The organism is Duganella sp. CF517, assembly GCF_900110275.1.
In the GTDB taxonomy this organism is placed as follows: domain Bacteria; phylum Pseudomonadota; class Gammaproteobacteria; order Burkholderiales; family Burkholderiaceae_D; genus Rugamonas.
The window spans coordinates 1-57,084 of sequence record NZ_FODC01000002.1 but is presented as its reverse complement, the minus strand read 5'-3'; the positions used below and the strand labels follow the sequence as shown (position 1 = coordinate 57,084).

49 protein-coding genes and 1 rRNA gene (1 of these 50 only partly in view) are annotated in these 57,084 nt (G+C 63.6%); 30 read left to right on the top strand and 20 right to left on the bottom strand.

Annotated elements, in window-relative coordinates:
* The 8 genes in view from BMX85_RS07390 to BMX85_RS07355 are tightly spaced (at most 13 nt apart) and all read left to right on the top strand, a layout consistent with a single transcriptional unit that may run on beyond the window.
* On the top strand, positions 1–742 hold the 3' portion of the coding sequence (locus tag BMX85_RS07390) for a hypothetical protein (protein WP_090315394.1). The gene continues 101 nt to the left of window position 1, outside the view; the window shows 742 of its 843 coding nt (coding positions 102–843); the start codon falls outside the window, past its left edge; its stop codon occupies positions 740–742.
* Positions 739–1,290: a hypothetical protein gene (locus tag BMX85_RS07385; RefSeq protein WP_229210336.1), complete on the top strand. Its 552-nt coding sequence runs from the start codon at positions 739–741 to the stop codon at positions 1,288–1,290. Before BMX85_RS07390 ends, BMX85_RS07385 begins: the two co-directional genes overlap by 4 nt.
* Positions 1,275–1,847: a hypothetical protein gene (locus BMX85_RS07380; RefSeq protein WP_090315392.1), complete on the top strand. Its 573-nt coding sequence runs from the start codon at positions 1,275–1,277 to the stop codon at positions 1,845–1,847. The genes BMX85_RS07385 and BMX85_RS07380 overlap by 16 nt, the downstream gene beginning before the upstream one ends.
* Positions 1,844–2,401: a hypothetical protein gene (locus BMX85_RS07375; RefSeq protein ID WP_090315390.1), complete on the top strand. Its 558-nt coding sequence runs from the start codon at positions 1,844–1,846 to the stop codon at positions 2,399–2,401. Before BMX85_RS07380 ends, BMX85_RS07375 begins: the two co-directional genes overlap by 4 nt.
* A complete protein-coding gene (locus BMX85_RS07370; RefSeq protein ID WP_090315389.1) occupies positions 2,401–4,443 on the top strand; it encodes a secretin N-terminal domain-containing protein in 2,043 nt (680 codons plus the stop codon). The genes BMX85_RS07375 and BMX85_RS07370 overlap by 1 nt, the downstream gene beginning before the upstream one ends.
* Positions 4,444–4,456: 13 nt before the next feature.
* Entirely contained in the window at positions 4,457–4,930 is a 474-nt protein-coding gene (locus tag BMX85_RS07365; RefSeq protein ID WP_373923342.1) for a type II secretion system protein, read from the top strand.
* On the top strand, positions 4,924–5,304 hold the full coding sequence (locus tag BMX85_RS07360) for a type II secretion system protein (RefSeq protein ID WP_090315387.1): 381 nt from the start codon (positions 4,924–4,926) through the stop codon (positions 5,302–5,304). The genes BMX85_RS07365 and BMX85_RS07360 overlap by 7 nt, the downstream gene beginning before the upstream one ends.
* Entirely contained in the window at positions 5,304–6,020 is a 717-nt protein-coding gene (locus tag BMX85_RS07355; protein WP_090315385.1) for a type II secretion system protein, read from the top strand. The genes BMX85_RS07360 and BMX85_RS07355 overlap by 1 nt, the downstream gene beginning before the upstream one ends.
* 6 nt (positions 6,021–6,026) lie before the next feature.
* On the opposite strand, the gene murJ is transcribed toward BMX85_RS07355, so the two are convergent.
* Positions 6,027–7,571: a murein biosynthesis integral membrane protein MurJ gene (gene murJ, locus BMX85_RS07350; RefSeq protein ID WP_090315383.1), complete on the bottom strand. Its 1,545-nt coding sequence runs from the start codon at positions 7,569–7,571 to the stop codon at positions 6,027–6,029.
* Between the two features lie 191 nt (positions 7,572–7,762).
* Between murJ and rpsT the strand changes: the two genes are divergently transcribed.
* On the top strand, positions 7,763–8,029 hold the full coding sequence (rpsT, locus tag BMX85_RS07345; RefSeq protein WP_090315381.1) for a 30S ribosomal protein S20: 267 nt from the start codon (positions 7,763–7,765) through the stop codon (positions 8,027–8,029).
* 97 nt (positions 8,030–8,126) lie between these two features.
* On the opposite strand, the gene BMX85_RS07340 is transcribed toward rpsT, so the two are convergent.
* Positions 8,127–8,687 carry a pseudouridine synthase gene (locus tag BMX85_RS07340; protein ID WP_090315379.1) on the bottom strand — a complete coding sequence of 187 codons (561 nt, stop codon included), beginning with the start codon at positions 8,685–8,687 and terminating at the stop codon, positions 8,127–8,129.
* Between the two features lie 209 nt (positions 8,688–8,896).
* On the opposite strand from BMX85_RS07340, the gene icd reads away from it, so the two are divergent.
* On the top strand, positions 8,897–10,156 hold the full coding sequence (gene icd, locus BMX85_RS07335) for an NADP-dependent isocitrate dehydrogenase (protein WP_090315377.1): 1,260 nt from the start codon (positions 8,897–8,899) through the stop codon (positions 10,154–10,156).
* A 262-nt stretch (positions 10,157–10,418) separates the two neighbouring features.
* Here the strand turns inward: icd and BMX85_RS07330 are convergent, their stop codons facing one another.
* Positions 10,419–10,622 (bottom strand): transcription antiterminator/RNA stability regulator CspE, encoded by a 204-nt coding sequence (locus tag BMX85_RS07330; RefSeq protein ID WP_010395943.1) that lies wholly within the window; start codon positions 10,620–10,622, stop codon positions 10,419–10,421.
* Positions 10,623–10,947: 325 nt separating this feature from the next.
* Between BMX85_RS07330 and clpS the strand changes: the two genes are divergently transcribed.
* The 5 genes from clpS (at position 10,948) to BMX85_RS07305 (ending at position 23,006) form a co-directional block, all read left to right on the top strand.
* Positions 10,948–11,250: an ATP-dependent Clp protease adapter ClpS gene (gene clpS, locus BMX85_RS07325; RefSeq protein ID WP_090315375.1), complete on the top strand. Its 303-nt coding sequence runs from the start codon at positions 10,948–10,950 to the stop codon at positions 11,248–11,250.
* Entirely contained in the window at positions 11,247–13,553 is a 2,307-nt protein-coding gene (gene clpA, locus BMX85_RS07320; protein WP_090315373.1) for an ATP-dependent Clp protease ATP-binding subunit ClpA, read from the top strand. Before clpS ends, clpA begins: the two co-directional genes overlap by 4 nt.
* A gap of 174 nt (positions 13,554–13,727) precedes the next feature.
* Complete coding sequence (locus BMX85_RS07315) at positions 13,728–17,099, top strand: S41 family peptidase (RefSeq protein ID WP_090317515.1); 3,372 nt, start codon at positions 13,728–13,730, stop codon at positions 17,097–17,099.
* Positions 17,100–17,115: 16 nt separating this feature from the next.
* The gene (locus tag BMX85_RS07310; RefSeq protein ID WP_090317512.1) at positions 17,116–20,430 is read left to right on the top strand and encodes a S41 family peptidase; all 3,315 of its coding nucleotides are present in this window, start codon (positions 17,116–17,118) and stop codon (positions 20,428–20,430) included.
* A 131-nt stretch (positions 20,431–20,561) separates the two neighbouring features.
* On the top strand, positions 20,562–23,006 hold the full coding sequence (locus tag BMX85_RS07305; RefSeq protein ID WP_090315371.1) for an FtsX-like permease family protein: 2,445 nt from the start codon (positions 20,562–20,564) through the stop codon (positions 23,004–23,006).
* Positions 23,007–23,023: 17 nt separating this feature from the next.
* On the opposite strand, the gene BMX85_RS31300 is transcribed toward BMX85_RS07305, so the two are convergent.
* The 4 genes from BMX85_RS31300 to prpR all read right to left on the bottom strand — a co-directional run bounded on the left by BMX85_RS31300 (position 23,024) and on the right by prpR (position 25,989).
* The gene (locus BMX85_RS31300) at positions 23,024–23,158 is read right to left on the bottom strand and encodes a hypothetical protein (RefSeq protein ID WP_255372376.1); all 135 of its coding nucleotides are present in this window, start codon (positions 23,156–23,158) and stop codon (positions 23,024–23,026) included.
* Between the two features lie 116 nt (positions 23,159–23,274).
* Complete coding sequence (locus BMX85_RS07300) at positions 23,275–23,916, bottom strand: LytR/AlgR family response regulator transcription factor (RefSeq protein WP_229210335.1); 642 nt, start codon at positions 23,914–23,916, stop codon at positions 23,275–23,277.
* Positions 23,917–23,975: 59 nt separating this feature from the next.
* Positions 23,976–24,164: a hypothetical protein gene (locus tag BMX85_RS30420; protein ID WP_177196680.1), complete on the bottom strand. Its 189-nt coding sequence runs from the start codon at positions 24,162–24,164 to the stop codon at positions 23,976–23,978.
* Positions 24,165–24,351: 187 nt separating this feature from the next.
* Positions 24,352–25,989, bottom strand: a complete 1,638-nt coding sequence (gene prpR / locus BMX85_RS07295) for a propionate catabolism operon regulatory protein PrpR (RefSeq protein WP_090315369.1) — start codon at positions 25,987–25,989, stop codon at positions 24,352–24,354.
* Positions 25,990–26,152: 163 nt separating this feature from the next.
* On the opposite strand from prpR, the gene prpB reads away from it, so the two are divergent.
* The 5 genes from prpB (at position 26,153) to BMX85_RS07270 (ending at position 35,473) form a co-directional block, all read left to right on the top strand.
* Positions 26,153–27,064 carry a methylisocitrate lyase gene (prpB, locus tag BMX85_RS07290; protein WP_090315367.1) on the top strand — a complete coding sequence of 304 codons (912 nt, stop codon included), beginning with the start codon at positions 26,153–26,155 and terminating at the stop codon, positions 27,062–27,064.
* A 14-nt stretch (positions 27,065–27,078) separates the two neighbouring features.
* Complete coding sequence (gene prpC / locus BMX85_RS07285; RefSeq protein WP_090315365.1) at positions 27,079–28,224, top strand: bifunctional 2-methylcitrate synthase/citrate synthase; 1,146 nt, start codon at positions 27,079–27,081, stop codon at positions 28,222–28,224.
* Complete coding sequence (gene acnD / locus BMX85_RS07280) at positions 28,225–30,822, top strand: Fe/S-dependent 2-methylisocitrate dehydratase AcnD (RefSeq protein WP_090315364.1); 2,598 nt, start codon at positions 28,225–28,227, stop codon at positions 30,820–30,822.
* A 2-nt stretch (positions 30,823–30,824) separates the two neighbouring features.
* A complete protein-coding gene (gene prpF, locus BMX85_RS07275) occupies positions 30,825–32,021 on the top strand; it encodes a 2-methylaconitate cis-trans isomerase PrpF (protein ID WP_090315363.1) in 1,197 nt (398 codons plus the stop codon).
* Between the two features lie 179 nt (positions 32,022–32,200).
* Positions 32,201–35,473 (top strand): bifunctional diguanylate cyclase/phosphodiesterase, encoded by a 3,273-nt coding sequence (locus BMX85_RS07270; protein WP_090317506.1) that lies wholly within the window; start codon positions 32,201–32,203, stop codon positions 35,471–35,473.
* A gap of 38 nt (positions 35,474–35,511) precedes the next feature.
* Here BMX85_RS07270 and xth read toward each other — a convergent pair whose 3' ends face one another.
* Positions 35,512–36,276 carry an exodeoxyribonuclease III gene (gene xth / locus BMX85_RS07265; protein WP_090315361.1) on the bottom strand — a complete coding sequence of 255 codons (765 nt, stop codon included), beginning with the start codon at positions 36,274–36,276 and terminating at the stop codon, positions 35,512–35,514.
* Positions 36,277–36,693: 417 nt separating this feature from the next.
* Between xth and BMX85_RS07260 the strand changes: the two genes are divergently transcribed.
* The 3 genes from BMX85_RS07260 to BMX85_RS07250 are packed head-to-tail and all read left to right on the top strand — an operon-like array spanning position 36,694 to position 37,842.
* A complete protein-coding gene (locus BMX85_RS07260; RefSeq protein ID WP_090315359.1) occupies positions 36,694–37,128 on the top strand; it encodes a phiTE_015 family protein in 435 nt (144 codons plus the stop codon).
* A 4-nt stretch (positions 37,129–37,132) separates the two neighbouring features.
* Positions 37,133–37,324, top strand: coding sequence for a DUF1653 domain-containing protein (locus tag BMX85_RS07255; protein WP_090315357.1), 192 nt, complete (start codon positions 37,133–37,135; stop codon positions 37,322–37,324).
* Between the two features lie 59 nt (positions 37,325–37,383).
* Positions 37,384–37,842: a hypothetical protein gene (locus BMX85_RS07250; RefSeq protein ID WP_229210334.1), complete on the top strand. Its 459-nt coding sequence runs from the start codon at positions 37,384–37,386 to the stop codon at positions 37,840–37,842.
* 80 nt (positions 37,843–37,922) lie between these two features.
* On the opposite strand, the gene BMX85_RS07245 is transcribed toward BMX85_RS07250, so the two are convergent.
* A complete protein-coding gene (locus BMX85_RS07245; protein ID WP_090315355.1) occupies positions 37,923–39,422 on the bottom strand; it encodes a leucyl aminopeptidase in 1,500 nt (499 codons plus the stop codon).
* A 140-nt stretch (positions 39,423–39,562) separates the two neighbouring features.
* Between BMX85_RS07245 and lptF the strand changes: the two genes are divergently transcribed.
* Genes lptF through BMX85_RS07230 form a run of 3 tightly spaced genes read left to right on the top strand, consistent with a single transcriptional unit; the run spans position 39,563 to position 42,258 of the window.
* Positions 39,563–40,678 (top strand): LPS export ABC transporter permease LptF, encoded by a 1,116-nt coding sequence (lptF, locus tag BMX85_RS07240; RefSeq protein ID WP_229210333.1) that lies wholly within the window; start codon positions 39,563–39,565, stop codon positions 40,676–40,678.
* Positions 40,675–41,844 (top strand): LPS export ABC transporter permease LptG, encoded by a 1,170-nt coding sequence (gene lptG / locus BMX85_RS07235; RefSeq protein ID WP_090315348.1) that lies wholly within the window; start codon positions 40,675–40,677, stop codon positions 41,842–41,844. Before lptF ends, lptG begins: the two co-directional genes overlap by 4 nt.
* Positions 41,845–41,868: 24 nt before the next feature.
* Entirely contained in the window at positions 41,869–42,258 is a 390-nt protein-coding gene (locus tag BMX85_RS07230) for a sirohydrochlorin chelatase (RefSeq protein WP_090317500.1), read from the top strand.
* On the opposite strand, the gene BMX85_RS07225 is transcribed toward BMX85_RS07230, so the two are convergent.
* Genes BMX85_RS07225 through BMX85_RS07190 form a run of 8 tightly spaced genes read right to left on the bottom strand, consistent with a single transcriptional unit; the run spans position 42,236 to position 49,903 of the window.
* Positions 42,236–43,012, bottom strand: coding sequence for a glutaminyl-peptide cyclotransferase (locus tag BMX85_RS07225; RefSeq protein WP_090315347.1), 777 nt, complete (start codon positions 43,010–43,012; stop codon positions 42,236–42,238). The genes BMX85_RS07230 and BMX85_RS07225 overlap by 23 nt on opposite strands.
* A gap of 14 nt (positions 43,013–43,026) precedes the next feature.
* Entirely contained in the window at positions 43,027–43,755 is a 729-nt protein-coding gene (locus BMX85_RS07220; protein WP_090315345.1) for a hypothetical protein, read from the bottom strand.
* Positions 43,756–43,804: 49 nt separating this feature from the next.
* Positions 43,805–44,566: a uroporphyrinogen-III C-methyltransferase gene (gene cobA / locus BMX85_RS07215; RefSeq protein WP_090315343.1), complete on the bottom strand. Its 762-nt coding sequence runs from the start codon at positions 44,564–44,566 to the stop codon at positions 43,805–43,807.
* Between the two features lie 22 nt (positions 44,567–44,588).
* Positions 44,589–45,905, bottom strand: coding sequence for a sulfate adenylyltransferase subunit 1 (locus BMX85_RS07210; RefSeq protein ID WP_090315341.1), 1,317 nt, complete (start codon positions 45,903–45,905; stop codon positions 44,589–44,591).
* Positions 45,905–46,834 carry a sulfate adenylyltransferase subunit CysD gene (gene cysD, locus BMX85_RS07205; protein ID WP_090315339.1) on the bottom strand — a complete coding sequence of 310 codons (930 nt, stop codon included), beginning with the start codon at positions 46,832–46,834 and terminating at the stop codon, positions 45,905–45,907. Before cysD ends, BMX85_RS07210 begins: the two co-directional genes overlap by 1 nt.
* Positions 46,835–46,838: 4 nt before the next feature.
* Positions 46,839–47,594 carry a phosphoadenylyl-sulfate reductase gene (locus tag BMX85_RS07200; protein WP_090315337.1) on the bottom strand — a complete coding sequence of 252 codons (756 nt, stop codon included), beginning with the start codon at positions 47,592–47,594 and terminating at the stop codon, positions 46,839–46,841.
* Between the two features lie 19 nt (positions 47,595–47,613).
* The gene (locus BMX85_RS07195; protein ID WP_090315335.1) at positions 47,614–48,210 is read right to left on the bottom strand and encodes a DUF934 domain-containing protein; all 597 of its coding nucleotides are present in this window, start codon (positions 48,208–48,210) and stop codon (positions 47,614–47,616) included.
* Positions 48,203–49,903 (bottom strand): nitrite/sulfite reductase, encoded by a 1,701-nt coding sequence (locus tag BMX85_RS07190; RefSeq protein ID WP_090315333.1) that lies wholly within the window; start codon positions 49,901–49,903, stop codon positions 48,203–48,205. The genes BMX85_RS07195 and BMX85_RS07190 overlap by 8 nt, the downstream gene beginning before the upstream one ends.
* 152 nt (positions 49,904–50,055) lie before the next feature.
* Here BMX85_RS07190 and BMX85_RS07185 point away from each other — a divergent pair, with 152 nt between their 5' ends.
* From BMX85_RS07185 to BMX85_RS07175, 3 genes are all read left to right on the top strand, one after another.
* Positions 50,056–50,997, top strand: coding sequence for a CysB family HTH-type transcriptional regulator (locus BMX85_RS07185; RefSeq protein ID WP_090315331.1), 942 nt, complete (start codon positions 50,056–50,058; stop codon positions 50,995–50,997).
* A 15-nt stretch (positions 50,998–51,012) separates the two neighbouring features.
* Positions 51,013–51,666 (top strand): class I SAM-dependent methyltransferase, encoded by a 654-nt coding sequence (locus tag BMX85_RS07180; RefSeq protein ID WP_090315329.1) that lies wholly within the window; start codon positions 51,013–51,015, stop codon positions 51,664–51,666.
* A 184-nt stretch (positions 51,667–51,850) separates the two neighbouring features.
* Entirely contained in the window at positions 51,851–52,915 is a 1,065-nt protein-coding gene (locus BMX85_RS07175; protein WP_090315327.1) for a porin, read from the top strand.
* Here BMX85_RS07175 and BMX85_RS07170 read toward each other — a convergent pair.
* The 3 genes from BMX85_RS07170 to BMX85_RS07160 all read right to left on the bottom strand — a co-directional run bounded on the left by BMX85_RS07170 (position 52,912) and on the right by BMX85_RS07160 (position 56,432).
* Positions 52,912–54,102: a sensor histidine kinase gene (locus BMX85_RS07170; RefSeq protein ID WP_307172926.1), complete on the bottom strand. Its 1,191-nt coding sequence runs from the start codon at positions 54,100–54,102 to the stop codon at positions 52,912–52,914. The two genes, BMX85_RS07175 and BMX85_RS07170, sit on opposite strands and share 4 nt — an antisense overlap.
* Before the next feature lie 118 nt (positions 54,103–54,220).
* Positions 54,221–54,982, bottom strand: a complete 762-nt coding sequence (locus tag BMX85_RS07165; protein ID WP_090315325.1) for a LytR/AlgR family response regulator transcription factor — start codon at positions 54,980–54,982, stop codon at positions 54,221–54,223.
* Between the two features lie 76 nt (positions 54,983–55,058).
* The gene (locus tag BMX85_RS07160; protein WP_090315322.1) at positions 55,059–56,432 is read right to left on the bottom strand and encodes a sensor histidine kinase; all 1,374 of its coding nucleotides are present in this window, start codon (positions 56,430–56,432) and stop codon (positions 55,059–55,061) included.
* A 587-nt stretch (positions 56,433–57,019) separates the two neighbouring features.
* On the opposite strand from BMX85_RS07160, the gene BMX85_RS07155 reads away from it, so the two are divergent.
* Positions 57,020–57,084 (top strand): 16S ribosomal RNA (locus BMX85_RS07155); the annotation flags it as partial.

Sequence of the window (57,084 nt, the reverse complement as noted above, 5' to 3'; positions counted from 1 at the left end):
GGCGGAGCATGCGTTCGCGCCGTCGGCCGCGCATCCGGTCGACGCCATCGCCAACGCCTTGCGCGCGCTGCTGGGCGAGCAGGACGTGGGCGGCTGGCCGGTCGCCATCGTGCTGGCCGACGAACTGACGCGCATGTGGCGGGTGACGCCGCCACCCGGCGCCGCGCGCCTGGACGACATGGCGGCGGCGGCCGGCCTGCGCTTCCAGTCGCTGTACGGCGAGGCGCCGTCGGCCTGGAACATATCGGCCGACTGGAACGCGGCGCAGCCGTTCTTCGCCGCCGCCATGCCGCGCGCGCTGCTGGCGGTGCTGGAGCTGGTGGCGCGCGAATTCAAGCTCTCCATCGTCGGCGTCGAACCGCATTTCGTCAGCGCCTGGAACCGCTGGCGGCGCGGCATGAAGCAGGGGGCGTGGTTTGGCCTGCTGCACGACAACCTGCTGACCCTGGCGGCGATCGACGCCGGCACGCAGGCGATGTGCGCGATCCGCGCGCTGCCGGTGCCGCCCGGCGCCGATGCGGCGTGGCTGGCGCTGACCTTGAAGCGCGAGGCGCTGCTGCTCGATATGCCGCCGCCGCAACTGCTGCAGCTGTGCGGCACGGCGTCGGCCGCCGTGGCGTGGACGCGCGCCGCCGGCAACCCCTCGCAGATTCCGTGCGAGGCGCTCGACCAGGCGCAGCACGGCAGCGCCGCCGGACTGTCGATGGCGGCGCTGCTGGCGCGCGGCGGGAGCCTGGCATGAGCAAAAACGCGATGCACATCGACTTCGCGCCGCGCAGCCTGCGCCGCACGCTGTTCCACACCCACCCCGCGCTGCTGGCGCTGGGCGCCGCCGGACTGCTGCTGTGCGTCGGCGCGGCCTTCGGCGGCTGGAAGCTGGTCGCGCAACAGCGCGAGCGCGAACAGCAATTGCGCCACATCCAGCAGCGCGCGGCGGCCATGTCGGCGCGGCCGGTGGAGGTGGCGCGGGTGGTGATCCCGGAAGGGCAGGCGGCCTTCGTCAACGGCGCCATCCTGCAACTGAACCTGCCCTGGCGCGAGCTGCAGGACGCCGTGGCCGCCGCCACGCCGCGCAACGTGGCGCTGGTGGCGATGGAGCCGGACCCGCGCAAGCAGGTGCTCAAAATCACCGCCGAAACCAAAAACAGCGACGACATGGTGGCTTACGTGGCTGAACTGAAGCAGCAGGAAACCTTCAGCGGCGTGCTGCTGACGCGCCACGAGATCAACGACCAGGACCCGTTGCGGCCTTTGCGCTTCCAGCTGGAGGCCACATGGATAACCCGCTGAACACGGCCAACTCCGTCAACATCCGGGCGCTGGCGCTGCGCGCGCGGCTGGTGCTGCGGCGCCTCGGCGCGCCGGCATGCGTGGCCATCGCCTTGTGCGTGGCCGGCGTGGCGGCGTGGGCGTGGCTGCTGCCGCAGCGCGCGGCGCAGGCGCGGGTGATGGCGAGGCCGCTGCCGGCGCCGTCATCGCTGGTGACCGCGCCGCCACCGCCGTCGGCCAACCAGAACCTGGCCGACTTCTATCAGGTGCTGGGCGAGAAGCGCTATGCGGAGCAGCAGGTCAAGGTGTTGTTCGACCTGGCCGCCAAATCCAATCTGGTACTGAGCCAGGGTGAATACAAGGCGGCCTACGACAAGGCCAGCCGCGTGGCCACCTACCAGATCATCCTGCCGGTCAAGGGGCCGTATCAGGCGATCTGGCAGTTCGCCATGCAGGGGTTGCGCGAGATGCCGTTCGCCTCGCTCGATGAAATCGGCTTCCGCCGCGACAGCATCGCCGACGCGACGGTGGAGGCGCGCCTGCGCTTCACGCTGTACCTGAAGGACGGCGAACCATGAAGCCTTATCACATCGCGATGGGGGTGGCGCTGGCCGGCGCCGCCGCGCTGGCGGTCTTCGGCGACAACACGCCGTCGTCCGACATCGCTGAGCCGGTCGCGCGGCCGCCCAAGGCGGCGGGCGCGGTGGCCGCCGTATCGGCCGCGCGCTCCGGCAAGGACGGCAAAGCCACCGCGGACGCGATGATCCTGCGGCTGGTGCCGCGCGCGGCGCTGGTCGGCGACTCGGCGGACGCCAGCTTCGGCGCGGGCGAGGGCGTGTTCCTGGGCCAGAACTGGAATCCGCCGCCGCCACCGCCGCCGCCGCGGTCGCAATCGAACGCGCCGCCGCCGCCGCCGATGGCGCCGCCGGTTCCCTTCAATTACTTCGGCAAAGCCGTCGCCGACGGCCAGTGGGAAGTTTATCTGGCGCGCGGCGACAAGACCTATGTGGTGCGCAACAAGACCGTGATCGAAGGCGCCTACCGCGTCGACCGCATCGCGCCGCCGCTGATGACCGTGACCTATCTGCCGTTGAATCAGGTACAACAGATTAATATTGGAGCATTCGACTGATGGCTAGTCATCTGAACACATGGCGCCGCCGCGCCGCGCTGCCGGCGATGCTGGCGATCGCCGTCGGCGTGAGCGGCTGCGCCGGGCAAATGGCCTTCCGCGAAGCCAACCAGCTGGTCGCCAAGGACCAGGTGGAGGCGGGCCTGCTCAAGTACCAGGAGGCCGTCAGGGCCGAGCCGGGCAACGCCGAGTACCGGACCGCCTATCTGGTGGTGCGCGACCGCGCCGCGCAGCGCCTGCTGGAACAGGCCGAGCGCCAGCTGTCGGAAGGCCGTCCCGATCTGGCCGAGCAGGGCTTCCGCCGCGTGCTGGGCCTGGACCAGATGAACGAGCGCGCGCGCAGCGGCCTGCGCGCGATAGAGCGCGACAGCCGCCAGGACAAACTGCTGGCCGCCGCCATCGAGCATGTAAACAAGAAGGAGTACGATCTGGCCAAGCTGCGCCTCAACGCGCTGTTGACCGAGACGCCGTCGAACGAGAAGGCGCGCCAGCTGCTGCGCGAGGTGACCGAGAAAAGCGCGCAGCCGGTGGTGGAGTCGGGCCTGTCGAAGTCTTACAAGCAGCCGATCACGATCGAATTCCGCGACGCCCCGCTCAAGCAGGTGTTCGAGGTGATCGCGCGCCGCTCCGGACTGAACTTCGTGTTCGACAAGGACGTCAAGACCGACCAGCGCACCACCGTCATGCTGAAGAACAGCACCGTCGAATCGGCGATCTACTTCCTGCTGCTGACCAATCAGCTGGAGCAGCAGGTCATGGACGCCAATACGATCCTGATCTACCCGAACGTGGCGGCCAAGTTGAAGGAGTACCAGGAGATGACGGTCAAGACCTTCTTCCTGGCGAACGCCGAGGCGAAGCTGGTGGCCAATACGTTGAAGACCATCCTCAAGTCGCGCGACGTGGTGGTCGATGAAAAACTCAATCTGTTGATCGTGCGCGACAACCCGGAGGCGATCCGCCTGGCCGAACGCCTGATCGCGGTGCAGGACGCGCCCGAGGCGGAGGTGATGCTGGAGGTGGAGATCCTGGAGGTCAAGCGCGGCACGCTGATGAACCTGGGCGTGGAGTGGCCGACCAGCGTGGGACTGACGCCGCTGTCGTTCGCCGGCGGCACCGGCGTGACGGTCCGCGACCTGCGTTCCTTGAATTCGGACACCATCGGCGTCACCGGCATTTCGGCCGCCATCAACGCCAACAAGACCGACACCGACTCCAACCTGCTGGCCAATCCGCGCATCCGCGTGCGCAACAAGGAAAAAGCCAAGATCGTCATCGGCGACAAGCTGCCGGTGATCACGGCGACGGTTTCGTCGGGCATCGGCGGCTTCGCCAGCGACAACGTCACCTATGTCGATGTGGGCCTGACGCTCAACGTCGAACCGACCATTTACCTGAACAACGAGGTGGCGATCCGCGTGCAGCTGGAAGTGAGCAACCTGACCAACACCATCACCACCCGCAACGGCGGCACCGCGTACCAGATCGGCACGCGCCAGGCCAGCACCATGCTGCAACTGAAGGATGGCGAGAACCAGGTGTTGGCGGGCCTGATCAACAACGAGGAGCGCGGTACGGCCAGCAAGCTGCCGGGCGCCGGCGATTTGCCGATCGTCGGTCGTCTGTTCGGCAGCAAGCGTGACGACAACCAGAAGACCGAGATCGTGCTGTCGATCACGCCGCGCCTGATCCGCAACGTGCAGCGTCCCGAGGCCAGCGCCGCCGAATTCTCGGCCGGCACCGAGGCGAGCTTCCGCCGCCGTCCGGACCTGACGGTGCGCACGCCGGTGCAGTTGCCGGCGCCGCCGGGCGCCTTGGCGGCACCGGCGGCGCCGGCGCCGCCGGCGTCGAACAATCCTGCCAGCGCGCCGGTGCCGGCGCCGGCCGAAGCGCAAGGCGCGAGCACGCAGGCCATCCTGCCGCCGCCGGTGCAGGCCATGCCGCTATCGACCGGCCAGCCGGCGGCGCTGCCGCCGACGCAAGGGGTGCAGCCGCAACCGGTGCAGCCGGCGGTCGAGATCTCGCCGTCGCCGCAGCAGTGACGCCGGGGTGGGCATGATGCGCGCGCGCGGTTTTACGCTGATCGAGTTGCTGGTGACCTTGTCCATCCTTGGCCTGCTCAGCGTGCTGGTGATCCCAACCGCGCAGGTGGTGGTGCAGCGCCGCCAGGAGCAGGACCTGCGCGAGGCGCTGCATCAGATCCGCCAGGGCATCGACGCCTACAAGCTGGCCTACGACCAGGGACGCATCACCAAGTCGCTGGCCTCGACCGGCTATCCGAAGACGCTGGAGTTGCTGGTCGAGGGCGTGCCGGACCTGCAGAATCCCAAGCAGGCGAAGATTTTCTTTCTGCGCCGCGTGCCGCGCGACCCCTTCAATCCCGATACTTCGCTGAGCGAGTCGCAATCCTGGGGCAAGCGCAGTTACGCCAGCGAAGCGGACCAGCCGAGGGAGGGCGAGGATGTCTACGATGTCTTCAGCACGAGCGAGAAGAGCGGCCTGAATGGCGTTCCGTATAAAAAATGGTGACCATGAAGACCAAAGGTTTTACGCTGATCGAGTTGCTGGTGGTGCTGGGCATCGTCGCGCTGATGTTGACGCTCGCCGTGCCGCGCTACTTCCCCAGCATCGACAAATCGAAAGAGGTGGTGTTGGCCGATAACCTGCGCAATATGCGCAACGTGATCGACCAGTACTACGGCGACACGGGCCGTTATCCGGATTCGCTGGAGCAGCTGGTCGAGAAAAAATACCTGCGCGCGCTGCCGGTCGATCCGGTGACGGAAAGCGAAACGACGTGGGTCATCATTCCGCCGGAAGACGGCGCCAAGGGCGGCGTCTACAACATCAAGAGCGGCGCCCCCGGTAACGACCGTAGCGGCAAGCCTTACGCCGACTGGTGATGCGGCGGCCGCGCAAGGGCCGCGACGGCGGCTTCACTTATCTGAGCCTGATCATCCTGGTGGCGATCATCGGGCTGGTGTCGGCATCGGCGCTGAAACTGGGATCGGTGCTGCAGCGGAGCAGGGCGGAGCAGGAACTGCTCGACATCGGCGCCGCCTTCAGCGACGCGCTGCAAAGCTATGCGGACGCCACGCCGGCCGGCTTTCCGCCGCAGCCGCCATCGTTGAAGGAACTGCTCAAGGACCCGCGCTTTCCGACCGTGCGGCGCCATCTGCGCAAGGTGTTTGTCGATCCGATGACGGGCAAGGCGGAGTGGGGCATCACCTACCTGGGCGACAAGGTCGGCGTGCTGGCGGTGTACAGTTTGTCGGACGCGAAGCCGGTCAGGATCGGTAACTTCCCGCAGCGCTTCCAGGGACTGGCCGGCAAGCAGAAGATCTCGGAGTGGCGCTTCGCCGCGACCGGCGGCAGGCTGCCGGCGCCGGGGCAGAACCAGCAAACCGGCGCGGTGGAAGTAAAACCTGGTACGCCTTTGCCGGGCGGTCCGGCCACTCCTATCGCGCCGGCGCCGCCGGCGCCTTTGGCTCCTTTAGCGCCGCCGGAGCAGACACCGGTGCTCGAACCGGCGCCGCCGCCGGAGGAAGAAAAGCCGGCGCCCGAGCCCGAACCGCAACCGAATCAGCCGGAGCCGCCGGAACCGACCAAGCCGCGCTAACCGGCGTTATCTTGCCGTGCGTTTGAAATCGCGGAAGCGGAACCCCATCGCGAACAGCGCGCCGAAGTACACCAGCGCGGACAGCCCGATAACGACGATCAGCGCGCCGATGCGCAGCAGCGTTTGATGCGCCATGCCGGTCCAATCGACTTGCGCCGCGCTGTACCACGCCGTGGCGCCCATCAGCGCGCAGGCGACCACCAGCTTGGTGAAAAACAGCAGCCAGCCGGGCTTGGGCGAGTAAATGCCGCGCCGGCGCAGGCCGGCGAACAGCAGGCCGGCGTTCAGGCAGGCGCCCAGGCTGATCGACAGCGCCAGCCCGGCCACCGCCAGCCGCGGCACGAAAATCATGTTCATCAGCTGGGTGGCGACCAGCACGCCGACCGCGATGCGTACCGGCGTGCGGATGTCCTGGCGCGCGAAGAAGGCCGGCGCCAGGATCTTGACCAGGATGATGCCGAGCAGGCCGACGCTGTAGGCGATCAGCGGCCGGGCCGACGCGTGCGCCGCCGCCGCCGTGAACGCGCCGTTCTGGAACAGGGTGGAAATCAGCGGCACGGCCAACGTGGCCAGGCCGACGGCGGCAGGCATCGCCAGTAAAAAGGTCAGCCGCAGGCCCCAATCGAGCAGCGACGAATATTCCTCCGTGTCGCCGCTGACATTGGCCTTGGACAGGCTGGGCAGCAAGATGGTGCCCAGGGCCACGCCCAGCATCGCGGTCGGGAATTCCATCAGGCGGTCGGCGTAGGTCAGGAAGGAAATGCTGCCTTCGGCCAGGTTGGAGGCGATGCTGGTGTTGATCAGCAGGCTGATTTGCGCGGCGGCGACGGCGAACACCGCCGGCCCCATCTTTTTCAGCACGCGGCGCACGCCCTCGTCGCGCAGCCCCGACAGCGGATTGAGCGAGATGCGCGGCAGCATGCGGATTTTCAGCAGCGCCGGGATCTGGATCGCGACCTGCAGCAGGCCGCCGACGAAGACCGCGATCGCCATCGCGTAGATGGGCCGCTCCAGGTGCTGCTGCAGGAACAGCGACGCCAGGATGGAGGCGATATTGAGCAACACCGGCGTGAAGGCGGGGATCTTGAACTGGCTCCAGGTATTCAAGATGCCGCCGGCCAGCGCCACGAACGACATGAAGGCGATGTAGGGGAACATCAGGCGCGTCATCCACACGGCGGCGTCGAAATCGTCCGGCTGCAGGCCGCTGGCGACCAGCATCAACAGCAGCGGCGCGCCGATGATGCCGAGCGCGCTGATGACGACCGTGGCCCACACCAGCGTGGTGCCGACATGGTCCGCCAGGTTGCGGGTGGCTTCCCCGCTCTGCTTGTTCTTGTATTCGGATAATATGGGCACGAACGCTTGCGAGAACGCGCCCTCGGCGAACAGCCGGCGCAACAGGTTGGGGATGCGGAAGGCGACGTTGTAGGCATCGGTCATGCCGCCGGCGCCGAAGGCCCGGGCGATGAGGATTTCGCGCAACAATCCGGTGATACGGGACAGCATGGTCATGCTGCTTAGGGCGGCTAGAGTTTTTAGCAAGTTCATGGGGCATGATTATAGTTGCTCCCGTCGAAAAACATCGCTATAATCGCAGGCTGTACAGAATTCTGTTACGCAGACACTAATGTTTGGCAGGCAGCAGTTTGACTCACATGGTTCGGCAGACGCACTGAACGCACCTGTTTGACAAACAATAATGTTTGCAAACGCACCTTTACCCTGATTTAGGAAATTCCATGGCAAATACCGCACAAGCGCGCAAACGTGCTCGTCAAGCAGTCAAGCAAAACGCTCACAACTCGTCCCAGCGTTCGACCCTGCGCACCGCTATCAAAGCAGTGCGCAAGGCAATCCAGGGCGGCGACAAAGCAGCTGCGACCGCAATCTTCCAATCGTCCGTGTCGAAAATCGACAGCATCGCCGACAAGAAGATCATCCACAAAAACAAGGCAGCTCGTCACAAGAGCCGTCTGGCAGCTGCCCTGAAGGCACTGTCCGCTTAATTCCCCTCACCGGGAGTGCAAGCAAGAACCCGCGCTGACTTCGGTCGGCGCGGGTTTTTTCGTTTGTGGCCCCCGCACCGGCGCGCGGGGTGGGGTGCTACGCGCCCAGCTCCCGCGCCGTCACCTCGCGCCACTCGCCCGGCATCAGCGGGTGCGACGCCAGCGAAATCGCCCCGATGGCGCTGCGCACCAGCCGCAAGGTCGGCAGGCCGACCGCCGCCGTCATCCGCCGAACCTGGCGGTTCTTCCCTTCTTGCAAAGTAATCGCCAGCCAGCTGGTCGGCTGTCCCGCGCGCTCGCGGATCGGCGGATTGCGCGGCCACAGCCATTCGGGCTCGGCGATCCGCACCGCCTTGCAGGGCTTGGTGACGAAATCGCCCAGGTCGATCGGCGCCTGCAACTTGCGCAGGCGGTCGGCGTCGGCGACGCCCTCGACCTGCACCAGGTAGACCTTGGCCTCCTTGTGGTCCGGATGCGCGATCTGGTGCTGCAGCTTGCCGTCGTCGGTCAGCAGCATCAAGCCTTCGCTGTCGGCGTCGAGGCGGCCGGCGGGGTAGATGTTGGGGATCTTTAAATAGTCGGCCAGGGTGGCCTTGTCGTCCTGCGGCGAGAACTGGCACAGCACTTGGAAAGGTTTATTAAATAGAATGAGGGGCATGCTTGTGTGGTGATGGAATTGGTGTAGGCTTGAAGGCCGGTGTCGTAAATTCGTAGCGCCTACTAAAATACTGGTGCATAATGCAAAACGCCTGTCTTATGTCTTATAGAAGACCTAGGTATTTGTACTAACTTGGCAATAAAACAAAAATCCTTGCCCCGGTAGCAGTATTGTATGCCGCTTGCCGAGCGTCCATTTCGGAGAACACGATGTATCAACATATCAACGTACCCGCCGACGGCCAGAAAATCACCGTCAACGCCGATTTTTCCCTGAATGTACCAGATAACCCCATCGTTCCCTATATCGAAGGCGACGGCACCGGCGCGGACATCACCCCGGTGATGCTCAAGGTGGTCGACGCGGCGGTGGCCAAGTCGTACGGCGGCAAGCGCAAGATCAACTGGATGGAAATTTTCGCCGGCGAAAAGTCGACCACCGTGTACGGCCCCGATGTGTGGCTGCCGGAAGAGACCTTGGCGGCCGTGAAGGATTACGTGGTCTCGATCAAGGGCCCGCTGACGACGCCGGTCGGCGGCGGCATCCGTTCGCTCAACGTGGCGCTGCGCCAGCAATTGGATTTATATGTCTGCCTGCGTCCGGTGCGCTATTTCACCGGCGTGCCGTCGCCGGTCAAAGAGCCCGAGAAAACCAACATGGTGATCTTCCGCGAGAACTCGGAGGACATCTACGCCGGCATCGAATACCAGCAGGGGTCGGAAGGCGCCAAGAAACTGATCGATTTCCTCGTCAACGAAATGGGCGTGACCAAGATCCGCTTCCCGGAAACCTCGGGCCTGGGCATCAAGCCGGTGTCGATCGAAGGCACGCAGCGCCTGGTGCGCAAGGCGATCCAGTACGCGATCGACAACGACAAGCCGTCGGTGACCATCGTCCACAAGGGCAACATCATGAAGTACACCGAGGGTGGCTTCCGTGACTGGGCCTACGAGCTGGCGCTGAAGGAATTCGGCGCCGAGCTGATCGACGGCGGCCCATGGTGCAAGCTCAAGAATCCGAAGACCGGCCGCGACATCACGATCAAGGATTCGATCGCCGACGCCTTCCTGCAACAAATCCTGCTGCGGCCGGCGGAATACAGCGTCATCGCCACGTTGAACCTGAACGGCGACTATATCTCGGACGCGCTGGCGGCCCAGGTCGGCGGCATCGGCATCGCGCCGGGCGCCAACCTGTCGGACTCGGTGGCGATGTTCGAAGCGACGCACGGCACCGCGCCCAAGTACGCGGGCAAGGACTATGTGAATCCGGGTTCGCTGATTTTGTCGGCGGAAATGATGCTGCGTCACATGGGCTGGACCGAAGCGGCCGACTTGATCATCAAATCGATGGAAAAAGCCATCGACTCGAAGAAGGTCACGTACGACTTCGCGCGCCTGATGGAAGGCGCGACGCAGGTGTCGTGCTCCGGCTTCGGCGAGGTCATGATCGAGCAGATGCAGGACTAAGCTGTAAAGCCGCGGCGGCGGTCAAGCGCGCTTGGGCCGCCAGTCGTTCTTGCGGTGCGTTGTATTTCCGTCGCAGTGCAGCGACCGTGGCGGGCCCGGCGGCACGGCCAGGGCGCCGCCGCCAGCGTGATCGGATGAGTCATAGGGATGGCGGAACGTCGGACTTCTACAACACTTTCGTTTGGCCAGCCACCGTCCGCGCCGACCGTTGGACGAAAAAAAACCCCGCAGACGGGGTTTTTCACATCTGGTGCCGTGCAGCTTAGGCAGCTTGGATGTTGGAAGCTTGCTTGCCTTTAGGGCCTTGCGTGACTTCGAATTGAACTTTTTGACCTTCTTTGAGGGTCTTGAAACCGTTCATGTTGATTGCGGAGAAGTGAGCGAACAAATCCTCGCCGCCGTCATCTGGAGTGATGAAGCCAAAACCTTTGGAATCATTGAACCACTTAACTGTACCTGTTGCCATAAAAAGAACTTTCAAAATTAAAACGGATCACACGAGCCATAAAAGCAAGAAGCTTCTTGCCCCCTCCTCACGCCTCACTTCTTATCAACATGTACATTTCTGCACGAAGCCGATAACGCATTGTTAGCGGACCAATTTTTAAAGTCAAGCAGATTTGTATGCATTTTGCTACTTTTGATCTGCTTGGCGAAAATGCAACTCTTGATTTTAACAAATGGGTCGCCATCTGCGCCATGTTAAGAAAACGCGTAAGATGGAAAAACAATTGGATGTGTATAGTGAAATGCACATTGCATCAACCCCGAAAGCATTAGAATATAAGCGTATGGCAACCAAGCATGACACCGAAACCCTTTTGGAGCGGCAAGCGCTGAAGCCGCCACCTTTGTACCAGGTGGCGTTGCTCAACGATGACTACACACCGATGGAATTTGTAGTCGCTATCATCCAGGAGTATTTCAACAAAGACCGTGAAACAGCCACGCAAATAATGCTCAGTGTTCATCGCTACGGCAAAGGAGTGTGCGGCGTGTTCTCTAAAGATATAGCCTGTACCAAAGTGGAGTTCGTTTTAACGCATGCGCGCAAGGCAGGCCATCCCCTGCAGTGCGTGATGGAGGAAGTATGATTGCGCAGGAATTAGAAGTAAGTTTGCACATGGCGTTTGTCGAAGCGCGGCAGGCCCGGCACGAATTCATCACGGTGGAGCACTTGCTGCTGGCCTTGCTGGACAACCCTTCGGCTGCCGAAGTGTTGCGCGCATGCGCCGTCAACATTGAAGATCTGCGCAAAACCTTGACCAATTTCATCGGCGATAACACGCCGACCGTGCCTGGCACCGGTGAGGTCGATACCCAGCCGACGCTCGGTTTCCAACGCGTGATCCAGCGCGCCATCATGCACGTGCAGTCTGCGTCCAATGGCAAGAAGGAAGTGACCGGCGCCAACGTGCTGGTGGCGATCTTCGGCGAAAAGGATTCGCACGCGGTCTACTACCTGCACCAGCAGGGCGTGACGCGTCTGGACGTGGTCAACTTCATTTCGCACGGCGTGCGCAAGGACCAGCAGACCGATGCCGCCAAGGCGTCCGAAGGCGTGGAAGAGGGCGCGCCGGGCGGCGAAGGCCAGACCAAGGAAAGCCCGCTCGACCAGTTCACGCAGAATCTGAACAAGTCCGCCGCCGAAGGCAAGATCGATCCGCTGATCGGCCGCGAGGACGAGGTCGACCGCGTGATCCAGATCCTGTGCCGCCGCCGCAAGAACAATCCGCTGCTGGTCGGCGAGGCCGGCGTGGGCAAGACCGCCATCGCCGAAGGCCTGGCCTACCGCATCACGCAAAGCGATGTGCCGGAGATCCTGCAAAACGCCGTCGTGTACTCGCTCGACATGGGCGCGCTGCTGGCCGGCACCAAGTATCGCGGCGACTTCGAACAGCGCCTCAAGGCCGTCCTCAAGCAATTGAAGGACAACCCGAACGGCATCCTGTTCATCGACGAGATCCATACGATCATCGGCGCCGGCTCGGCCTCGGGCGGCACGCTGGACGCGTCGAACCTGCTCAAGCCTGCACTGGCCAACGGCCAACTCAAGTGCATCGGCGCGACCACCTACACGGAATTCCGCGGCGTGTTCGAGAAGGACCACGCGCTGTCCCGCCGCTTCCAGAAGGTGGACGTCAACGAGCCGACCGTCGAGCAGACCGTGCAGATCCTGCGCGGCCTGAAGTCGCGCTTCGAGGAACACCATGGCGTGAAATATTCGTCGTCGGCGCTGTCGACCGCCGCCGAACTGGCCGCGCGCTTCATTAACGACCGCCATCTGCCCGACAAGGCGATCGACGTCATCGACGAGGCCGGTGCAGCGCAGCGCATCCTGCCGAAGTCGAAGCAGAAGAAAACCATCGGCAAGACCGAGATCGAGGACATCATCGCCAAGATCGCCCGTATCCCGCCGCAGACCGTCAACCAGGACGACCGCAGCAAGCTGCAGACCATCGACCGCGATTTGCGCAACGTGGTGTTCGGCCAGGACCCGGCGATCGAAGCGCTGGCGTCGGCGATCAAGATGGCGCGTGCCGGCCTGGGCAAGACCGACAAGCCGATCGGCTCTTTCCTGTTCTCCGGACCTACCGGCGTCGGCAAGACCGAGGTGGCGAAGCAGCTGGCCTTCATCCTGGGCATCGAGCTGATTCGTTTCGACATGTCCGAGTACATGGAGCGTCACGCCGTGTCGCGCCTGATCGGCGCGCCGCCGGGCTACGTCGGTTTCGACCAGGGTGGTTTGCTGACCGAAGCGATCACCAAGAAGCCGCACGCGGTGCTGCTGCTCGATGAGATTGAAAAAGCCCATCCGGATATTTTCAACATCCTGCTGCAGGTGATGGACCATGGCACGTTGACCGACAACAACGGACGCAAGGCCGACTTCCGCAACGTGATCATCATCATGACCACCAACGCGGGCGCCGAGAGCTTGCAGAAGTCGTCGATCGGCTTTACGAATTCCAAGCAGGCGGGCGACGAGATGGCCGACATCAAGCGCATGTTCACGCCGGAGTTCCGCAACCGTATCGACGCCACCATCAGCTTCCGTGCGCTGGACGAGGAAATCATCCTGCGCGTGGTCGACAAGTTCCTGATGCAGCTGGAAGAGCAGCTGCACGAGAAGAAGGTCGAGGCGATCTTCACCGAGAAACTGCGCAAGTTCCTCGCGAAGAAGGGTTTTGATCCGCTGATGGGCGCACGGCCGATGTCGCGCCTGATCCAGGACATGATCCGCAAGGCGCTGGCCGACGAGCTGCTGTTCGGCCGTCTGGTCACCGGTGGCCGCGTGACGGTCGACATGGACGAGAAGGACAGCGTCAAGCTGGAGTTCCCGGAACCGCCGGACGCCGCGCCGACCACGCCGCCGGAGACTGTCGAAGTCGACTAAGTCCCGGCATGGCCACGAACCCGCCCACGCAAGTGTGGCGGGTTTTTTTTCGCGGCGCGGCTGCGGTTGGCGCTGACATCCAGCGCATAGATTTGGACGTCAGGTTTTCTTTGCTTGGAGCGGTCAAGGTATGACAGAATCGTCGTTCCCTTCGACAACTTGCAAAGCCTGTCCATGTCACCGCTCCGCCTTCGCTTCCGCGTACGTCCCGTTGCCCTGATCCTGATGTCCGCCGGCCTGCTGTCCGGCCAGGCGGCCCGCGCCGCCGAATCCTACTACCGTTTCCCCGCCATCCGTGGCGACGCCGTCGTCTTCACCGCCGAAGGCGATTTGTGGCGCACCGGCGCGCAGGGTGGCCTGGCGCAGCGCCTGACCACGCACCCCGCGTCCGAAACCAACGCCGCCATCTCGTACGACGGCAAATGGATCGCCTTCTCCGCCTCGTACGAGGGCGCGCAGGAAGCCTACGTGATGCCGGTCGCCGGCGGCCTGCCGAAGCGGTTGACGTTCGAGAACGGCGCCGTCACGGTGCTGGGTTGGACCGCGCAGGGGGAGGTGCTGGTCAGCACCCAGGATTCGAAGGGGCCGTCGGCGCACCGCATCGTCGCGGCCGTGCAGCCGTCGTCGTTGCAGCGCCGCGTGTTCGCGGTCGCCGACGCCAACGACGCGGCGCTCGACGACGCCGGCAAGGCGCTGTACTTCACGCGCTACGGCCTGGCCCTGACCAATGACAACGTCAAGAACTATCGGGGCGGCGCCCACGCGCAGTTGTGGCGCTATGATTTGAACGCGGACGCGGGGGCTGAAGCCAAACCCCTGCTGGCCGCCGACGCCGGCAACAACAAGCGGCCGATGTGGTGGCAGGGCCGGGTTTACTTTATCAGCGACCGTGGCGGCTCCGACAACCTGTGGTCGATGGCGCCCGACGGCAGCGACCCACGCCAACTGACCAAACACACCGACTGGGACGTGCGCAACGCGGCGCTCGGCGACGGCCGCGTCGTCTATCAGCTGGGCGCCGACCTGCGCGTGTTGGACCTGGCCGCGTCGGCCGACCGCCAGCTGTCGATCGGCCTGGTGTCCGACTTCGACCAGCAGCGCGCGCGCCAGATCCGTTCGCCGCTCGACCAGCTGACCAACGTGCAGCTGTCGGCCAAGTCCGAGCGGTTGGTGCTGACCGCGCGCGGGCGCGTCAGCCTGGCCGGCACCGGCGCCCAGCGCCGCGTCGAAATCGCGGTGCCGGAAGGCGCGCGGGCGCGCGAGGCGGTGTTCAGCCCCGACGACAAGTGGGTCTACGCGATCGTCGACACCACCGGTGAAAACGAAATCTGGAGGTTCGCCGCCGATGGTTCCGGCCCGGGCGAGCAACTGACCCGCGACGGCATCAGCCACCGCTGGCAGCTGTATCCATCGCCGGACGGCCGCTGGCTGGGCCACACGGACAAGAAGGGCCGTTTCTGGCTGCTGGACCTGGCCACCAGATCGAACATCGTCATCGACGACGCGGGCAAGGCCGGCGTCGACAAGCACGACGAAATCCTGTGGTCGGGCGACAGCAAGAACCTGGCGCTGGTGCGCGCCGCGACCACCGAGCAGCGCGAGCAAATCGGCTTGTACAACCTGGCGTCGAAGCAGCTGGCCTTCGTCACCAGCGACCGGTATACCTCGCGCGCGCCGGTGTTTTCGCCTGACGGCAAATGGCTGTACTTCCTCTCGGCCCGTAACTTCCAGCTGGCGAACGGTTCGCCGTGGGGCGACCGCAATATGGGACCGGTGTTCGACAAGCGCACCGGCGTCTACGCGCTGGCGCTCCAGCCGGGCAACCGCTTCCCGTTCAAACCGGACGATGAGCTGGGCAAGCCGGGCGAGAAGGTGGCCGAGGGCACCGCCGACAAGGCGGTCGAGCAGGCGGCCGAAAAAGCGGCGGAGAAGGCGGTGGAGAAGGCCGCCGCCAAGATCACGCCGCCGGTAAAGAAAACGGAGAAGTCGCTGCCGGAGATCGTCTTCGCGGGCTTGCAGGAGCGCCTGTACGAAGTGCCGCTGGCGCCGGGTAACTACCGTGGCCTGAACATCGACGACAAGCGCCTGTACTTCCTCGATGTGGAGTCCGGCGACGGCAAGGCGAACCTGAAAACGCTGGCGATCGCCTCCAACTCCCCGCAGCCGGAAACCTTCGCCGCCGGGGTGCGCGAATTCGATCTGGCGGCCGACAAAAAGCACATCTACTACCGCACCTTCAGCACCGGTCCGGGCGACATGATCATCGTCGAAGCGGCCGCCAAGGCGCCGACCGACACTTCCAAGGCCAAGGTCAAGGTCGACGACTGGAGCTTCACCTCCAATCCAAGGCTGGAGTGGAAGCAGATGTTCAATGACGCCTGGCGCATGCACCGCGACTTCCTGTACGACGCCAAAATGCGCGGCGTGAACTGGACCGCCGTGCGCGATAAATACACGCCGCTGGTCGAACGCGTGACCGACCGCGCGGAACTCAACGACATCCTCGGCATGATGATCAGCGAGGTGGGCGCGCTGCACTCGCAGATCGCGCCCGGCGATATCCGCCGCTCCACCCCGGAGGGCGTGCCGTCCGGCCTGGGCGCGCTGCTGACGCGCACCGCCGAAGGCTACCGCGTCGACCACATCTACCGCAGCGAGCCGGAGCTGCCGTCCGAGCGCGGGCCGCTGGCGCAGGCCGACGTCAACGTGAAGGAGGGCGATATCATCACCGCCGTCAACGGCAAACCGGTGCTGGAGTCGCGCGACATCGCCGACCTGCTGCTGAACCAGGCCGATCGGCAGGTGCTGCTGCAGATTAAACGCAAAGCCGGCGGCGCCGGTCCGGTGATCGTGATGCCGGTGAATATGACCAAGCAGGCCGGCCTGCGCTACAGCGATTGGGAGCAGAGCCGCGCGCGCCAGGTGGAGACGGCGTCGAAAGGGCGCATCGGCTACCTGCACCTGCGCGCCATGGGACCGCGCGACATCGCCTCGTTCGCGCGCGACTTCTACGCCAACGTCAACCGCGAGGGGCTGATCATCGACGTGCGCCGCAACAACGGCGGCAACATCGACAGCTGGATCATCGAAAAGCTGCTGCGCAAAGCCTGGGCCTTCTGGGCCGCGCCGGGCGCGCAGCCGGCGCCGAACATGCAGAACACCTTCCGTGGCCATCTGGTGGTGCTGGTCGATGAACTGACCTACTCGGACGGCGAGACCTTTGCCGCCGGCGTCAAGGCGCTGGGACTGGCGCCGCTGGTCGGCAAACGGACCGCCGGCGCGGGTGTCTGGCTCAGCGACAGCAACCGCTTGAGCGACAACGGCATGGCGCGCGTCGCCGAGAATGGGCAGTTCAACACCGCCGACGGCCATTGGCTGATCGAAGGCGTGGGCGTGACGCCGGACGTGGAAGTGGACAACCTGCCCCATGCGACCTTCATGGGACAGGACCGGCAGCTGGAGGTGGCGTTGGAACTGCTGGATAAAAAACTGAAGGACAATCCGATCAAACCATATCAACCGCAGGTGATCCCCGCGTTGAAATAAGGAGACCTTGATGCACATGAAGCGCCGATTATCCGTCGCCCTTTCCGTTGCCGTCGCCGGTGCGGCCATCACCCTGGCCCAAACCGCGCAGGCACTTCCCAGCACCAGCGATACCCGCATGCTGACCGAACCGGCGTTGTCCGCCACCCATCTGGCCTTCATCTACGCCGGCGATGTGTGGCTGGCGAATCCCGATGGCGGCGCGCCGCGCCGCCTGACCTCCGACCCGGGTGAAAAATCGAACCCGCAGTTTTCGCCCGACGGTAAATTGATCGCCTACAGCGCGCAGGTCGACGGCAACACCGACGTCTACCTGCTGCCGATCGAGGGCGGGGTGCCGAAGCGGCTGACGTATCACCCGGGCGCCGACGTGGTGCAGGGCTTCGCGCCGGATGGAAAATCGGTGATGTTCACGTCGCCGCGCGCGGCGTTCAACAACCGCTATCGCAAGTTGTTCACCGTGCCGGTCACCGGCGGCGTGGAGACGCAGCTGGAAGTGCCCAACGCCGCGCGCGCCGCCTGGTCGCCGAATGGCAGGAGCATCGTCTACAACCCGTTCTCTCCGGCCTTCCTGCAATGGAAGCACTATCGCGGCGGCACCAACTCGATCCTGTGGCTGTTCAACCGCGGCGACAAATCGGTGGTCAAGATACCGCAGCCGGCCACGCATTCGAACGACGTCGATCCGGTCTGGATCGGCGACACCGTCTACTTCCGCTCGGACCGCGACGGCGAATTCAATCTGTATGCCTACGATGTGAAGTCCAGGGCGGTGCGCGCGCTAACCAGGCACACCGATTTCCCGGTGCTGAACGCGTCGGCGTCGGCCAACGGCATCGTCTACGAGCAGGCCGGCTATCTGCACGCGCTGGACCTGGGCAGCGGCCAGTCGCGCAAGCTGACCATCGGTGTCAGCAGCGACTTGGCGATGTCGCGCCCGCGCTGGCTCAGCGGCGCCAAGTACATCCGCAATTTTTCGATGTCGCCGTCCGGCGCGCGGGTGGCGTATGAATTCCGTGGCGAGGTGGTCACCATCCCCGCCGACAAGGGCGATGTGCGCAACCTGACGCAGACCACCGCCGCCAACGAGCGCTCGCCCGCATGGTCGCCCGACGGCCGCTCGGTCGCCTACTTTTCCGACGAATCGGGCGAGTACGCGCTGCATATCCGCGCGCAGGACGGCAAGGGCGAACCTCGCAAGTTCAAGCTGACCGGTTCCGGTTTCTACGACAATCCGGTCTGGTCGCCGGACAGCAAAAAGATCGCCTACACCGACAACTCCTGGACCTTGTATGTGATGGACGTGGCCTCGGGGGCGGTCAGCAAGATCGCGTCCGAACCGCTGTATGGCGTGAACAAGACCTTGCGCGCCGCGTGGGCGCCGGATTCGCGCTGGATCGCCTATGCGCTCAACTCGATGACGTACACGCGCAGTGCCTACATTTATTCGCTGGAGCAGAAAAAGTCCTGGCCGGTGACGGACGGCCTGTCGGACGTGGTCAATCCGGTGTTCGACAAGAGCGGCAAGTACCTGTACTTCTTCGCCTCCACCAACGCGGGGCCCAGCAACAACTGGTTCTCGCAGCAGAACGAGGATAACCGCGTCACGCGCACGGTCTGGATGGCGGTGCTGCGGCGCGACCTGCCGTCGCCGCTGATCAAGGAAAGCGACGAGGAAAAAGCGGCGCCGGCCACGCCGACGGTGTCGGAGAAGAAGGAGCCGGCCAAGCCGGAGACGCCGAAGGTCGATCCGAAGACGGGGCGCGACGATCCGAAAGTCACCGTGGCGCCGGTCGCGCCGATGACGATCGACTTCGAGGGCATCGAAACCCGCATCGTCGATTTGCCGATACCGGCGGCGTCGCTGTCGGATCTGGAGGCGGGGCAGGACGGCCAGATATTCTTCCTGCGCGAGAACGACGGCAAGAAAGCCATCCAGCGCTTCGACCTGAAGGACCGCAAGGCCGAAACGCTGCTGGCGGAGGCCGATGAATTCGAGGTGTCTTCCGACGGCAAGAAGATCGTCTACCGACTCAAGGAAGCTTGGGCCATGGGCAGCGCCGGCGCCAAGACACTGACGCCGGGCGAAGGAAAGATCAAGGTCGAGGCGATCGAAGTGCGCGCCGAACCGCGCGCCGAGTGGACGCAGATCTTCAATGAAGCGTGGCGCATCAACCGCGATTTCTTCTACGATCCCGGCATGCACGGCGCGAACTGGAACAAGATGCGCGAGAAGTATGCGCAGTTCCTGCCGGAGCTGTCGTCGCGCGCCGATCTGAATCGGCTGATCCAGTGGCTGTGCAGCGAGCTCGGTGTGGGCCATCATCGCGGCGGCGGCGGTGACTTCTTCACCGACAGCAAAGCTGTGCCGGGCGGGCTGCTGGGCGCCGACTATGAGGTCAGCGACGGCCGTTACCGCTTCAAGAAAGTCTACGGCGGCTTGAACTGGAATCCGGCGTTGCGCGCGCCGCTGACGGAGCCGGGCCTGAACGTCAGGGCCGGCGAATATCTGCTGGCGGTCGACGGCCGCCAGTTGGTGGCGCCGACCAATCTTTACAGCGCCTTCGAGAACACCGCCAACAAGGCGATCGACATCACCGTCGGCCCGAACGCGGACGGCAGCAAGTCGCGCAGCATTACCGTGGTGCCGGTGCCGACCGAGGACGCGCTGCGCAACCGCGACTGGATCGAGGGGAATATCCGCAAGGTCAACGCGGCCACCGGCGGCAAGGTGGCGTATGTGTACGTGCCGAACACCGCAGGGTTGGGGCATACCTACTTCAAGCGCTACTTCTTCCCGCAGGCCGACAAGGACGCGGTCATCATCGATGAACGCTTCAATGGCGGTGGCAGCGTGGCCGATTACTACCTGGAGATTTTGCAGAAAAAGGAAATCGCCTGGTGGACCATGCGCTACGGCGCGGACATGAAGACGCCGTCCGCCTCGATCCAGGGACCGCGCGCGATGCTGATCGACGAGACGGCGGGTTCCGGCGGCGACCTGCTGCCGTGGATGTTCCGAAAAAACCAAATGGGGCCGTTGATCGGCAAACGCACCTGGGGTGGATTGGTGGGCGTGCTTGGTTTCCCGGTGCTGCTCGATGGCGGCACGATCACCGCGCCCAACCTGGCCTTCTGGACCCGCGACGGCGGCTGGGGCGTGGAAAACGAGGGTGTGGCGCCGGACATCGAAGTCGATCAAACGCCGGCCGACGTCATCGCCGGCCGCGATCCGCAGCTGGAAAAGGCCATTGAGGTCATCAGGGCGGAACTGGCGAAGAACCCGCCGGTGCGGCCTGCGCGTCCGGCCTTCCCGGTGAAGTCGAAGTAAAGTGTTCGGAAGTGAACAGCGCTAACGTTCACTTCCGAACAAATATCACCGCCTGCGCGTGTCGGCGGGTGTAAAAAGCCGTGGCATGGTAGTTGCAATGACCCTTTATCTTCCATCCACGGACTTACCCAATGAAGCTACGCGACTTGCGCATCGGTTGGCGCACCCTGATCCAGGAGCCGGCATACACCGTGGCCTCCGTGCTGGGCCTCGGCGTGGGCCTGGCCGCTTGCCTGCTGTTGCTCGGCTACGTGCGCTACGCGATGGAGTACGACACCCATCTGCCGGACGCGGATCAGATCTACGTCGTCAAACACCACTTCAATGTCGAACAATCGTCGCCGCTGTTCGATGTGGCGCCGATGTTCCTGCGCGAGACCGCGCTCAAGATCCCCGGCGTCGTCGACGCCACCAGCTACATTCCTGCGCGCCCGGAGATCACGCCGCTGACGGTGCGCGTCGACCGCAACCTGATGACGGTGCGCGGCCTGATCGTGCTGCCCGGATTTCCGTCGATGCTCGGCCTGCGGGCGGTGCAGGGCGATCTGGCGCAGGCGCTTGAACGGCCCGACCTGTTTGTCGTCACCGAAACGGCGGCGCTGCGCCTGTTCGGCACGCGCAACGCACTGGGACGGACGATGGTGTCCGACGGCGCGACCATGCAAGTCGGCGCCATCGTGCCGGCGCCGCCGGCCAATACGACGATTCCGTTCGAGGTGCTGTTCGGCGTGCACGCCGGCGTGGTGGAAAAAGTCATACGGCACGAGATGCTGACCGGTGAAAGCGGCTGGATGACCAAGATGCTGTTGCGTGTGAAGCCGGGCACCCCGGTGCCGGGTATCGTCAGCCGTTTGCAGCACGCGGTCGACATTACGCCCAGCATGAATCAATGGCCGCCGGAGGTGCGCGAACGGCTCGGCAAGCGCAAGCCGATCGAATTGTCGATGTCGCCGCTGCGCGATGCCTACTTCGACCACACGGTAAGGAACAGCTATATCGCGCTGCCCGGCGACCGGGCCAGCCCCGTCGTCACCGCCGGCCTGGCGCTGATCGCGGTGCTGATCCTGCTGCTGGCAGGGATCAATTATGTCAACCTGGCGATGGTGCGGGTGCTGCGGCGCCAGCGCGAGGTCGCCATGCGCAAGGTGCTGGGCGCCGGCGCGCCGCGCATCGCGCTGCAGTTCGTGCTCGAATCGCTGCTGGTGACGATGGTGGCGACCGTGCTGGCATTGCTGTTGGCATGGCTGGCGTTGCCGGCGTTTTCCCTGCTGGTCGACCGCCAGCTGGCCGGCTTGTTTTCGCTGCAAAACGTCGCCGCCGCATTCGGCATCGCAGTGCTGTTAGGGCTGGCCACGGCCGCCTATCCGGTCTGGATCGCGCTGCGGGTGCCACCGCGCCAGGCACTTGAGGGGCGGCCCGATACGGAGTCGATGGGCAGCATGCGCTGGCGCCGCGCGCTGACCGTGTTGCAGGTGGCCGTCGCCATGGGCTTCGCCGGCGTCACCATCGCCGTGGCGTGGCAGACCGACTACGCGATGCACGCGTCGCCCGGTTTCGATCCCGCGCCAATGGTGATCGTCGATATGCCGGAGCGCGTCAAGGACAGTGAAAAGGCGCGGCGGTTTTACTCGGCATTGAAGGCGCAGCCCGGTGTGGCGGGCGTGGTGATCTCCGAGGACCCGGTGGGGCGGCTCGATTACATCTGGACGCGGGCGCTCAAGCGCCCGGGCGGACAGGCGGCGACGATGGAGATGAAATCGGTCAGCGCGAATTTCTTCGAGATGCACGGTATCGCGCCGGTGTCGGGGCGCCTGTTCAAGGAAGGCGTGGACCCGGAGAACGACAGGGTGCCGGTGGTGCTGAACGCGGTCGCGGCGCGTGAACTCGGCTTTGCCAGTGCGGAAGAGGCGGTGGGGCAGACGGTCATGTTCACCGGTTTCGACAACGTCGTGACGTCGAAGCGCGTCGTCGGCATCGCGCCGGAGCTGCGTTTCCGTTCGCTGCGCGATAAGCCGAACGCGGTCGCTTACGACCTTGGAACCACCGGGACGGTGCTCAGTTTGCGCGCGTCCGGAGCGCCGGCCGATATCGAACGGGCGGCGCGTGAGCTCTGGCCAAGCTATTTTCCCGATGCGATTCCGCGCACCTACCGCGCCGCTGATATTTTGGCCGTCAATTATGAGGAGGATGCGCGCCTGGCGCGGTTGCTGGTGGTCGCCACGGGCATCGCGTTGGTGATCGCGGCGTTCGGCACGTATGTGCTGTCGGCGAACACGGTGCAGCGGCGGTCGCGCGAGATCGTGCTGCGCAGGCTGCACGGCGCGCGCCGTGTCGACATCGGTCTGCTGGTGCTGCGTGAGGTGGCGGCGCTGCTGCTGGCGGCCGCCGTGCTGGCGCTGCCCATCGCGGCGGTGGCGATCAATCGCTACCTCGCCGGCTACGCCGAACACGCGCCGATCGGCTACTGGACGTTGCTACTGGCGCTCTCGCTGACGTGGGCGATCGCGCTGATCGCTATCGCGCGCCATACCTGGATCGCGATGCGGATGGTGCCGGTGCGGGCATTGCGCATGTAAGCGCGCCGCCAGCTCGATTACAGTGGCATGTACGGGCTATTGGCGTATGGGGCGCCCGCCAGCTCGAACGCGCGGCGGATCAGGGCTTTCCAGTCACGGGCCTTGGTGGCCGGCGAGGTCATGGTCTGTGGGGTGGCGAGATAGGTGATCATATAAACTCCTTTGAACGGCATTTTGCAATAACTACAGTCTAGTCGTTCTCCAGATATAAATATAATTCTAATTTCGGATGCTGGATATTCACATTATCTATGATGTCTGTCATTTGCTAAAGGCTGGCGAGGAGTTTGAACTGCGCGGCCCGACGGCGGGAGACTTCGACCAGCAACGCATCCGGCAATGTTAAATCCAGCCCGCCGGCGTCGTTCGGCGTCACCCGTTCGACGCAATCGAGATTGACGATGTGGCGGCGGCTGGCGCGGAAGAAGCGCTGCGGGTCCAGGCGCTCCTCTAGCTGGTTCAGGGACCGCAGCATCAGCGGCCGATGCTCGCCGAAGTAAACGCGCGTGTAATTGCCTTCCGACTCGAATAAGCGGACATCCTGCAAACCGACGAACCAGCATCGCTCGCCGTCCTTGATGAACAGTTTTTTCGCCGCTGTCGGCGCCACCGCCGTCGTGTATTCCAGCGCGCGCTGATGTCGTATCGCGCAGCGCTGCAACGCTGCGGCCATGCGCGCCGCCTGAATCGGCTTTTGCAGGTAATCCAGCGCGTTGACCTCGAACGCCTGCAGCGCGTACTGGTCGAACGCGGTCGTGAAGATGACCTCCGGTGCGTCGTCCAGCGCGGCGAGCATGTCGAAGCCGCTGCCGCCCGGCATTTGCACATCCAGGAAGACCAGGTCCGGTTTCAGCACGGTTATCTGCTGCACGCCGTCGGCCGCGTTAACGGCTTCGCCGACGATCTGCACCCCGGAATGCGCCGCCAGAAGGCGCCGAATCCCCTGGTCGGGATGGTCGGCGGCGAGCTTCAGGCCGAGAAAGCCGCGAGGCTATGGCCGATGACGACTGGCTTCCTGAATTTTTGGGCCGCGATGTAGTCGCTCAGTTGCTGTTCGGCGGCCGGCAGCAGCGGTCCTTCGATGGCGGGAACGCCTGCGAAGCCGGCCAGCGTCAGCACGCGACATTGATACTTACCGGCGCCGCAGTAGTGCGCCACGGTGCCGTCCCAGACTTCGCCGGACGATGAGACGGTTAAACGTGTTTCGTTTCATGGGTTGATTCCTCCTGTACCGCTATCCTAACGGCGCGCCGAGGTTACGGGAGGGCTGAAGTGACAAGTGGTCGTCGGCCATGATGAGTGGCGCGTTCCACGGTTCCTGGTCTTGCGATCGCAGTGGCGTGATTTAATTTGAATGAACGCCGTCTGCTTCGGCGCGCAATCTGCGCCACAGCGTGGTGCGGCTGACGCCAAGGTAATCGGCGGCGGCGTCGCGCCGGCCGCCGAAGCGGGCCAGCACTTCGGTCGCGCTTTCGACGCGCGCCGGTATTCGCGGCGCCGCCGTTTCGACGTCATTCGTCATCGCCTCCAGTTCCGGCGCCACGCTGAGGACAAACCCCGGCGTCAGCGCCTGCAACGGCTCGGCCGCCAGGAATAGCGCCAGGCGCTCCGTCAGATTGCGCAGTTCGCGCACGTTCCCCGGCCAGTCGTAGCGCCGCAGCAGCGGTGCGCAGGCGCTCATCTCCGCATGCAGGTTCGGGTGCGGGCGCGCGCCGAGCGAGGCCAGCGCGTTCTTCAGCGACCATTCGGCCAGCGTCATCACATCGTCCGGGCGGGCGCGCAGCGGCGGCGACGACAGCCGCAGCACCGCCAGCCGGTAAAACAGGTCGGCGCGGAAGCGGCCTTCGCGCACGCGCCGCTCCAGATCGCAGTGCGTGGCGCTGATAATGCGCACGTTGACCGGGATCGGCCGCGTGCCGCCGACGCGCACCACTTCCCGTTCCTCCAGCACGCGCAGCAGGCGGGTTTGCAGCGCCAGCGGCATCTCGCCGATTTCGTCGAGGAACAGCGTGCCGCGATTGGCCGCTTCAAACAGGCCGGCATGGCCGCCGCGCCGGGCGCCGGTGAACGCGCCTTCCTCGTGGCCGAACAATTCGGATTCCAGCAGCGATTCGGCGATCGCGCCGCAGTTGACGGCGACGAACGGCCGGTTCTGACCCAGGCTGCGCGGACTCTCTCGGTGGATCGCTTGCGCCACCAGTTCCTTGCCGGTGCCGGTTTCGCCTTGTATGAGCACCGTGGCGGACGATTTCGCATACAGCACGACGGACTGACGCAGCGCCTCCATCGCCTCCGATTCGCCGCGCAGATCGTTGAGCCCATGCCGGGCGCGCAGGGTGTCGGTCACCACCGCGCCACGCGTGCGCGCGCGGTTCGATTCCAGCTGCGTCAGGCGCGCCATCTCCAGCGCGTCATCGAAGGCATGGCGGATCGAGGCGGCGGAGTAGACGAATACCCCTGTCAGTCCCGCTTCCTCGGCCAGGTCGGTGATCAGGCCCGCGCCGACGATGGCCTTGATGCCGGCCGCTTTCAGGTCGTTGATCTGTGCGCGCGCGTCTTCTTCGGTGGCGTAGGTGCGCTGTGCGACATCGAAGCCGAAGGTGCCGGCGAATTCCGCCAGTTCCGGCAAACGCTCCTGGTACGTGATGACCCCTATCTTGTCCGATACGCGTCGCGCGCGCGCCAGCGCCTGCATCACGTCGAAGCCGCTGAATTTTGCGATCACCACCGGCACCGACAGGCGGCCCTTCAGATATGCGGCGTTGGAGCCGGCGGCGATGACGGCGTCGCAACGCTCGGTGGCCATGCGCTCGCGGATGTGGCGCGCCGCTTCGTCGAAACCGAGGTTGATCGGCTCTATCGTGGCCAGGTTGTCGTATTCGAGCGTGATGTCGCGGAACAGGTCGTACAGGCGCGATACCGAGACGGTCCAGATAACCGGTTTATCGTCGGGATCGTAGGGCAGGGGCAGGGAATGGCGCATGATTCAATTGTAGCGCATTCGTTGCAACCGATGTTTCGCCGTTTCACAATGAAACAGGAGTGAAACAACGCCGAACGCTAAGTGTTTGATTTATATGGTGCGGCGAGGTGGCATGGCGTTTGCACTACCATCGCAACTTCAACGCAATACCGAAAGGTCAAACATGAGTCAATATTCCGCAGGCGCCGCCTTCCGCAAAGCTGTTCAGGAAGAATCCCCGTTGCAAGTGGTGGGCGCGATCAACGCCAATCATGCCTTGCTGGCCAAACGCGCCGGGTTCAAGGCGATTTATTTGTCGGGCGGCGGTGTGGCGGCGGGCTCGCTCGGGCTGCCCGACCTAGGCATCTCTAACCTCGACGACGTGCTGACCGACGTGCGCCGCATCACCGACGTGTGCGATCTGCCGCTGCTGGTCGACGTGGACACCGGCTTCGGCGCGTCCGCGTTCAATGTGGCCCGCACCGTCAAGTCGATGATCAAGTTCGGCGCGGCGGCCATGCATATCGAAGACCAGGTCGGCGCCAAGCGCTGCGGCCACCGCCCGGGCAAGGAGATCGTCTCGAAGCAGGAGATGGTCGACCGCATCAGCGCCGCCGTCGACGCGCGCACCGATGACAACTTCGTCATCATGGCGCGCACCGACGCGCTGGCGGTCGAGGGGCTGGAAGCGGCGATCGAACGCGCCGTCGCCTGCGTGGAGGCGGGCGCCGACATGATCTTCCCGGAGGCGATGATCAGCCTCGATATGTACAAACAGTTCGCCGCCGCCGTCAAGGTGCCGGTGCTGGCCAACATCACCGAATTCGGCTCGACGCCGCTGTTTACCGTGGACGAATTGCGCGGCGCCGATGTCGGCCTGGTGCTGTATCCGTTGTCCGCCTTCCGCGCGATGAACAAGGCCGCCGAAAACGTCTACGGCGCGATCCGCCGCGACGGCACGCAGCAGAATGTCCTCGACACGATGCAGACCCGCGCCGAACTGTATGAACGCATCAACTATCACAGCTTCGAGCAAAAGCTCGACGCCTTGTTCGCGGCACAAAATTCCGCTCAAAACGCGGCACAGAAAAAATAACGAGGAGACCAGACATGACCGAGACCACCTTCAAACCAAAAAAATCCGTCGCGCTGTCGGGCGTCACCGCTGGTAACACGGGGCTGTGCTCCGTCGGCAAAACCGGCAACGACCTGCATTACCGTGGCTATGACATTCTGGACGTGGCCAACTCCTGCGAGTTCGAGGAAATCGCCTATCTGCTGGTACACGGCAAGCTGCCCAACGAGGCGGAGCTGCGCGGCTACAAGGCCAAGCTGCGCTCCCTGCGCGGCCTGCCGCAAGCGCTGAAGTCGGCGCTGGAGGCGCTGCCGGCGTCGGCGCACCCGATGGACGTGATGCGCACCGGTGTATCGGTGCTGGGCTGCGTGCTGCCCGAGAAGGACGATCACAACGTGCCCGGCGCGCGCGATATCGCCGACCGCCTGATGGCGTCCTTCGGTTCGATGCTGCTGTACTGGTACCACTTCAGCCACAATGGCAAGCGCATCGACGTGGAAACCGACGACGACTCGATCGGCGGCCATTTCCTGCACCTGCTGCACGGCTTCAAGCCGTCCGAGAGCTGGGTGCAGGCGATGCACACGTCGCTGATCCTGTATGCGGAACACGAATTCAACGCTTCGACCTTCACCGGCCGCGTCATCGCCGGCACCGGATCGGACATCCACTCGGCCATCACCGGCGCGATCGGCGCGCTGCGCGGTCCGAAGCACGGCGGCGCCAATGAATTCGCGTTCGAGATCCAGAAGCGCTACGAGAATCCGGACGAGGCGGAAGCGGACATCCGCAACCGCGTCGCCAACAAGGAAGTGGTGATCGGTTTCGGCCATCCGGTGTACACAATCTCCGATCCGCGCAACGTCGTCATCAAGGAAGTGGCGCGCAAGCTGTCGCGCGAGGGCGGTTCGATGAAGATGTTCGACATCGCCGAACGCCTGGAGACCGTGATGTGGGACGTCAAGAAGATGTTCCCCAACCTGGACTGGTTCTCGGCCGTGTCGTACCACATGATGGGCGTGCCGACGGCGATGTTCACGCCGCTGTTCGTCATCTCGCGCACCTCCGGCTGGGCCGCGCACATCATCGAACAGCGCATCGACAACAAGATCATTCGTCCGAGCGCGAACTACGTCGGTCCCGAAGATCTGCAATTCGTGCCGATCAAGGATAGAAAATAAATGAATACCTTATTCCGTAAATCTTTGCCGGGCACCGAGCTGGACTACTTTGACGCGCGCGCCGCCGTCGACGCGATCCAGCCAGGCGCCTGGGCCAAGCTGCCTTACACGTCGCGCGTGCTGGCCGAGAACCTGGTGCGCCGCTGCGACCCCGCGACCCTGAACGCGTCGCTCGGCCAGTTCATCGAACGCCGCCGCGACCTGGACTTCCCATGGTTCCCGGCGCGCGTGGTGTGCCACGACATTCTGGGCCAGACCGCGCTGGTCGACCTGGCCGGCCTGCGCGACGCCATCGCCTTGCAGGGCGGCGATCCGGCGCTGGTCAATCCGGTGGTGCCGACGCAACTGGTGGTCGACCATTCGCTGGCCGTCGAATGCGGCGGCTTCGATCCCGATGCCTTCGACAAGAACCGTGTGATCGAGGATCGCCGCAACGAAGACCGTTTCGATTTCATCAACTGGACCAAGAAGGCGTTCAAGAACGTCGACGTGATCCCGCCGGGGAACGGCATCCTGCACCAGATCAATCTGGAGCGCATGTCGCCGGTGATCCAGACCGTGGACGGCGTGGCCTTCCCCGACACGCTGGTCGGCACCGATTCGCACACGCCGATGGTCGACGCGCTGGGCGTGATCGCCATCGGCGTCGGCGGGCTGGAAGCGGAGAGCGTGATGCTGGGCCGCGCGTCGTGGATGCGGCTGCCCGACATCATCGGCGTCGAGCTGACCGGCAGGCCGCAAGAAGGCATCACCGCCACCGACACGGTGCTGGCGCTGACCGAGTTCCTGCGCAAGCAGAAGGTCGTCTCGTCGTACCTGGAGTTCTTCGGCGAGGGCGCCGCCCACCTGACCCTGGGCGACCGCGCGACGATTTCCAACATGGCGCCGGAATACGGCTCCACCGCCGCGATGTTCTATATCGACGAGCAAACCATCAAGTACCTGAAGCTGACCGGCCGCGATGATGAACTGGTCAAGCTGGTGGAGCTGTACGCGAAGGAAACCGGCCTGTGGGCCGACGCGCTGAAAAGCGCCGAATACGAGCGTGTGTTGAGGTTCGACCTGTCGTCGGTGGTGCGCAATATCGCCGGCCCGTCCAATCCGCACAGCCGCGTGCCGACTTCCGAACTGGCCGCGCGCGGCATCAGCGGTGTCGTCGAGAACGAACCTGGCCTGATGCCCGACGGCGCCTGCATCATCGCCGCCATCACCAGCTGCACCAACACCAACAATCCGCGCAACATGATCGCCGCCGGCCTGTTGGCGCGCAACGCCAACGCGCGCGGCCTGACCCGCAAGCCGTGGGTGAAAAGCTCGCTCGCCCCCGGCTCCAAAACCGTCACCTTGTATCTGGAGGAGGCGGGGCTGATGCCGGAGCTCGAGAAGCTCGGCTTCGGCGTGGTGGCCTATGCCTGCACCTCGTGCAACGGCATGTCCGGCGCGCTCGATCCGGTCATTCAAAAGGAAGTGGTGGAGCGCGACCTGTACGCGACCGCCGTCCTGTCGGGCAACCGCAATTTCGACGGCCGTATCCATCCATACGCGAAGCAGGCCTTCCTGGCGTCGCCGCCGCTGGTGGTGGCGTATGCGATCGCCGGCACCATCCGCTTCGATATCGAGAAGGATGTTCTCGGCATCGATGCCAACGGCCAGCCTGTCACCTTGAAGGACATCTGGCCGTCCGACGAGGAGATCGACCGCATCGTCGCGGCCAGCGTCAAGCCGGAGCAGTTCCGCAAGGTCTACATCCCGATGTTCGCCAGGCAGGAGGACGATGGCGCGAAAGTGAGCCCGTTGTACGACTGGCGCCCGCAGACCACCTATATCCGCCGTCCGCCCTACTGGGAAGGCGCGCTGGCCGGCGCCCGCCCGCTGAAGGACATGCGTCCGCTGGCGCTGCTGGGAGATAACATCACCACCGACCACCTGTCGCCGTCGAACGCCATCATGCTCGATAGCGCCGCCGGCGAGTACCTGGCGAAAATGGGCTTGCCGGAAGAGGACTTCAATTCCTACGCAACCCATCGCGGCGACCACCTGACCGCGCAGCGCGCCACCTTCGCCAATCCAACGTTGAAGAACGAAATGGTGCGCGGAGCGGACGGCAAGGTGATGGCCGGTTCGCTGGCCCGCATCGAGCCGGAAGGGCGCGTCACGCGCATGTGGGAAGCCATCGAGACCTATATGGAGCGCAAGCAGCCGCTGATCGTCATCGCCGGCGCCGACTACGGACAGGGTTCGTCGCGCGACTGGGCGGCCAAGGGCGTGCGGCTGGCGGGCGTGGAGGCGATCGTGGCCGAGGGCTTCGAGCGTATCCACCGCACCAATCTGGTCGGCATGGGCGTGCTGCCGCTGGAGTTCATGCCGGGCGTGAACCGCCTGACGCTGGCGCTGGACGGCACCGAGACGTACGACGTGATCGGCGCGCGCACGCCGCGTTCGACCTTGACCCTGGTGATCAATCGGCTTAGCGGCGCGCAGCTGGAGGTGCCGGTGATCTGCCGTCTCGACACGGCGGAAGAAGTGTCGATCTACGAGGCGGGCGGCGTGCTGCAGCGCTTCGCCCAGGATTTCCTCGAATCCGTAAAGGCGGCCTGACCATGACAAACACCACCATCCACCCGCCGCAAATCAGGATCCCCGCCGTGTATATGCGCGGCGGCACCAGCAAGGGCGTTTTCTTCCGCCTGGATGATTTGCCGCAGGCGGCGCAGACGCCCGGACCCGCGCGCGACGCGCTGCTGCTGCGCGTGATCGGCAGTCCCGACCCCTATGGCAAGCAAATCGACGGCATGGGCGCGGGCACTTCCAGCACCAGCAAGACGGTGATCGTCTCGAAAAGCGACAAAGCCGATCACGATATTGATTATTTGTTCGGCCAGGTCTCCATCGACAAGGCGTTCGTCGACTGGAGCGGCAATTGCGGCAACCTGTCGGCCGCCGTCGGCGCGTTCGCGATCAGCGCGGGCCTGCTGGACCCGGCCCGCGTACCGCAAGACGGCATGGCCGTGGTGCGCGTGTGGCAGGCCAACATCGGCAAGACCATCATCGCGCACGTGCCGGTGACCAACGGCGAAGTGCAGGAGACCGGTGACTTCGAACTTGACGGCGTCACCTTCCCGGCGGCCGAAGTGCAGCTGGAGTTCATGGACCCGGCGGCGGACGAGGAGGGCGGTGGCGGCGCGATGTTCCCGACCGGCCAATTGATCGACGACCTGGAGGTGCCGGGCATCGGCACGCTGAAGGCGACCATGATCAACGCCGGCATCCCGACCATTTTCGTCGACGCGGACGCCATCGGCTATACCGGCGTCGAGCTGCAGGACGCGATCAACGGCGACGTGGCCGCGCTGGCGATGTTCGAGACCATACGCGCGCACGGCGCGCTGCGCATGGGCCTCATCCGGCATCTGGACGAGGCGGTGCAACGGCAGCACACGCCGAAGGTGGCGTTCGTGGCGAAGCCGTCGAGCTACATCGCCTCCAGCGGCAAGCGCGTTCACGCGGCGGACATCGACTTGCTGGTGCGCGCACTGTCGATGGGCAAGCTGCATCACGCCATGATGGGCACTGCGGCAGTGGCGATCGGCACTGCCGCCGCGATTCCGGGAACGCTGGTCAACCTGGCCGCGGGCGGCGGCGCGCTCGGCGCGGTGCGCTTCGGTCATCCGTCGGGCACCTTGCGCGTCGGCGCCGAGGCCGCGCAGCAAAACGGCCAGTGGCGTGTGACGAAGGCCGTCATGAGCCGCAGCGCGCGCGTGCTGATGGAGGGCTGGGTGAGGGTGCCCGGCGTGTGAGGCTGGCATCATGGGAGTCGGTGCGCGGCCAAGCCGCGCGCTGTCGTCCAGTGTCGTATTTAAGAACGCGAAATCAGCGCGCGGATGGCTAATGACACCAATGTGGTTTATCATCTGCCAACAATGCTGCCGATATGTAACGATCAAGGCGGCATTTCTTTCGGGTGCTCCTGGTGTTCATGAATCGCGTTTCATCCCATCCTGATTTCGTCGCGGACGCCCTGGCGCTGATCGGCGTTCCCGCGTGCGCTTACGGCGCCGGAGGATTGGTGTTGGCGGCGAACGCGGAGTTGACCGTCTTGCTCGAATCCGATCCCTGCGGCCAAACCGTGGAGAGCCTGTTCGCCCGCCATGTGCGCGCCGCCAGCGTCGCGCGCCTGGCGGATGCGGAGACGGGGCAGTGCTGGGACAGTTGCCTTGCTTGCGCCAGCGGCAAATACATCGCCGTGCAGGTGTGGAGCAAACCGCTGCTGGCCGGCGCCGGAACGGATGGCGGCACCATCGTCTTCCATGACATCAGCGATGTGCAGCGCTCGCAGCGCGCGTTGCGTAAAACGCTGCTCGAACAGCAGGCCATCCTGGAGAACGCCGCCGTCGGCATCCTGTTCGGCAAGGACGGCCGCATCGTCGAATGTAATATCCGCTGCGCCGAGATGCTGGGCTACAGCCGCGAGGAGCTGGAGGGCGCGCCCAGCGTGACCGTCTATCCAAGCGAGGAGGACTTCCTCAAGCTGGGCCGCGAAGCTGGTCCGCCGCTGGCGCAAGGGCTGCCGTTCAAGACGGAACTGGTGTTGCGGCGCAAGGATGGCAGCACATTCTGGGCACGACTGTTCGGCCGCGCGATCGACACCATCCACACCAGCGAAGGCACGGTGTGGATCGTCGAAGACATCAACGAGCATCGCATCGACGAGGAAAAACTGCGCTGCGCGCTGATCGAGCAGAAGGCGATCCTGGACAACGCGTCGATCGGCATCCTGTTTAGTAAAGGCCAGATCGTCCGCAACTGCAACCGGCGCATGGCGGAGATGTTCGGCTATGCCGTCGAGGACATGGTCGGCATGCCGGCGGCGGACATGTTCCCGTCGCAGGAAAAGTACCAGGTCTTCGCCCTGGAGGCGCGTGCGCGGCTCGACAACGGCAAGCCTTACGAAAGCCCCGCGTTCGAATTCAAGCGCGCGGACGGCAGCGTCATATGGTGCCGCGTGCGCGCCAACGCGATGAACGACGTGAACACCGAGGGCGGCGCCATCTGGATCATCGAGGACGTGACCACCACGCGCCAGACGCAGATGGAGGTGGAGGCGATCATGACCAACGCCTCGATGAGCATCCTGTTTACCAAACACCGCATCATCACGCGCTACAACCGCGGCTTCGGCGACATGTTCGGCTATCCCGGCGACACCGGCCTGGGGGTTCCCGGGCGGGCGCTGTATCCTTCGCAGGAAGCCTACGAGCGGCTGGGCGCCGAGGCCTATCCCTATCTGTCGGTGGCCAAGCCGTTCCAGACCGAGATCGAAATGCGGCGCGCCGACGATACGCGCCTGTGGGCGCAACTGATCGGCTACGTCGTCAATCCGGCCGATCCGGGACAGGGCACGATCTGGGTGATCGAGGACCGCACCGAGCAAAAACGCGCCGAGGAGGCGCTGCGCAACGCGCTGCTGGAGAACCAGGCCATCCTCGACAGCGCGGTGCTGGGCATCTCGGTGGTGGAGCAGGGGCTCAACCTGCGCTGCAACACCAAGATGGAGGAGTTGTTCGGCTACGCGCCCGGCGAAATGAACCACCTCAGCGTGCAGGCATTTTATGCCGACAATGCCGCCTGGCGCGAAGCGCGCGCGGCGACGGCGCAGGACTTCCGCACCGGCCGCGTCAACGTCGCCGAGTATCAACTGGTGCGCAAGGACGGCAGCCGCTTCTGGGCGCGGCTATCGGGCCGGCCGTTCGACCTCGCGCAGCCCTACGGGCGCTCGGTGTGGCTGGTGGACGACATCACCGCGCGGCGCGAGGCGGCCGAAGCGGTCAGCCGCGCGCGCGACGAGCTGGAAGTGCGCGTGCTCGAACGCACGGCCGAACTGGCGGGCGCCAACGCGCTGCTGCAAGGCGAGATCGTCGAGCGCCGCCAGGCCGAGGCGCGCGTGCACCACATGGCCTACCACGACAGCCTGACCGGCTTGCCCAACCGCGCGTTGCTGTCGGACCGGCTGGACCGGGCCATGCTGGCGGCGCGGCGTTCGCAGCGCCAGCTGGCGGTGATGTTCATCGACCTTGACCGCTTCAAGACCATCAACGATTCGCTGGGCCACATGACCGGCGACCAGTTGCTCAAGGAAGTGGCGAGCCGCTTGTGCCGCGCGGTGCGCGCCAGCGACACCGTGGCCCGTTTGGGCGGCGACGAATTCGTGGTGCTGGTGCCCGGCATCGCCAGCGTGGACGAGGCCAGCCAGGTGGCCGAAAAGATCATCCTGGCGCTGTCCGAGGGCTTCCCGCTGGAAGGGCGCAACCTGCACATCACCCCCTCCATCGGCATTTGCGTGTATCCGATCGATGGCGCCGACGTGGCGACCCTGATGCGCCACGCCGATGCCGCCATGTATCATGCCAAGGCGAGCGGCAGGAACAACTACCAGTATTTTAAAGAGGCGATGAACCAGTCGGCGGCGCGCCACTTCGAGCTGGAGTCGAGCCTGCGCAGCGCGCTGGCGCTGGACGAATTCACCTTGCACTTCCAGCCGATCATGGACATCGGCACGCGCCGCCTGCATGCGATGGAGGTGCTGCTGCGCTGGCGCCGCGATAACGACGAACTGGTGATGCCGGACAGTTTCATTCCGCTGATCGAGGAAAACGGCTTGATCGTGCCGATCGGCGAATGGGTGATCCGCCAGGCGTGCATGCAGAGCATGACGTGGCGCCGCGCGGGCCTGACGCCGGTGCCGCTGGCGGTGAACCTGTCGCCGCGCCAGTTCATGCATCGGGGGCTGGTGGAATCGATACGGCGCATCCTCGACGAAACCGGCATCGATCCGTCGCTGCTGGAATTCGAGATCACCGAGACGGCGCTGATGCAGCACGGCGAGCACACGCTCGATATCCTGGGGCAGATCAACGCGATGGGCATCCGCCTGTCGATCGACGATTTCGGCACCGGTTATTCCAGCCTGGCCTATCTGAAGCGCTTCCCGGTCAAGAAGATCAAGATCGACCGCGCCTTCATCAAGGATCTGGAGGATAGCGCGGAGGACCGCGCCATCGTGGCGGCGATCATCGCGCTGTCGGACAGCCTGCAGCTGTCGGTGGTGGCGGAGGGGGTGGAGACGGAGGGGCAGTACGCGCTGCTGCAGCGCAACGGCTGCCAGTTCGCGCAAGGCTATCTGTTTTCGCCGCCGGTGCCGCATGCGACCGCGCAGTTGCTGTTGCCGCGGCCCCCGATCGCGGCCGCGTGATCAACGGCCGCACTGGCCGGCCGCGCCGGGAGGCCGGGTTAGTCGAGCGTGGCGATGACCGGCGCGTGGTCGGACGGCTGTTCCAGCTTGCGCGGCGCGCGGTCGATGACGCAGGCGCTGCAGCGCGCCACCAGCGCCGGCGACAGCAGGATGTGGTCGATGCGCAGGCCTTTGTTCAGGCGGAAGCCCAGGCCGCGGTAGTCCCACCAGCTGTACGATTTTTCGGGCTGGTCGAACAGGCGGTAGGAATCGGCGAGGCCGATGTCGAGCAGGCGGGTCAGGGCGGCGCGTTCCTTTTCGGAAACGTGCACCATGCCTTCCCATGCGGCCGGATCGTGGACGTCGCGGTCCTCGGGGGCGATGTTGTAGTCGCCGACGACGGCCAGTTGCGGATGCAGGGCGGCCTCCTGCTTGATCCAGTCGTGGAAGGCCGCCAGCCAGCCGAGTTTGTACTCGTATTTCTCGGAGCCAACGCTCTGGCCGTTGGGGACGTAGGCGCACACGACGCGCACGCCGTCGATGGTGGCGGCGAGGATACGTTGCTGCGGATCATCGAAGAGCGGGTTGTTTTTGACGACGTCGGTGATCGGCAGCTTGGAAATGATGGCGACGCCGTTGTAAGTTTTTTGCCCGCTGTACACAACATGATAGCCGGCGGCTTCAATAATGCTAGCTGGAAACTTGTCATCAGTTAATTTTGTTTCTTGCAGACAGAGCACGTCCGTCGGATTTTCCGAAAGCCAATTCATAACGTGCGGCAGTCTTACGTTCAGTGAGTTAACATTCCATGTGGCTAGTTTCATCGGGGGATCAGTGTCCTTGCGGGTTTGGTGGAGGCGATACGCCTATGAAACGCATCTTACCGCACCTTGATTTAACAGATGAGCTTGTCTATTTGTCGTGTTTTATAAAAAAACATGAAATAGAACTTCGCAAGTGTGGTGGTAAGGCATAAAATGTTGCAAAAAGTGTGAAATAAAAATTCAATTGCTACTTTTGTCTCATAGTTATCAAAATTGTACTTCAGTAGGAGACAGAATGGTAAAAGAGAAATATACTGATACAAAATTAGTGGAAAACTAGTGTTTCCTATCAGCAACCACAAAATAACAAGAGCCGTGTATATTATTTATTGTGATGCCGCAATAAGTGATACTATGCGGAAACAACTTGTAGTTTTAACAGTGAATTGCGCGTAGCGCATTTACAAAGGAATTGAAATGCGAACTGCATTTGAGGCATGGGCACAGCGCGACGGACATATCGTTCGCCGCCGTGAAGATAAGCCAGAAGAGTATCTGGTCTTTGAAACGCAGCGCCGCTGGGTAATCTGGCAAGCGGCACTGGAACATGGCAAAACGCCGGGCGGTCGCAAGACCGCCGCGCAAAAGGAGGCAGCCGCCGCCGAAAAGCGCGCAGCCGAAGCGCTGCAACGTCCCCCGGTTATCAATTCCGACGAAGCCGCGGTGCGCAACCAGGTGTTGAACGAAGTGCTCGACGCTTTCTCCACCCTCGGTGGCGAGCGCGGCATGGACGACATCCTGAAGGTGGTGCAGGGCTTGAAGAAGAAGCAGCAGGAGCAGGAACACGGGGCGGAGAAAGACAAGGTCGACGAACGGGTGGCCAAGACGGCGCAGGTTCGTCAAAACGCCTGATCCGATGACCCGCTTCCGGCATTACAAGGGAGGCCTCTACGAGTTGGTGTGCGAGGCCACCCTGGAGTCCGACCTGAGCACCATGATCGTTTACCGCGCGTCCGACGGGTCCATCTGGGCGCGGCCGAAAGACGTGTTTTTTCAACTCATCGAGGTCGATGGCGTCAAAGTGCAACGCTTTACGCCCCTTGATTGAGCGAATCAATCCGCCAACGGCTTGCTACACTGCGTCTGTATCTATTTTAGAGGCAGACCATGTTCCTCCGTCCCGTCGCGGCGTGCTCCGCGCTGCCGGTCTTGCTGGCCATGCTGGCAAGCGCCGGCTGCGCGTCGCTGACCGAATCGACCCAACAGAATGTGCTGGTGCAGACCGTGCTCGATCACCGCGAGATCGGCGGCGTCGGCTGCGTGTTGTATAACGACGTCGGCAAGTGGTTCGTCACCACGCCTGCCCGCGTGACCCTGCGCAAAAGCGCGGCCCCGCTGCGCATCGATTGCCGCAAGGAGGGCGCGGCCTGGGCCTACGAGAAGGTCGACCCCAAGGTCAACGGCAATTTGTGGGGCAACGTGATATTGACGGCGGGCGTCGGCTATGTCATCGACCGCGACACCGGCGCCGGCTACGATTATCCGTCGACGCTGACGGTGGTGATGCGTCCGGCCGAGGGCAGGGATGACGGGCCGCCGCCGGCGGCCGGCGTGACCTTGTATTGAGGGCGGCGCCACCGGGGGCGAACGGAAAAGGGCGGATGGCCGGGGCAATACCCGGCCATCCGCCCTTTTTGTTTTTGTGCTTACGAGCCCGCGCGGTTGATCAGGAAGTTCGACAGCAGCGGCACCGGACGGCCGGTCGCGCCCTTCGCGCCGCCCGATTTCCACGCCGTGCCGGCGATGTCCAGGTGCGCCCAGGTGTACTTGCGCGTGAAGTTCTCCAGGAACGCCGCCGCCGTGCACGACGCGCCGCCCGGCGTGCCGATGTTGGCCAGGTCGGCGAAGTTGGACTTGAGCTGCTCGTTGTACTCCTCGCCGATCGGCAGGCGCCAGGCGGTGTCGCTCGAGGCCTTGCCGGCGGCCATGATCTCGTCGGCCAGCTGGTTGTGGACGTCGTCGTCGCGCGTGAACAAGCCGCTCTTGTGGTGGCCCAGGGCGACGATGCAGGCGCCGGTCAACGTGGCGATGTCGATCACGGCGGCCGGGTTGAAGCGCTCGGCGTAGGTCAGCGCGTCGCACAGCACCAGGCGGCCTTCGGCGTCGGTGTTGAGGATCTCGATGGTCAAGCCGTTCATCGACGTGACGATGTCGCCCGGCTTGGTGGCGCGGCCCGACGGCATGTTCTCGCAGCTGGCGATCACGCCGATCACGTTCAGTTTCAGATCCATCTCGCCGATGGCGCGGAAGGTGCCCAGCACCGAGGCGGCGCCGCCCATGTCGTACTTCATTTCGTCCATGCCGGGACCGGCCTTGAGTGAGATGCCGCCGGTGTCGAAGGTGATGCCCTTGCCGACCAGCACCACCGGCGCGTCCTTGGACTTGCCGCCCATGTGCTTGAGGATGATGAACTTCGGCGGCTGCTCGCTGCCGTTGGTGACCGACAGGAAGCTGTTCATCTTCAGCGCTTCGAGCTGTTTGCGGTCCAGGATCTCGACGTCGAACTTGTAGTCCTTGGCCAGCTTCTTGGCGGTGTTGGCCAGGTAGGTCGGCGTGCAGATGTTGGCCGACAGGTTGCCCAGCTCCTTGGTCAGGTCCATGCCGCTGGCGATGGCCACGGCCTGCGCCAGCGCCAGCTTGGCGGCGGGCGTGTTCGGCACGGCCAGGGCGATTTTCCTGACGCCGGCCGGCGCCGGGTCCTTCTTGCTTTTCTGGCCGTCGGTGCGGAACGCCGCTTCGTGGGCGCTCTGCACCACGCAGCGGATCGCCCAATTGACGTCGCGCTCTTTCACTTCGGTCATCGGCAGTGCGATAATAGCGTCGCTCGTGCCCAGGGCCGAGAAAGCCTTCAATGCCGCGGCAACGCCGCTGGCGAAACTTTTCTCGCTGACGGCGTCGTCGCTGCCCAGGCCGACCAGCAGCACGCGCTCGGCGCTGGCGCCCTTGACGCCGCGCAGCAGCAAGGTGGTGCCGGCTTTGCCGCTGATGTCGCCGGACTTGAGCGCGGCCGTGATGTCACCGGAACCGTCCAGTGCTTTGGCAGCTTGCGACAGCTTTTTATTCTCGAACACCGCCACGGCGACGACGCCCGTTTTGGCCGAGTTGATGGTGTTTTTTGTGTCGAATGCTTTTATGCTAAAGTCCATTTGATTCTCCGTGTCGTGTACGAATTGCCAGCCCCTTGGCCTGATTGGCCGGGCTGTTATTAACTTGTGGCCCCGTGACGAGCCCTTAACTACCGAATTATAACTTTCGAATGATCTTTCAACGCACCCTACGACGTGAAATGGCCAGCACCGCCTTCGCCAGCTTCACGATCCTGTTCAGCGTTTGCGTTACCTGGACCTTGATCGGCATCCTCGGCAAGGCCGCCGGCGGCAAGGTCGCCTCCAGCGACGTGGTCGCGCTGATCCTGTTCGCAACGGTGAATTATCTGCCAACTATCCTCATCCTCACCAGTTTTATTTCGGTGCTGATGGTGGTCACGCGCAGCTACCGCGATTCCGAGATGGTGGTGTGGTTCGCCTCCGGCTTGAGCCTGACCCGCTGGATCGCGCCGGTGCTGAGCTTTGGCCTGCCGATGGTGCTGCTGACGGCGGGCCTGAGCTTCGTCGCCGCGCCATGGGCCAAGGAAAAGAGCGCGGAGTACGTCGAGCGCTTCGCCAAGCGCGAAGACCTGCAGAAGGTTTCGCCCGGACAGTTCCGCGAATCGTCGTCGGCCAACCGCATCTTCTTCGTCGAAGGCGTCGCCGGCGACACCTCGGTGGTGCAGAACGTGTTCGTCAACACGGTCGACAAGAACGGCACGGCGGTCATCGTCGCGCGCGAGGGCGTGATCTCCACCGGACCGAAAGGCGAGCGCTATCTGGTGCTCAAGAACGGCCGCCGCTACCAGGGCATGCCGGGACAGTCCGACTTCCAGACCATGGAGTTCGACACCTACAGCATGCGCGTCACCAGCCAGGCCCAGGACCTCGACTCGGAGCGCGACACCGACGCCGTGCCGACCATGACCCTGCTCACCGACGCCACCAATTCCGGCCGCGCAGAGCTGCTATGGCGGATCGCCTCGCCGCTGACCTGCCTGGTGCTGGTGCTGCTGGCGATTCCGCTGGGGTTCGTCAATCCGCGCGCCGGCAGTTCGGCCAACCTGATTATCGCGCTGCTGATCTTCTTCTCTTACACCAACGCGGTCAAGCTGGTCGAGGCCAGCGTCAGGCAGGGCAAGTTCACGTTCGCGCTGTCGTGGTGGCCGCTGCACCTGATGGCGGCGTTGACGGTGCTCGGCCTGTTCGCCTGGAGGCTCAATCTGAATCACCGTTACCACCCGCTGGCGGTGCTGGCGGCGATGAAGCGTTCGCGCAATGCCAATGCGGCCGATAAGAAGGCGGTGGCGCCATGAAGATCCTGCAACGCTACTTCGCGGTCACCATCTTCCAGGCGGTGGCCTTCGTGCTGGCGGCCTTCCTGGCGCTGCAAGCGTTCATGGACCTCACCGGCGAGCTGCCGCGCGTGGGCAAGAACGGCTACGCGATCCAGTATGTGCTGCTGTTCGTGGCGGTCAAGCTGCCTGGCCACGTGTACGAGGTGATGCCGCTGGCGGCGCTGATCGGCACCATCTACACGATGGCGCAGTTCGCGTCGACGTCCGAGTTCACCATCATGCGCGCCTCCAGCATGACCACCGGCATGGTGGCGTGGATGCTGGCCAAGATCGGCGTGGTGCTGGTGATTATCACCTTCATCTTCGGTGAGTTGATCACGCCGCGCACCGCGCCGCTGGCGGAAAAAATCAAACTCAGTGGACGCGGCACGACGATTTCGACCGAGTTCCGCTCCGGCCTGTGGACCAAGGATATCGTCAAGTCCGAAGGCATGACCGGAGAAGTGATCGGGTCGCGCTTCTTCAACGTGCGCGAGGTGCGCCCGGACGGCAAGCTGGTCGACGTCAAGCTGTACGAGTTCGATAACAACTTCCGCCTGCGCTCCATCACGGTGGCCAAGACCGGCACCTACCAGGGAACGAACAAATGGATGCTGTCGGAGGTGAAGGAGAATATCTTCACCAATCCGGCGCTGCTCAAGCCGGGCAGCGAAGCCAATCTGGCGAATAACTACGCCCAGGATAGCAGCATGATCGAAACGCGCACCAGCGCCACCAGGGAGCTGATCTCCGAGATCACGCCGCGCATCCTGTCGGTGTCGCGCTCGGACCCGGAGCGCATGTCCGCCAGCGAGCTGGCGCTGTACACCCGCCACCTGCAGGAGAACAAGCAGGAGACGGAGCGCTTCAAGATCGCGTTCTGGAAAAAACTGTTCGATCCGCTGGCGATCTTCGTGCTGATGGCGCTGGCGCTGCCGTTCGGCTACCTGCACACCCGCAGCGGCGGCGTCAGTTTGAAGATTTTCGTTGGCATCATGATCGGCGTCAGCTACCTGCTGGTCAACACGCTGTTCTCGCACCTCGGTGTGCTGAGCACCTGGCCGGCGGCCCTGACGGCGATCGCCCCGAGTTTAATTTTCCTGCTGCTGGCGCTGGGCGCCTTGTGGTGGGTGGAGCGACATTAGATGGGTAACTTAGTGAGTAACACCGTGAACAAACAAGCGCTGGTCCTTTTCGCGCACGGCGCCCGCGCCGCGTCGTGGGCGGCGCCGTTCGAACGCCTGCGCGACCTGACGCAGGCGCGCACGCCGGACGTTCCGGTATCGCTGGCGTTTCTGGAGTTGATGGAGCCGCGCCTGCCGGAGCAGGTGGCCGCGCTGACGGCGGATGGCGTCACGCATATCACCGTGGTGCCGGTGTTTCTGGGGCAGGGCGGCCATGTCCTGCGCGACCTGCCGCTGATGGTCGACCAGTTGCGCATCGATTATCCGCAAACCGCCATCAACGTGGTCGAAGCGGCCGGCGAGAACGCGGCCGTGCTCAACGCGCTGTCGGATTACTGCGTCTCGTCTTTGCTTACTTCCTCGGCACCAGTTTGATCTCGTAAAGCTTGGGCCACAGTTTGCCGGTGACGAACAGGCGCTTCTTGTCGGCGTCCCAGGCGATGCCGTTCAAGACGTTTTCGCTGTTGGGGCCTTTGCCGGCTTCCGGATACAGCTTGCCCAGATCGATCCAGCCGACGATCTTGCCGGTGTTCTGGTCGATGCGGGCGATCGTGCTGGTGTGCCAGATGTTGGCGAAGATCTCGTCGCCCACCACTTCCAGCTCATTGATCTGGTCGACCGCGATGCCGTCGGCCGTCACTTTTACGCGGCGCGCTTCGAGGAAGGTTTTCGGGTCGAGGAAGCGCAGCGTCGCGCTGCCGTCGCTCAGTACCAGCTCCTTGCCGTTTTGCGCCAGGCCCCAGCCTTCGCCCGGATAGGCGAACTGGTTGCGCAGGTCGAAGGTGGCCAGATCGAATACGAAGCCGGTCTGCGATTGCCAGGTGATGCCGACCAGCGTGTCCTTCCAGACGGTCAGGCCTTCGCCGAAGTACTGCGGCGGGATGTCCTTGCTTTGCAGGACCCTGCCGGTTTCCAGATTCACCTTGCGGATCGACGACTTGCCATTCAAGCCGGTGCTCTCGTACAGAAAACCGTCGCGGTACAGCAAGCCCTGGGTAAACGCCTGCGGGTCGTGCGGATAGCTGCGCACGACCTTGAAGTCGTAGGTCGGGATCGTGGGGGCGGCCAGCGCGCCGGCGGCCGGCAGCAGGGCAAGCAGGAACAGGGTTTTGATACTGTTTATTCGCACAATTCGTTTCACTATCAAGCTACCGTTGCATTCTGAAGTTCGACCATGGCGTCGAGGGTGGTGCCGGGCGCCGCGAATTCCGCATCGATGCAGGCGCGCGCCTCCGGCGAGACGATCAGCCCGAGCGCGTCGCGGCGCAGCGCTTCGGCCGCGTCGACTTCGCCGCAACCGGCCAGCAGTTCGAGCAGCAGGCGCACTTCGGCCATGTAGTTGTAGACCGTGGACAGCAGCTCGGACATGCCTTCGTCGGTGAGCAGCTGCAGCCGGGCGACGTGGGCGTTGACTTCGCCCGCGTAGGCCGCCAGGTGTTTTTCCGGCTCCGGCAGATAGCTGCGCGCCAGAGGATAGTCGCCGCATGCCATCATCGACGTCAGCGCCGAATTGGCGCATTCGGCCGCCAGCGCGGCCGGCAGCTGCTTGAACAGCAGCCAGGTATTTTGCAAGTCACCCAGCTTGTCGTTGATGGCGCGGATGTCGTTGAAGAGGATGGCGTCGCCGCCGTCGGCCAGCAGGCGGTCGGTGAGCCGTTGGCGCAGTTCGACCAGCGCCCGCCGCGCGGGCAGGTGTTCCTCGGCCAGCTTGGCCCAGGCGCTCAGCACATAGGAAAGCCGCAGCGGCGCCACTTCCGTGTCGCGCACGGAGGTGGCGTCGAACAGCCAGATATAGTCCTTCAGGGCGGCGTCGAATTCGCCGGCGGAATGGGCACCCCAGGCGCGCTCCAGAACTTCGTGAACATTATCCATTACTACCTCTTATGAGATGAATGGACATTCTATTACGGATTTCGGGGAATCAGGCGCCAAGCTGGGGGGCGATTGCGCCGCTGATCTCCGCTTCGAGGCGTTGATGCGAGCGGCTTTGCATGGCGTCGCCCAGCATCACCAGTACCGGACCGTGGGCTTCGCCCAGGCCCAGGGCCAGCGCGGCGATGGTCAGGCGGCGGATGCGCTGGTCCGGACGGCTGCAGTTTTCGATGACGACCACCGGGGTGTCCGGACGGTGGCCGTGGGCCAGCAGGCGTTCGGCGGTGGCGATGGCTTCGCGCCCGCCCATGTACTGCACCAGGGTGTCGGTGTCCGGGATGGCGTCGTGGTGGGCTTCGTCCGGCGCCGTCGACGACGTGAAAAAGGCCACGCTGCGGGCGACGCCGCGCTTGGTCAGCGGTTGCTTGGTGGCGGCGGCGGCGGCGACGGCGGTGGTGATGCCGGGGACGATTTCGACCTCGATGCCGGCTTCCTCCAGCGCGCGCAGCTCCTCGTCGGCGCGGCCGAACAGCATCGGGTCGCCCCCTTTGAGGCGCACCACCAGCGCATGGCGTTGCGCGTTGTCGACCAGCTGCTGGTTGATGACCTGCTGCGCGGTCGAGCGCTGCCCGCTGCGCTTGCCGACCGAGATCTTCTCCGCCTGCGGGCACAGCTCCAGCATCTCGGGGGTCACCAGCGCGTCGTGCAGCACGACGTCGGCTTGCGCCAGCAGGCGCGCGCCGCGCATGGTGATCAGGTCCTGGGCGCCGGGGCCGGCGCCGATCAAATAGACTTTTCCGAGAGATGCCATTGTCATGCCGTCGATTACCGTGTTATTCCGAAAGGCGAATCATACCCGCCGCGACGGTCTGGTGGGTCACTTCGTCGATCAGGATAAAGGCGCCGGTGGCACGGATGTCGGCGTAGGCGTCGGCCGCCAAAGGCTGCTGGACGGTCAGGCCGATGCGGGCGATGTCGTTCAGCTTCAGGCCATCGGCGGCGTGGCGCTGCTGGGTGTTGATGTCCAACAGCGAGTCGATGCCGGTGATCTTGGCCGAGGTTTGCTTGGTGCCGTGCTTGATCCAGTACTTGCGGCGCTGGTCGAGCGGCTCGTCGGACATCCAGCAGACGTCCGCCTTCAAGGTCTTGAGCAGGGTCGCCGGCTGTTCGACATTGGCCAGCAGGTCGCCGCGCGAGATGTCCAGGTGTTCGTTCAGCAGCAAGGTGATCGATTGACCGACCACCGCCGACTGGTGCGAGCCTTCCAGCGTGACGATGTCCTTGACGGTGGCGCTCTGGCCGGACGGCTGCACCACGAGCTTGTCGCCGACGCTGACCTTGCCCGCCTCGATGCGGCCCATGTAGCCGCGGAAGTCGTTGGCTTCGTGGCCGTTGTGGCGCGCCACCAGCTGCACCGGGAAGCGGAACGGCGCGTTGTGCGATTCGTCGTAGACCGACAGCGACTCGAGCAGCTCGATCAGGGTCGGACCCTTGTACCAGCTCAGTTTTTCGCTGGCGTCGACGACGTTGTCGCCGCTCAGGGCCGACAGCGGAATCGGCGTGATGTCCTTCAGGCCCAGGCTGGTGGCGAATTCGCGGTAGGCCTTGACGATGCGGTCGTAGATCGCCTGGTCGTAGTTCACCAGATCCATCTTGTTGACGGCGACGACCACGTGCTCGATCTGCAGCAGGTGGGCGATGGTCGAGTGGCGCTTGGTCTGGATCAGCAGATCGACGCCGCCGTCCTCGCGCAGCTTCACCTTCGACACGTCGATCAGGATGATGACCGCGTCGGCGGTCGAGGCGCCGGTCACCATGTTGCGGGTGTACTGCTCGTGGCCCGGGGTGTCGGCGATGATGAACTTGCGCTTCGGCGTGGCGAAGTAGCGGTAGGCCACGTCGATGGTGATGCCTTGTTCGCGTTCGGCTTCCAGGCCGTCGGTCAGCAGCGACAGGTCGACGGCGTCGCCGACGGTGCGCTTGTGCTTGGAGCGCGACATCGCGTCCAGCTGGTCGGCGAAGATGCCTTTGCTGTCGAACAGCAGGCGGCCGATCAGCGTGCTCTTGCCGTCGTCGACGGAACCGGCGGTGATGAAGCGTAAAAGTCCGCGCTCGGTCTGGGTTGCTACATTGTTGGTGCTGGCGTTCATCAGAAGTATCCTGCTTTTTTACGTTTTTCCATCGAGGCCTCGGAGGTCTGGTCGTCCATCCGGGTGGCGCCGCGTTCGGTGATCTGGGTGATGGCCGTTTCGGCGATGATCGCCTCGACCGTCGCCGCGTCCGACGACACCGGGCAAGTGCAGGAGATGTCGCCCACGGTGCGGAAGCGCACCACCTGGGTTTCGACGGTCTCGCCTTCGCGCGGCGGGGTCAGGTCGGTCAGCGGCACCAGCAAGCCGTTGCGCGGGATGACCTTGCGCTCGTGGGCGAAGTAGATCGGCGGCAGTTCCAGCTTTTCGCGGGCGATGTACTGCCACACATCGAGTTCGGTCCAATTCGAGATCGGGAACACGCGCATGTTTTCGCCCGGGTGCACGCGGGTGTTATACAGGTCCCACAATTCCGGGCGCTGCGATTTCGGGTCCCACTGGCCGAATTCGTCGCGGAAGGAGAAGATGCGCTCCTTGGCGCGGGCCTTTTCCTCGTCGCGGCGGGCGCCGCCGATGCAGGCGTCGAAGCCATGTTCGGCGATCGTCTCGAGCAGGGTGACCGCTTGCGCGGCGTTGCGCGAATCGGTGGCCGGATTACGCAGGCGCACCGTGCCTTTTTTGATCGAATCCTCGACCGAGCCGACGATCAGGCGCTCGCCCAGTTCGGCCACGCGCTTGTCGCGGAAGGTGATCACCTCGGCGAAATTGTGGCCGGTGTCGACGTGTACCAGCGGGAACGGGAATTTACCGGGGCGGAAAGCCTTCTCCGCCAAACGCAGCAAGACCACCGAGTCCTTCCCGCCCGAGAACAGCAGGGCGGGGTTGCTGCATTCGGCCGCCACTTCGCGCAGGATGTGGATCGCTTCCGATTCCAGGGCGTCGAGGTGGCGCGCATTCACGTGTACGTTGTTTTCAACTAAAGCGTTCATTGGACTAGCCTATTGTTTTTGTGGCGCGCATGAAGTCTTCTTCAGCGGCCACGGATTTAATACGAATGAGCTTACCATCGACCATGTGCAGGCCGCATTCCTTGGAGTCCGGGTTTTCCCACCACCAGCGGCCGGCGCGCACATCCTCGCCCGGCTCCACCGCGCGGGTGCACGGCGCGCAACCGATCGACGGATAGCCCTGGTCGTGCAGCGCGTTGTACGGCACGCCGTTGTCGCGGATGTAGTTCCAGACGTCTTCCTCCGACCAATCGGCCAGCGGATTGAACTTGGTCATGCCGTGCGCCTCGTCGACCTCCTGCACGTGCAGCTCGGCGCGGGTGGCCGATTGCGCGCGGCGCTGGCCGGTCACCCAGGCCTTCTTGCCGGCCAGGGCGCGGCCCAGCGGTTCGACCTTGCGGATGCGGCAGCACTCGCGGCGCATCTCGATGCTGTCGTAGAAGGCGTTGAGGCCATTGCGCGCGACGTAGGCGTCGACCGCTTCCGGCTGCGGCTTGTACAGCGCGATCTCGTAGCCGTCGTAACGCTGCTTCACCTTGTCGAGCATCGCCAGCGTTTCGGCGTGCAGGCGGCCGGTTTCAAGCGAGAAGATGCCGATATCCAGTTTGGATTTCAGGATCAAATCGGTCAGCACCATGTCTTCGGCCGCCAGGCTGGAGGCGAAGACCGCCGGGGAAAAATCGCTGGCGATGCGCGACAGCGTGGCGCTGCTGTCGGCAATCAGCTTGCTCAGGTCAGACATTCAAACTCCAATCATCCAATCAGATACCGGCGCCGTCGTTGTTGGCGGCCGGCGCGGCGGCGCCCGAGGTGCGGGCGTGGCGGCGGTACAGCGGCAGCTTCTGGTCCACCGACGCCTGGTAGGTTTCCGAGAAATCGGACAGGCCCTTGAGCGCGTCGTGGATGCTGCGGTCCGGACGCGTGGCGTAGGCGTTGAAGCCGACGCGCTGCATCTGGAACAGCTGGTCGCGCAGCACGTCGCCGATGGCGCGCAGTTCGCCGCTCCAGCCCAGGCGGATGCGCAGGTTGTAGGCGATCGAGTAGCCGCGGCCGTCGGTGAATTTCGGGAAATCGACGGCGATGACGGCGAACTTGGACAGGTCGTCCCTGATCGCTTCCGGACGTTCGTCGCTGGCGATCCAGACGCCGATTTCGCCGGCGGCGGCGCGCGCGGCCAGCAGTTCGCGCTGCACCAGCCACAGGCTTTGCGGCACGATCACTTTGCCCTCGGGGACGGCGATGGTGGCCGGGTCGGTCTGCGGCGCGCCTTCGACCGGCTCGGCCAGGCGCAGCACCTGCCAGTCGTCCTCGACGACTTCACGGCCCTTGATAATCAGGTTCTTGACTGCTTCAGACATATTCATCCTCTCCTACCAGGCGACCGGATTTTTCCGCGATCGGCGTGGCGTATACAAATTCCTTGAACGGTGCGACGCCGAGGCGCTGCGCGCAGGCGGCGAACGATTCGTCCTCGAAGCGCTCGCGCACATAGACCTGCAGCAGGCGGGCGATCACTTCCGGCATTTGCAGCGCGGAGAACGATGGTCCGATGATCTTGCCGATGGCCGAGTGGTTGCCCTGCGAGCCGCCGATCGATACCTGATACCATTCGCTGCCGTCCTTGTCGACACCGAGCACGCCGATGCTGCCGACGTGGTGGTGGCCGCAGGCGTTGATGCAGCCGGAGATATTGAGTTCGATCTCGCCGATGTCGTGCTGGTAGTCGATGTCGTCGAAGCGCTCGGCGATGGCGGCGGCGATCGGGATCGACTTGGCGTTGGCCAGCGAGCAGAAGTCGCCGCCCGGGCAGCAGATCATGTCGGTCAGCAGGCCGATGTTCGGCGTCGCCAGGCCCTTGGCCTTCACTTGCTGCCACAGCGTGAACAACTGCGACTGTTCGACGTCGGCCAGCACGATGTTCTGTTCGTGCGTGACGCGCAGTTCGCCGAAGCTGTATTGGTCCGCCAGGTCGGCCATGAAGTCGATCTGTTCGGCGGTGGCGTCGCCCGGCGGCACGCCGGTCTTTTTCAGCGACAGCACCACGGCCGCGTAGCCGGGCTGCTTGTGCGGCTTGACGTTGCGGTTGACCCAGTTGGCGAAGGCCTTGTTGCCGGCCGCCTCGGGCGCGGCGGTGACGTCGCTGTCGTCGAGCTGCTTGTACGCCGGCGGCTCGAAGTAATCGATCACGCGCTGCATCTCATCGACCGTCAGGGTCTCGGGACCATCCTTCAGGTCGACCCATTCGGCTTCGACCTGGCGGGTGAATTCCTCGACGCCGATGGCCTTGAGCAGGATCTTGATGCGGGCCTTGTACTTGTTGTCGCGGCGGCCGTACTGGTTATACACGCGCATCACGGCTTCGGTGTAGGTCAGCAGGTGCTGCCACGGCAGGAATTCGCGGATCACGCTGCCCAGGATAGGGGTGCGGCCCATGCCGCCGCCGGCCATGAATTTGAAGCCGATTTCGCCGGCCTCGTTGCGCACCACGGTCAGGCCGATGTCGTGCACGGCGATGGCGGCGCGGTCTTCGACGGCGCCGTTGATGGCGACCTTGAATTTGCGCGGCAGGGCGATGAATTCCGGGTGGAAGGTCGACCACTGGCGCAGCACCTCGGCGTACGGACGCGGATCGATGATCTCGTCGGCGGCGACGCCGGCGTACGGATCGGACGTGGTGTTGCGGATGCAGTTGCCGGAGGTCTGGATCGCGTGCATCTCCACCGAGGCCAGGTCGCTGAGGATGTCCGGGGTCTGTTCCAGCTCGATCCAGTTAAACTGGATGTTCTGGCGGGTGGTGAAGTGGCCGTAGCCGCGGTCGTACTTGCGGGCGATGTGGGCGAACATGCGCATTTGCTTGGACGACAACAGGCCGTAAGGCACGGCGATGCGCAGCATGTAGGCGTGACGTTGCATGTACAGGCCGTTCTGCAGGCGCAGCGGCACGAATTCGGCTTCGGTCAGCTCATCGGAGAGGCGGCGCCGTACCTGGTCGCGGTACTGTGCGATGCGTTCACGCACGATAAGATGGTCGTACTGGTCGTATTGATACATATTCTTCCTAGATAGTAGCTTGCTAGAATCCCCACACTAGCGCTAATAGTAATAAACTTCGTCTTTATTCCAAACGACTTAGTCTTTATTTGCTTATATAAGGATTGGGCATAAGCATGGACGCTAATAATTTTAAGATGGGCCAAGACTAGATGAACCTTCACCAACTGCGCTTCGTGCGCGAGGCCGTACGCCAGAACTACAACCTGACCGATGCCGCCAAGGCCCTGTTTACGTCGCAGCCGGGCGTGTCGAAGGCGATCATCGAGCTCGAGGAGGAGCTTGGCGTCGACATCTTCACCCGCCACGGCAAGCGCATACGCGGGCTGACCGAGCCGGGACGGCTGGTGTTGCAGTCGGTGGAGTTGATTATGCAGGAAATCGACAGCCTCAAGCGCATCGGCAAGGAATACGCGGCCCAGGACAGCGGCAGCTTCACCATCGCCACCACCCACACCCAGGCGCGCTACACCTTGCCGAAGGTGGTGCAGGCCTTCATGCTGAAGTTTCCCAAGGTGCGCTTGTCTTTATTGCAAGGTAATCCGCAGCAGATCGCCGAAATGGTCCAGCGCGACCAGGCCGACCTGGCGATCGCCACCGAATCGATCGCCGGCATTACCGGCCTGATAACATTGCCATGCTATCAATGGGAACACGTGGTGGTGGTGGCGCCGGACCATCCTTTGCTCAAATCCAAGCAGGTGACGCTGGAAGAAATTGCCGCATTCCCGATCATCACGTACGATGGCGCCTTCGCCGGCCGCAGCAAGATAGACCACGCGTTTTCCCTGCGCGGGCTGAAGCTGGACGTGTTGCTGGAGGCCATAGACGCCGATGTCATCAAGACCTATGTCGAGTTGGGCATGGGGATTGGTATCATAGCGGGTATGGCCTATGACGCCGAGCGCGACAAGAACCTGCGCGCCATCCCTGTCGGCCACCTGTTCGGCATGAATGTGTCGCGGGTGGCGGTCAAGCAGGGCGCCTACCTGCGCAGCTATATATATACCTTTATTGAACTGCTGGCCCCGACGCTCAACCGCAAGTTGATCGAGCAAGCCATGAGCGGTGAAAAAGAGCACTACGAACTGTAACTAGAAAGCACTACCATGATTACCAATCAGTTGGCACAATTCTATGCCGTCAATGCCGACAACTACGACCAGGTCTACGCGCGCGAAGAGCGCTTCGACGACCTGGACGACCTGCAGGAAATGGTCGCCGAGCTGTTCCAGGGCCACAAGGTGCTGGAGCTGGCCTGCGGCACCGCCTATTGGACCGACCTGATCGCCGAGGTGGCCGACTCCGTGCACGCCACCGATCTGCTGCCGGAAATGATCGCGCTGGCCGAGACGCGCGGCCTCGACGAGGACGTCGTGACCTTCGGCGTGATGGACGCCTTCAACCTGCCGGACGACCTGGAGGGCAAGTACACCGCCGTGTTCGCCGCCGGATTGTGGACCCACGTCAAGCGCGAAGACCAGGAGAAATACCTGAAGACGCTGCGCGCCAAGCTGGGCAAGGACGTGATGCTGGTGCTGCTCGACGAGTCGTATGTCGACGGCGACACGATGGTGTTCGCCCGCACCGATTTGGAAGGCAACACCTTCCAGATCCTGACCGCCGACGACGGCCAGCGCTACGAGGTGATGCACAACTACCTGACCGACAGCACCCTGCGCAAGCGCTTCGCGGCGTCGGCCAAACAGATCCGCATCGAGCGCCTGCAGTACTACTATCTGCTGAGCTGCAAGCTGAAATAAGCCGCTCGAAGGTTGATCGAAGATCAAGGCCGCCGGCTTACCTTTTTTTTCACCACTGATGTTCATTTACAACAAATTGGTGTTGTCACATTGTTGAAGTAATTGATAGGCATGATTCGCCCCGTGCAGCTTTCTTTCAACCTTCAGTAGAGAACATCAAGTGAAAAAACTTACTCTGGCAGCAATGATCATCGGCGGTTTCGCAGCGCAGGCGCAAGCTCAATCGAACGTCACGATCTACGGTATCGTCGATGCCGGTATCGTCAGCGAGCGCGGTGGCTCGGCCGGCAGCGTGACCAAAGTCACCAGCGGTATCGGCAGCCAGTCCCGTCTGGGTTTCCGCGGCACCGAAGATCTGGGCAACGGCCTGTCGGCCATCTTCCAGATCGAGACCGGCCTGAAAGTCGATGACGGCACGCTGGACAACACCAACAGCGCCCTGTTCAATCGTCAGGCCTTCGTCGGTCTGCGCAGCAAGGAAGCCGGCACCCTGACCTTGGGTCGCCAGTACACCATGCTGTACAACGCCATGAGCCAGGTGGCCGACCCGTTCGGCGCCGGCTATGCCGGTTCGATCAAGAACCTGTTCCCGACCGCCGGCGCCAACACCCGCGTCAGCAACGCCGTCGTCTACGCCACCCCTGCGTTCGCGGGTTTCAGCGCCGAAGCGCTGTACGCGCTGGGCGAGCAGGCCGGCAGCAACGAAGCGGGCCGCCAGTTCGGCCTGGGCCTGAACTACGGCCAAGGCCCGCTGAACGCGCGTCTGGTCTACAACAACCGTAACAACGACACCGTCGCCGTCGGCACCACGCCGGCCGCGAACCGTGACTCGGGCCGCAACACGCTGTTCGCCGCCAACTACGACTTCAAAGTCGTCAAGGCTTACTTCGCCTACGGCGTCGACAAGGGCCTGAACAGCGCCGCGCTGCCGGTGGCCAATGCCTACGGCTACGCCGTCGCTCCACGCGCCAGCCTGGACAGCAACGACATCCTGATCGGCGTGCAAGTGCCGGTCGGCAGCGGCACCATCATGGCCTCGGCGATCCGCAAGAACGACAAGACCCGCTTCAACCAGGATGCCGACCAGTGGGCCGTGGGTTACCTGCACGCGCTGTCGAAGCGTACCGGTGCGTACATCGCCTACGCCAAAATCAAGAACAAGAACGGCGCCGGCTACACCGTGGGCAACAACAACGAAGCCGGTACCGGCGACAAAGCCTTCAACGTGGGCGTGCGTCACTCGTTCTAAGCAGGATCGGCGGCGCCTTCCTGGGACGGCAGCGGCAACCGGATGATGATCCGGGTGCCGCCGTCGCTGAGGATGGAAATGTCGCCGTGCAGTGCCCAGACGCGTTCGCGCATCCCGATCAGGCCAAAGGACGACGCCTTGTCCATGTCCTGTTCGGCGATGCCGCGGCCGTCGTCGTGGATCGAAATTTGCAGCGACGACTCCGAGCGTCGCAGCGACAGCTCGACGTTGTGCGCCTCCGCGTGGCGCGTGATGTTGGTCAGCGCTTCCTGCGCGATGCGGAAGATGGCCGTGCTGTAGGCGTCATCGAGTATCAAATCCTCTTCGTTCGCGTGCAGGCGGCAAGAGATGCCGTAGCGCGACACGAATTCCTGGCGCAGGCTTTCCAGCGCAAAGTACAAACCGCCCTCGTCGAGCGCGCGTGGCCGCAGATTGCTGGCGATGCGCCGCAGCGACGTGATGGCCGACATCAGCAGATCGTCCATGCCCGCCTGCAGCTTGCGCGCGGCCGCGTCGCCGCTGGACTGCTGTTGCAGCAACGCCAGGTCGACCCGCAACGTGGCCAGCAACTGTCCCAGATCGTCGTGCAGCTCGCGGGCGATGTGCTTGCGTTCTTCCTCCCGTATCGTTTGCAGCGCCGCCGACAGTTCGCGCAACTGCGAATACGATTGCTCCAGTTGCTCCTGCACCTGCTTGCGCTCGGTGATGTCGCGCAGGATGATGGTGTAGATCTGGTGGCCGTTTTCCGACAACGACGAGATCGAGCCCTCGAGCGGGAAATGCTGGCCGTTGGCCTTCATGCCGGTGACCGCGTAGTCGCTGGCGCGCCGGCCCTTCATGCGCAGGCGGATGCCGGTCGAGCCGAAGTAGTGGGTGGACGAGGTGCCGCCGGTGTGGCGCTGGTCGCGCGGAATGAATTGCTGAAGCGGCACGCCTTCCATCGACTGCACTGTCGTGCCGAACATGGCGGCGGCCGACGGATTGGCCTGGAGGATGTGCTGGTTTTCGTCTGTGATGATGATGGCGTCGCTGGCGTGCTGGATGATGCCACGGCTGCGCTTGTGCGCGGCGGCGGACGAGCTGGAACATAACCAGCCCATGCGCCACGACAGGCGGGCGAACAAGGCCGCGCCGATGCTGATGACGGGCAGCTTGAACAACGATCTGGCTTGGCCGGGCATTTTCATGCGCCTCCCTCAGCCGGAAGAGGGGCGGCTGCAATACAGACAGTATGGCAGCCGGATTTTACCCTCTTGATGTGTCTCAATCCTGCGCCGGGCGGGCGCGATGTTGCTTGGTTTGCCCTTACATTTGCTTGAACAAGTGCAGGAAGCTGCGGCTCACTTCCAGCTTGTCCGACTTCCCTTTGATCATGACGAGGTGGCGGCCGCGGATGTCGCGCGTAACGCCTTCGATGGCGTTGACGTTGACCAGGGTGGCGCGGTGGATTTGCCAGAACAGCGCCGGATCGAGTTCCTCGGCCAGGTCGCGCACCGGCTTGCGGATCAACGCCTCGTAGCGCTCGGTCTGCACGCAGGTGTATTTTTCGTCGGAGCGGAAGAACAGGATTTCCTCGACCGGGATCATGCGCAGGTCCTGGCCGATGCTGGCCTGTATCCATTGCAAATAGGCCGGCTTCGGCGCGGTGATTTTTTCGGCCAGTTGCGACAGCATCGCCGTCACGCTGGCGTTGACGTCGGCCGCCGGTTTGCTCAGGCGCGTCTTGAGGCGGTCGACGGTGATCTGCAAACGTTCGGGCTCGGGCGGCTTGAGCACGTAGTCGACGGCGCCGCGCTCGAACGCCTCGACCGCGTAGGCATCGTAGGCGGTCACGAAGACGATGTGGCTTTTGTTGCCGATCACGGTGGCCGCTTCCATGCCGGTCTTGCCCGGCATGCGGATATCGAGGAATGTGAAGTCCGGTTTGAGCTGCTCGACCAGGTCGATCGCCTCGTCGCCGTTCTTGGCCTCGCCGATGATGTCCAGTTCGGGCCAGACCTGGCCCAGGCGCATGCGTAATTGGTCGCGCATCAAACGTTCGTCATCGGCAATGATTGCTGTAGGCATGGGTGGTCTTGGCTTATGAAGTGTGAATGGTTATTTGGTTAATTATTCAACGAATCCGCGCAATAATCAATCGCTCTTATTTGGAGGCATGGGTACTCGCTTTGTTGGCCAGTTGATACGGCACCTCGATCGTTGCGATGACGCCGCTCGGGCTGTTCGCGGCGATCAGCAATTGGCCCTGGTCGCCGTGCAGCAGTTTCAGGCGCTCGCGGATGGTCATCAGACCCAGTCCGGTGCCGTCGCTGGGCACGGCCCCGAAGCCCAGGCCGTCATCGCTGACGATCACGCGCAGTTTGTTGTGGGCGACATCGGCACGTACTTTGAGCGTGCCGCCCTGGGGCTTGGCTTCGAGGCCGTGCTTGATGGCGTTTTCCACCATCGACTGCAGCATCATCGGTGGAAAAGCGGCGCTGCGCAGGCCGTCGGGGATGTCGAAGTCGACGGTCAGACGCTCTTCCATGCGCATTTTCAGCAGGTTCAGATAGGCCACCACCATGTCGGCTTCCCGGCCGAGGTTGGTGATCAGCGCGTTGTCGCGCATTTGCGGCAGCACCGCGCGCAGGTATTTGATCAGGCTGCGCTGCATGGCCGACGCGCGCGGCGGGTCCGTTTCGATCAAGTGTTCGACCGACGCCAGGGTGTTGAACAAAAAGTGCGGCTCGACTTGCGCCTGCATCATCTGCATCTTCGCTTCGCTGAGCTGGCGCTGCATGGACTCGCGTTCAACGGCGGCATTGGCGGTCAGCGTCTCGGCCTCGGCGCGTTTTTTGCCGCCCATCAGCGCCTTGGTGCCGAACAGGGCCAACACCAGCAACGTGACGAAGCTGCGGAACCAGGTCGACGCCTGGCCGTGGTAGCGAGCGACTTTTTGCTCGGCCGCGTCGTCGACGGCTTCTTCAATGGCGTTGGATAATTCTTCGCCGATTTGCGGCGGCAGGTCGATGTGGACTTCTTCGCCGGGCAAGGTGGGCAGGGCGGGGACGGCCGGGGTGATGGTTTTGTCGGGCTTGCCACTTTTGTCGTGGGCCGTGGCGGGCGCTGCGGGTGCTTCGGGCGCTGCGGGCGCTTCGGGCACCGCCGGCTCGGTTGGCGGGGCCGGTTCGGCCGGTTCCGCGCGGGGAACGCCGTTCTCGTCGACGCCGCTTTCGGCCTTGTCCGTATCCTTATTGCGCTTGCCGCGCATGTTGAAGCGAATGCCGCTGTCGTCGATGACGATATTGGTGTCGGCGCCTTTGCGCTTCTTGTCACTGCGTACCACCTCCTCCTGCACCGGGCTCGACGAAAACAACTCGTCCTGCAGGATAGAGCCGGCGATCAGCATTAACACGGCGAATACCAGAAACTTCCACCAGGACAGCTGAGTAACCCAGGTGGCGGTCGCGTCGAAGCCGCGGTGCAGCCAGGCGGCGGCGGTCTTCAGGGTATCTTGCGTTTTAGGCATAGGAAACATGTAAGGCTTTCACTCTTGAGTACGGGGCAAGTGTAACGAGTTTTGTGACGGTGCAACTGTAACGGTGATGACGCCGATACGCCATGCCCATGCGACAGTCTGCAAGAAAACGGGAGTGGACGGCGTGGGGAGGGGAATAGAAAATAGGTCTTGCCAAGCCGGTGGGCGCTTTGCTATAGTTCGCCTCCTCGCAAAACGGTGCACACAAAACAAGGTGTTGCAGAGTGAAGCGAGCGAAAGAAGAAGTGGTTTGAGGGGTTGACGAAATAAGCGAAACGCTTCATACTCTTTCTTCTGCGCTGACGAACAAAACGATTTGTCAAGCGTGCAAGCAGTACGGAATAAAGTTCTTTAAAAATTAACAGTCGATAAGTGTGGACGTTTGATGAAAGTGCACGCGGAACCAAGGTTAAACTTGGTTCCGCGATACTTAAAATATCAAATGTTCACAAGAAGTAATGAAATAGGCGCTACGAAAGTAGTGGCCTGTCAGTATTTTGAGTGAGCAAACACCTCGCAATGCGAGGGGTTTGAACCGATTAAAAGGTTCGACCAGTGCCGGTAAAACGGCAAAAGTAACAGAGATTAAACTGAAGAGTTTGATCCTGGCTCAGATTGAACGCTGGCGGCATGCCTTACACATGCAAGTCGA

What these genes read in the sequence shown, in the direction of transcription:
- BMX85_RS07340 (WP_090315379.1), bottom strand. Translation starts at nt 8,687, where the DNA reads ATGCCCCTCATTCTATTTAATAAACCTTTCCAAGTGCTGTGCCAGTTC.
- BMX85_RS07180 (WP_090315329.1), top strand. Translation starts at nt 51,013, where the DNA reads ATGATTACCAATCAGTTGGCACAATTCTATGCCGTCAATGCCGACAAC.
- BMX85_RS07250 (WP_229210334.1), top strand. Translation starts at nt 37,384, where the DNA reads ATGTTCCTCCGTCCCGTCGCGGCGTGCTCCGCGCTGCCGGTCTTGCTG.
- BMX85_RS07200 (WP_090315337.1), bottom strand. Translation starts at nt 47,594, where the DNA reads ATGTCTGACCTGAGCAAGCTGATTGCCGACAGCAGCGCCACGCTGTCG.
- BMX85_RS07370 (WP_090315389.1), top strand. Translation starts at nt 2,401, where the DNA reads ATGGCTAGTCATCTGAACACATGGCGCCGCCGCGCCGCGCTGCCGGCG.
- BMX85_RS07380 (WP_090315392.1), top strand. Translation starts at nt 1,275, where the DNA reads ATGGATAACCCGCTGAACACGGCCAACTCCGTCAACATCCGGGCGCTG.
- BMX85_RS07355 (WP_090315385.1), top strand. Translation starts at nt 5,304, where the DNA reads ATGCGGCGGCCGCGCAAGGGCCGCGACGGCGGCTTCACTTATCTGAGC.
- BMX85_RS07255 (WP_090315357.1), top strand. Translation starts at nt 37,133, where the DNA reads ATGACCCGCTTCCGGCATTACAAGGGAGGCCTCTACGAGTTGGTGTGC.
- murJ (WP_090315383.1), bottom strand. Translation starts at nt 7,571, where the DNA reads ATGAACTTGCTAAAAACTCTAGCCGCCCTAAGCAGCATGACCATGCTG.
- xth (WP_090315361.1), bottom strand. Translation starts at nt 36,276, where the DNA reads ATGAAACTAGCCACATGGAATGTTAACTCACTGAACGTAAGACTGCCG.
- clpA (WP_090315373.1), top strand. Translation starts at nt 11,247, where the DNA reads ATGATTGCGCAGGAATTAGAAGTAAGTTTGCACATGGCGTTTGTCGAA.
- BMX85_RS07360 (WP_090315387.1), top strand. Translation starts at nt 4,924, where the DNA reads ATGGTGACCATGAAGACCAAAGGTTTTACGCTGATCGAGTTGCTGGTG.
- acnD (WP_090315364.1), top strand. Translation starts at nt 28,225, where the DNA reads ATGAATACCTTATTCCGTAAATCTTTGCCGGGCACCGAGCTGGACTAC.
- BMX85_RS07375 (WP_090315390.1), top strand. Translation starts at nt 1,844, where the DNA reads ATGAAGCCTTATCACATCGCGATGGGGGTGGCGCTGGCCGGCGCCGCC.
- prpB (WP_090315367.1), top strand. Translation starts at nt 26,153, where the DNA reads ATGAGTCAATATTCCGCAGGCGCCGCCTTCCGCAAAGCTGTTCAGGAA.
- BMX85_RS07385 (WP_229210336.1), top strand. Translation starts at nt 739, where the DNA reads ATGAGCAAAAACGCGATGCACATCGACTTCGCGCCGCGCAGCCTGCGC.
- BMX85_RS07330 (WP_010395943.1), bottom strand. Translation starts at nt 10,622, where the DNA reads ATGGCAACAGGTACAGTTAAGTGGTTCAATGATTCCAAAGGTTTTGGC.
- prpF (WP_090315363.1), top strand. Translation starts at nt 30,825, where the DNA reads ATGACAAACACCACCATCCACCCGCCGCAAATCAGGATCCCCGCCGTG.
- BMX85_RS07185 (WP_090315331.1), top strand. Translation starts at nt 50,056, where the DNA reads ATGAACCTTCACCAACTGCGCTTCGTGCGCGAGGCCGTACGCCAGAAC.
- BMX85_RS31300 (WP_255372376.1), bottom strand. Translation starts at nt 23,158, where the DNA reads ATGATCACCTATCTCGCCACCCCACAGACCATGACCTCGCCGGCCACC.
- BMX85_RS07270 (WP_090317506.1), top strand. Translation starts at nt 32,201, where the DNA reads ATGAATCGCGTTTCATCCCATCCTGATTTCGTCGCGGACGCCCTGGCG.
- BMX85_RS07305 (WP_090315371.1), top strand. Translation starts at nt 20,562, where the DNA reads ATGAAGCTACGCGACTTGCGCATCGGTTGGCGCACCCTGATCCAGGAG.
- lptF (WP_229210333.1), top strand. Translation starts at nt 39,563, where the DNA reads ATGGCCAGCACCGCCTTCGCCAGCTTCACGATCCTGTTCAGCGTTTGC.
- lptG (WP_090315348.1), top strand. Translation starts at nt 40,675, where the DNA reads ATGAAGATCCTGCAACGCTACTTCGCGGTCACCATCTTCCAGGCGGTG.
- BMX85_RS07165 (WP_090315325.1), bottom strand. Translation starts at nt 54,982, where the DNA reads ATGCCTACAGCAATCATTGCCGATGACGAACGTTTGATGCGCGACCAA.
- BMX85_RS07220 (WP_090315345.1), bottom strand. Translation starts at nt 43,755, where the DNA reads ATGGATAATGTTCACGAAGTTCTGGAGCGCGCCTGGGGTGCCCATTCC.
- BMX85_RS07175 (WP_090315327.1), top strand. Translation starts at nt 51,851, where the DNA reads ATGATCATCGGCGGTTTCGCAGCGCAGGCGCAAGCTCAATCGAACGTC.
- BMX85_RS07365 (WP_373923342.1), top strand. Translation starts at nt 4,457, where the DNA reads ATGATGCGCGCGCGCGGTTTTACGCTGATCGAGTTGCTGGTGACCTTG.
- rpsT (WP_090315381.1), top strand. Translation starts at nt 7,763, where the DNA reads ATGGCAAATACCGCACAAGCGCGCAAACGTGCTCGTCAAGCAGTCAAG.
- clpS (WP_090315375.1), top strand. Translation starts at nt 10,948, where the DNA reads ATGGCAACCAAGCATGACACCGAAACCCTTTTGGAGCGGCAAGCGCTG.
- BMX85_RS07315 (WP_090317515.1), top strand. Translation starts at nt 13,728, where the DNA reads ATGTCACCGCTCCGCCTTCGCTTCCGCGTACGTCCCGTTGCCCTGATC.
- cobA (WP_090315343.1), bottom strand. Translation starts at nt 44,566, where the DNA reads ATGGCATCTCTCGGAAAAGTCTATTTGATCGGCGCCGGCCCCGGCGCC.
- BMX85_RS07210 (WP_090315341.1), bottom strand. Translation starts at nt 45,905, where the DNA reads ATGAACGCCAGCACCAACAATGTAGCAACCCAGACCGAGCGCGGACTT.
- BMX85_RS07160 (WP_090315322.1), bottom strand. Translation starts at nt 56,432, where the DNA reads ATGTTTCCTATGCCTAAAACGCAAGATACCCTGAAGACCGCCGCCGCC.
- BMX85_RS07190 (WP_090315333.1), bottom strand. Translation starts at nt 49,903, where the DNA reads ATGTATCAATACGACCAGTACGACCATCTTATCGTGCGTGAACGCATC.
- BMX85_RS07310 (WP_090317512.1), top strand. Translation starts at nt 17,116, where the DNA reads ATGAAGCGCCGATTATCCGTCGCCCTTTCCGTTGCCGTCGCCGGTGCG.
- cysD (WP_090315339.1), bottom strand. Translation starts at nt 46,834, where the DNA reads ATGAACGCTTTAGTTGAAAACAACGTACACGTGAATGCGCGCCACCTC.
- BMX85_RS07195 (WP_090315335.1), bottom strand. Translation starts at nt 48,210, where the DNA reads ATGTCTGAAGCAGTCAAGAACCTGATTATCAAGGGCCGTGAAGTCGTC.
- BMX85_RS07245 (WP_090315355.1), bottom strand. Translation starts at nt 39,422, where the DNA reads ATGGACTTTAGCATAAAAGCATTCGACACAAAAAACACCATCAACTCG.
- icd (WP_090315377.1), top strand. Translation starts at nt 8,897, where the DNA reads ATGTATCAACATATCAACGTACCCGCCGACGGCCAGAAAATCACCGTC.
- prpR (WP_090315369.1), bottom strand. Translation starts at nt 25,989, where the DNA reads ATGCGCCATTCCCTGCCCCTGCCCTACGATCCCGACGATAAACCGGTT.
- prpC (WP_090315365.1), top strand. Translation starts at nt 27,079, where the DNA reads ATGACCGAGACCACCTTCAAACCAAAAAAATCCGTCGCGCTGTCGGGC.
- BMX85_RS07260 (WP_090315359.1), top strand. Translation starts at nt 36,694, where the DNA reads ATGCGAACTGCATTTGAGGCATGGGCACAGCGCGACGGACATATCGTT.
- BMX85_RS07170 (WP_307172926.1), bottom strand. Translation starts at nt 54,102, where the DNA reads ATGAAAATGCCCGGCCAAGCCAGATCGTTGTTCAAGCTGCCCGTCATC.